Here is a 57,671-nt window from a genome sequence, read left to right on the forward strand (position 1 = left end):
TATGCAGGCAGGCCCCACAGCGCACGGCCCCGCGCGCTGACTGTAGCTGCGCCGGGGTGATCCGGAACGACGTCCCGCATTGCGGGCAGCGGGTCACCATGTTAGTCGGGGCCATGATTGTTCAGTGTTCTCCTCACCCGGAACGGGGTCGTTACGGGCGTATTTTGGTGCCGGTCAGTCTCACCCAGCCGTCTTGTTCGGCCACCGGGTCAAAGTCAAACCAGGGGCGATAAGCCGCCATCACGGCTTCGGCCTGATTGGCCAGAATGCCAGAAAGGCAGATCTTGCCGTCAACCCGGGTCATGCGCTGCAGTTGTGGCGCCAGCTCAACCAGGGGGCCGGCAAGGATGTTGGCCAACATGATGTCGGCGGTCACCTCGGGGCATTGCCCGGGTAGAAAAACCGGCATGGCATTTTCGGGCAGCGCATTGCGAGCCGCGTTGTCCCGGGTGGCGGTGAGTGCCTGGGGGTCAATATCCACCCCGGTGACCCGGTGGGCGCCGAGGAGCAGTGCCGCAATGCCGAGAATGCCCGAGCCACAGCCAAAATCCACGAGGTCGAGCCCTTCGATGGGCTGTTGGTCCAGCCACTGCAGGCACAAAAACGTGGTGGGATGGGTGCCGGTGCCGAACGCGAGGCCCGGGTCGAGCATCAGGTTGACCTTGTCGGGCTCCGGGGGTTCCTGCCAGCTGGGGCAGATCCACAGGCGTTCGCCGCAGCGAATGGCCTGGTAGTGGCTCATCCACTCCCGCTCCCAGTCTTTGTCTTCGAGCTGTTCCCAGCGGTGCTCGGGCAGCGGCCGGTTCCAGGCGGAAGCCAGCCGCTCGCTGATCGCGCGCGTGTCGATGTCGGCATCGTACAGACCGGTCAGGCGCACCTGGTCCCACAGCGGGGTTTCCCCCAGTGCGGGCTCCAGAATGGGCTGATCGGCGTTGTCTTCCAGCGTAACCGACACAGCGCCGCTGGCCAGAAGAAGATCTTCCAGCGCCTCGGCGCTATTCCGGTCCGTGGTCAGTTTCAGTTGCAACCAGGGCATAGGGCGTCAGCTGGAAAGCTTTTTCTCCAGGTAATGGATGTTGACGCCACCTTTGCGGAACTCGTCGTCCCGGACCAGCCACTGTTGCAGCGAAATATTGGTACGGATGCCGTCGATGATGGTCTCATCCAGGGCGTGACGCATTCGGTTCAATGCCTCTTCCCGGGTCTCGCCGTAGGTGATGATCTTGGCGATCATCGAGTCGTAGTTCGGCGGTACCGTGTAGCCACTGTACAGGTGCGAGTCCACCCGCACACCCAGACCGCCCGGCGGATGGAAATTCTTGACCTTGCCCGGGCAGGGCATGAAGGTTTTGGGATCTTCGGCATTGATGCGGCACTCGAAGGAGTGACCGCGAATCACCACGTCTTCCTGCTTGATGGACAGCTTTTCGCCCGCACAGACGCGAATCTGCTCTTTGATGATGTCGATACCGGTCACCATTTCCGAGACCGGGTGCTCCACCTGAATGCGGGTGTTCATCTCGATGAAGTAGAAGTTGCCGTCTTCGTACAGGAACTCGAAGGTACCGGCACCTTTGTAGCCCATCTTGATGCAGGCGTTGACACAGGCCTGGGCGGTTGACTGGCGAACGTCTTCCGGGATACCGGGGGCCGGCGCCTCTTCGATCACCTTCTGGTGGCGGCGCTGCAGCGAGCAGTCGCGGTCGCCCAGGTGAATGGCATTACCCTGGCCGTCGGACAGCACCTGGATCTCCACATGACGCGGGTTCTGCAGGAACTTTTCCATATACACCGTATCGTCGCCGAAGGCGGACTTGGCTTCGTTCTGGGTGATGTGGATGGAGTTCATCAGCGAGGCTTCGGTGTGTACCACGCGCATCCCGCGACCACCGCCGCCGGCGGCAGCCTTGATGATGACCGGGTAGCCAATCTGCTTGCCCATGGCCAGGCATTTCTCGCGATCGTTGGCGGGCAGCGGGCCATCGGAGCCGGGTACGGTCGGCACGCCGGCCTTTTTCATGGCGGCAATGGCGGCGACCTTGTCACCCATCATGCGAATGGTGTCCGGGTCCGGACCGATGAACACGAAACCGCTTTTCTGTACCTGCTCGGCGAAATCGGCGTTTTCGGCCAGAAAGCCGTAGCCGGGGTGTACCGCTACCGAGTCGGTCACTTCCATCGCACTGATGATGGCCGGGATGTTCAGGTAGCTCTGGGGCGACGGGTTGGGCCCGATGCATACCGACTCGTCCGCCAGGCGAACGTGCTTCAGGTCGCGGTCGATGACAGAGTGAACCGCGACGGTTTTAATGCCCATCTCTTTACAGGCGCGCAGAATGCGCAGGGCAATCTCGCCGCGGTTGGCGATCAAAACTTTATCAAACATAAACCAAATCCTCGGTGCTGGATTTATACAATCGTGACCAGGGGTTGGTCGAATTCAACCGGCTCGCCGTCGTCGACCAGAATGGCTTCGACCACGCCGGCTTTGTCCGCTTCGATTTGGTTCATCATCTTCATGGCCTCAACGATGCAGATCACATCGCCGACCTTAACGTGCTGGCCCACTTCCACAAACGCCGGGGAGCCGGGGCTCGGGGAGCGGTAGAAGGTGCCCACCATGGGTGACTTCACCACGTGGCCGTTGTGCTGCGCGGCGGGGGCGGCATCGCTGCTGTCGGCGGCCGGAGCCGGTGCGGCGGGGGCGGCGGCCGGTGCGGGCGCGGGCGCCTGGGCCGGTGCGGCGGTGAAATACTGAGCATTCGGGTTATTGCGGCTGATGCGGACGGATTCCTCGCCCTCTTTGATTTCCAGCTCGCCGATGTCGGATTCTTCCAGCAGCTCAATCAGTTTTTTAATTTTGCGAATATCCATTGGGGCCTCTCTTTAAAGCAACGGATGAATGATGAATTGATCCCGGCGCACCGGGTTCGATGTCAGGGTGTAGATACTTCTATTCGGATGTCGATGCTTTGCCGGTCTGCGCGGCGCGCTCCAGGTGGCGCAGTGCTGCGGTCAGGGCCAGCTCATAGCTCTGGGCGCCGAAACCACAGATGACGCCCTGGGCGACATCGGAAAAATACGAGTGTTGGCGGAACGGCTCGCGGGCGTGCACATTGGACAGGTGCACTTCGATAAAAGGAATGGCAACGCCCAGCAGTGCATCGCGCAGGGCGACGCTGGTGTGGGTGAACGCAGCAGGGTTGATGACAATAAAGTCCACCCCTTCCTGGCGCGCATCGTGAATGCGTTCAACGAGTTCGTATTCCGCATTGCTCTGCAGGGTCAACACATGGTGGCCAGCGGCGTGGCCCTGTTCGGTCAAGGTCCGGTTTATGGTGTCCAGGGTCTGGGCACCATAAATGCCGGGCTCGCGTTGTCCCAGCAGATTCAGGTTGGGGCCATGTAGAACCAGAATGGTTGCCATGAAAAATCCTGTGTGACCGTGGTTTTCTTGACCGGGTGTTGTGTTAACACGCGAAAATCGGCGTTTGCACGTTATGGGGGCGAGTTTGCCGCAAAAAAGCAACAGTGTCCACGGTCTATTCGGGTTTTTGCTAAATTGTCCTCAAATGGCGACAAGATGCCAGACGTTCGGTCTGTTATGGCGCATAAAGCCGTGTTTTGGTGGGCGGTTTGAGCCCGTTAACAGTCATTTTGAGCGACAAACCCGGCGCAATACAGGCAAGATAGCAGAGGATGACAAAAAGTCGGCAATATTGCTGCTAACGTCGTCAATTTTGGCTCAATTGTGTTTCCGTGCCATCATCGAGTCGCTCAAGCAGGGCTTTTTTGCGAAGAATTTGCGGTAACACGATGCCTGGGCCCTGATGGTCGGCGGGAAACCAGAGGTAGAGCGGCACCCCGCTGCGGTTGTACTCCTCCAGCAGCTGGGTGATGGCCGGGTCGCGGTGGGTCCAGTCTCCTTTGAGGGTCGCTACGCCGTGGGCGTTGAAAGCGCGTTCAACGTCTTCGGTACCCAGAGTGACGCGCTCATTGGCCAGACAGGTCAGGCACCAGTCGGCGGTCAGATTGATAAATACCGGAGTTCCTTCGCGGCGCAGGGTGTCCAGGCGGGCGGCGGAGTAGGGCTCCCAGCGGGAGTCCTCGACCGGGGCGTTCAGCGTTTGCCAGGGCAGAGCCAGGGCGGCGACCCAGGCGAGTAATACCAGGGCCTTTTGGCTGAATCGGGCCGAAGTGGAACGGGGCTGCCGGGTCAATAACCAGCCTGCGAAGGCAATCGCGACGGCCCCCACGCCAACCGCTGCCACGGCATTGGGTCCGGCCTGACGCCCGAGCACCCAGAGGAGCCAGATGGCGGTCAGGTATAAAGGAAAGGCCAGAAACTGCTTCAGGCTGTCCATCCAGGGGCCGGGTTTGGGAAGATGGTTCACCAGCGATGGCAGGTAGCACAGTGCCAGCAGAGGCAATGCCATCCCCAGGCCCAGTGCCACAAACACGCTCAGGCTCACCAGCGTGGGTTGGGTCAGGGCAAAGCCAAGGGCCGCGCCCATAAAGGGGGCGGTACAGGGGCTGGCGACAATAGCGGCGAGCACGCCGGTAAAAAAGGAGCCGCTCAGGCCGCCGCTCTGGGTCAGCTTCTGTCCTACCCCCATCCAGCGCGTGCCAATGGTCAGCAGGCCGGACAGGCTCAGCCCGAGAATAAAGAACAAGTACACCAGTGCGGCAATGAGCAGGGGAGACTGTAACTGGAAGCCCCAGCCAATCGCCTCTCCACCGGCGCGTGCGGCCAACAGTACGCCGGCAAAGGCGACAAAACTGACCACTATGCCCGCGGTGTAAGCCCAGCCGTGGAGCGGCAATCGCTGGCGGTCGGCTCGAGCCAGGCTCATGACCTTGATCGACAGCACGGGGAAGACACAGGGCATCAGGTTCAGAATGATGCCACCGAGCAGTGCCAACACCAGAATATAAGGGAGCCAGGTGGTCGTGGCCTCGGAGGTGGCGCCGCCGTCGTCGGTATTTGCGGATGCGTTCGCGGGAGGCGCCGAGGCGATGCTGGCGCTCTGGTTGGCGGGGTCCACGCTGACGTAGTCAACATGGGGCGGGTAGCAGAGCCCCGCGTCCGCGCAACCCTGAGACTCTACTTTCAGGGTGAAGGGTTGGGCGTCGTCGGCCACGGCAAGGCGGACAGTGGCGCTGCCGTAATACACCGCCATGTCCTTTTCAAAGTACTCGTCGTACTTGTCGACCGTGTTGTCGCTGAATCGGGGGGCAAACGGTTCCGGCTCCGGGTCGGCGCTCAGCCTGAACCTCTCCTGATACAGGTAGTAATCCGGGGCCACTTCCCAGTGAAGCACTAGCTCGCCGTCGTAAAGTCGGGTTTCCAACTGAAATGCCTCGGTGACCGGCAGAAAGTCATCACCGCCCCCCAGCAGGCTGGTGTTCTGGGATTGGCCGCCCAACAAGTCCTGAGCGGCGGCACCGTGACTGAAAACGCAGAGCAGGGTGCTCCAGAGTAGCAGGCGCCAGAATGACAAAAAGTCGTGTCGGGATGCCGATAATTGCTGGGTCAACATAGGTCGCTTGGTTCCGGGTTGGGTGACGTTTTCTGCGGCGAGAGGGTATCATGGCCGCTAGATGCCAAAGCAGTCTCTTTTCTCGGACTGCGGCAAACCACAATAATTCGGATCAATCCGGGTCGCTAGTGTACCGGACTTGGACCGCAAAAACTGCCAACTGGCTCTCCTGGAGTCGCTGTGAGTAAGGTTATTGTCATGCATGAGTTGGGTCATCCCGCGACCGATCGGGCGAGATCCCGGGGGTGGATGCTGGGCGGTATGCTGGGGCTCGCCCTGTTGGTCGGGTGCAGCAGCCCCGCGCCGACACCTGCCTCGACGCAGACACCCCCGCCAGCGGTCGATACCACGCCGGAGCCTGAGCCGAAGCCGACGCTGACGCGAGAGCAGCGGCTTGAGCGCTGGCTGGAGGAGGGCGATCGGGCCCTGTCTGCCGATCGATTGCTGTCACCGTTGGGCGACAACGCGCATGATCGCTATCGGGCGGTGCTGATTTATGACCCCGATAATACCCGCGCCATTTCCGGGCTCCAGGCCATTGCCCTGCGCTATCTCGATCTGGCCCGCTCCGCCGCCGCGCGAAGCGCGCTCTCTCAGGCCCAGGGCTACCTGGACCTGGCAGCGTCCGTGGATCCGGGGAATCCGCTGGTGGCCGAGTTCAGCGAGAAGGTCAGCAACCAGCGGGCGCGTTTGCAAAGTGCCTCCCCCCTGACTCAGGATGGGCAAGTGGTACAGCTCAATGGAGAGCTGCTTCGTCAGCGGGCAGACGAGCTGGTGGTTGATCTGCAACAGCTGGCCCGGCGAGTAAAAGACACCGGTGAGTTTCTGCTGATCGTGGCGCGCACGGACGCCGAGGGCCGGTGGATCTACCAACAGATGCGCGATGGTGTACCCAATTATCTGTTGCGCGGGGATATCCACCGGGGCTCTCCGCCGCGAATCGAACTACAGCCGCCGTTGTAACCGGGTTGTACGACGGCACAATCAATGCTCTGGAGAAACCTGTCATGTTGCGAGCCATACTTTTTGTGCTGGCGTTGGGGGTAGCGCCGGTCTGGGCGGAGGCGCCCACTGTTACCGTTACCGATGCAACCGTGCGAGTGCCCTTGCCGGGTAAAGACCTCACCTCGGCCTACTTTCTGTTGCATAACACGGGTGAGGAGGCGCGGTCGTTGGTGGCGGTGTCCGCCGAGTTCGCCGAGCGTGCGGAGCTGCACGAGCACCGCACGGAGGATGGCATGATGCGCATGCGTCAGGTGGATGCGGTGGAGATTCCCGCCGGCGAGAAGGTGCGCTTTGCCTCGGGGGGCTACCACGTAATGCTCTTTGGGCTTGAGCGACGCCCCCGCACCGGAGATCCGCTACAATTGATATTGACGTTTGATGATGGCAGTGAGCAGACCGTGAAGGCCTATGCGGTCAGCGTGTTTGACCGGCCCCATCACGACCACTAACGCATTTCACCGATCAGGAAGTCGCTATGCCCATGTCCAAAGCCAAACAGTTCTGGATCCACCTGCAGCGCAAGCTCCGGGATACCTTTGCCGACACCCGTGATGATGTCTCCCGGTTGGGGGTAAGGGTGAAAATTGGTTTGGCCGTATTGGGCCTGTACTTGTTGTTGGCGCTGGTAGTGGGCATTTACTGGAGCATGACCCCCGGTTTTTTCACCGTGGAAGACTATGTGACGGCACAGGTTGAAGAGCGCGGCGGAAAGCGTGAGCGAGGCGCAGTGATGACCTCGGCACTGATTGGCGTAGCGGAAACCCTGTTGGAAAAACCCGGTGGCTACCTGACCAATGACATCACCCCACCCGGCCTCTGGCTGGATAATATGCCGAGCTGGGAGTACGGCGTGGTCATTCAGGTGCGCGACGCCAGCAAAGCCATGCGTGAAGCGTTCAGCCGCTCCCAGTCTCAATCCCGCGAGGATCAGGATCTGGCGTTGGCCGAATCCCGCTTCAACTTCAATACCGACAGTTGGATCATGCCGGCCACCGAGCGCCAGTACCGCGAAGGCATTCAGTACACCCGTCGCTACCTTGATCGATTGACCGGCATCAGTGATCAGAACGCCGAGTTCTACACCCGCGCCGATAATCTTCGCTATTGGTTGAGCACTGTGGAAACCCGCCTGGGCAGCCTGTCGCAACGCCTCAGCGCCAGTGTCGGACAGCGACGACTGAATACCGACCTGCCTCTGCGTATGGGGGAACCCCAGGAAACTGAGCCAGGGGAGGTCATTGTGAAAACTCCCTGGACGCAACTGGATAACGTGTATTACGAAGCACGGGGCTCGGCCTGGGCTCTGATTCATCTGCTGAAGGCGGCGGAAATCGAGTTTGCCGACGTGCTCGATGACAAAAACGCCCGCGTCAGCCTGGGGCAGATCATTCGTGAGCTGGAAGCCACCCAGCGCTCGCTGATGAGCCCGATGATCCTCAATGGCAGCGGCTTTGGTCTGCTGGCCAACCACTCCCTGGTAATGGCCTCCTATATCTCCCGCGCCAATGCGGCGTTGATTGATTTGCGGAGTTTGTTGGATCGGGGATGAACCAGCGTTGGAGATCCAGGAGCGTTGTTGCGCTTTTTCAGTGCTGGATTCGGCTGGTTTATTATTCCAAAAAAATATAAAAACTTTCATTGAAAGCTGGCTGCTAATCACCCCTCTGTAGATTCCGTACCTGGTTTGGACGGGGTCCTTTAGGTCATGTGACCTTCGGCACTATTCTTCATGACTCTAATCCTATTAGTCTGTAGAGACAGTCTACTAATGGGATAAGGTCATGAAGAAGACAATGCGAGAACAAAGAGTCACTCTAATCTATTTGGCCTCCACGATTCTGGTGATGGCGTTGCTCACGGTGATAGCTGTCCGAGTGTCCGTTGCTCCGATCATTTTCTTGGGAGTTATCAGTCCCCTGTTGTTGGCAGTGGCCTTCAGCTATTATGAGAGAGGATGGGGTGGCATCAAAGAACTATTCTGTCATCCCCCAGGTTTCAACTTCAAAGCTCTAGCGACTGGTTGTGCTATATTCCTGCCTCCTGGATTAATGATGCTTAGCATAGCGATAAGTCATGACGAGTGGGTGGCGCCAAATTTCAGTGAAGTGTTAGCAAAAATTCCTTTTTTAATGGTGCTGATGGCAGGAGAGGAGTTTGGCTGGAGGAGATATGCTTTTGATCGATTGTCGAGAGAGTTTAGTTTCATGCTTTCGGCTAATATTGTTGGTGTTGCGTGGTTAGTTTGGCATTTTCCGGGCTATCTGGTTGGTATGGGAACGCCTGATGGTTTGCCATTTTGGTTTTTTGGGTTAATGGTGGTTCCTGCCAGTATTCTTTTGGCATTTTTATATCGCTGGACCCGCAATGTGTACTTGGTCATTCTAGCGCATGTTTCCTCAAATGCGGGGTTCATTGGCTTGCCGCTGTTGCCGGAGGTCGCCGGCAGTACGTCTGCATTCGCTGTATATACCGGGCTGCTTTGGTTGTTGGTGGCGCCGTTACTCTTAAACAAAAAGTTCTGGTTGTAGAAAAGTGAATTCTATATCGAGTGGAGTTTCACTCTGGGTAAGACTGACCATCGTCGGGCTGACGCTGGTGGGCAGTTATTTTGTTGTGAGCTCCATAACAACCTTGGGGCAGAGTTGGGCGCTCGGTCTTCTGCTTCTGTTTGTGTGTTGCACGTTTACGGTTATCTCTGATCATGCGCGGCGATTGAGACAGGTTGTTCTGATTTTGATGTTCGTGGTCATCTTGATTTTGACTTTCCTGGTCCATCAGCATCTGGCAATGCTTTTTTTGGTGGTTTGTCTTATTGCTGTTGAGTCGCTGCCCAGAAGACTGTCGATAGTGTGGATTGGTATGTGTGTTCTCGCTGTTTTTGTTTGTGAGGTTTTTGATGGCAGATCAGAGACAGGGCTTCAAGATGCGATTGTAAACAGCTTTATAACTCTTCTTGTAAGTGGTTTTGCAATTCTTCGTGTTGACGCTGAAATAGGACGGAAGCGGACCCGGAAGCTCGTCCGTGAGCTGGAAATTAAGAACAAAAAGCTCGCAATCTATGCGGCTGAACACGAATATCAGTCGCGATTGAAAGAACGTCAGCGATTGTCGCGCGAGTTGCACGATACTCTCGGTCACAAGCTAACCACGTCTATAGTTCAAATGGAAGCTGCCGAGAAGCTGGTTGAGGAGCAGCCTGGCAGGGCAAAAGGTATGATTAGGGATTCACAGAGTCTATTAAGAGAAGGGCTGGAAGAGACGCGTGATATGGTTCGCTTTCTGGATCACGATAGTCCTGGAGAGAGCTTCCTGTCTAGAGATCTCTCGGTTTTGGTTAAAAGTTTTCAATCAGCCACAGGTTTGGCTGTTGACCTTCGGCTGAAGATTGGTGAGAGCGGAGTTTCTTCCGAAGTGAAGCGTCATATTTTTCGAATCGTTCAGGAATCCTTAACCAATATTTCCCGTCACGCAAAAGCTACTGAGGTTTGCATTACCCTTACCCATGATAAAATTATAAGGCTGCTTATTGAAGATAACGGTCAAAGTGTGATTTATTCCTCTGGAGAGAACCTGCCACAGTCGAAAACCATTGAGAGTCGTGTTTCTGAGCTTCGGGGGAATTTGAAGTTTTACCGGGAGGGGGTGTTGACTGTTCTGTGTGTTGAAATTCCACTTTTTCCCAGAGGGGATGGCAGTGGTGATTAATGTTATGCTTGTTGATGACCAAAAGCTGATGCGCGATGGGCTCAAAGTCTTGTTGGAGTATGAGGGCGATTTCGTGGTTGTTGCTGAGGCCAATAATGGAGAGGAGGCGGTGGATCTTTATAGGATTAACATGCCAGACGTGGTGTTGATGGATATTGAAATGCCCAAGATGAACGGGATTGATGCTATTCGAAGCATTAATCTTATAGATCCAAATGCTCGTATTTTGGTGCTCACAACCTTTGGTCAGGAGCGCTATGTACATGATTCGCTGATAGAGGGAGCTCGAGGTTTTCTGTTAAAAGCTGTATCTGGAGAAGAGCTTGCAGCTAATATTCGGAAAGTTGTAAAGGGAGAGTCCGTTCTCGATGCTCAATCCACAGAGTTGCTTCTGAAGAGCTATAGAAAAATATCGGCGGCACGGTATCTTAATGAAAAGCAATTGTTGAATGATCGAGAGAAACAGATTCTAGAGCTCATTGCGGAAAATCGGAGTAACCAGGATATTGCAACTAAACTCCACTTGGCTGAGGGAACAGTGAAAAATTATGTCAGTCAGATCCTGGAAAAACTTCAAGTTTGTAGTCGGGGTCAAGCTGTCACGTCTGCACGAGAAAAGGGGTTAATTTGATCTGTTTTAAGAGTCCAGAGCTTATCAATCGCGTTGATGTGGAGTTAATGAATAATTTAACTCTTACGATTAGGAAGACAGTTTCTTTGTTAATCTTTTTCAAAGTAATTTGCAGGGACAGATGAGATAGGGTTGCCGGCACCTATTTGACTAATTTTCGATCAATTCTTGATCTGGCTCAAATGAGCTCGCTATAGACCCCCCGAAAGCAGTGGTTAGGGTTGCGAAACTCCCACCGTCGACAACACTTAATAGATCTCGAATCGGGTTGTAAGGATTCAGACTTTGTTCGATGTCGGCTAGAGGTGGCCACCATGAAACACTCATTACTCTTTGCGTTCGTGTTTTTTCTGACAGCGTGCAGTCAGGGACCGGAATCACCCCGGGGGTTCAGTCTGCCCGAAGGGGATCTTGAGCGGGGCGAGCAGGTGTTTGTCCAGTATGATTGTCTGTCCTGCCATCGGCTGCAGGGCTATGATGCGGTGGTGACGGAACGTGAGCTGGACACGCCGATCATTCTCGGTGGCACCGTCACCAAGGTCAAAACCTACGCCGAGCTTCTGACTTCCGTCATCAATCCCTCCCATCGGCTGGCCAGCGGCTATCAGGATGAGCAGATCATGGATGACGCCGGGCAGTCGTTGATGCGTAACTACAACGATATCATGACCGTTAGTGAACTGATTGACCTGGTGGCCTTTCTGGAGTCGTATTACGAGCTCAACCCCTACGCGCAGAGCCACTATCACATGTACTACCCCTGACAGGGGGCCCCGGCTTGTCATATGCCGGATGGGGCGCTAGCATTGACGTTCCTTTCGCAATGCAAGAGCCCACAATGGAAGAGACCCTGGAACGACTGAGGGCGGCGCACCAGCCGGTGCCGGTACCCCTGGAGCTGCCCAGTCACGAAGACCTGGTGGATGTGGAGGAGGAGGTGCTTCTGCCCATCCCGCGGGAGATGCGCCGTTTCCTGCTTCTGGCCAGTGACGTGGTTACCGGTTCGTTGGAGCCTGTGACTGCTGCTGACCCCCATGCCCATACCTACCTGCCCGAGGTGGCGGCGGTTGCCTGGTCGATGGGCCTGCCCCGTTACCTGTTGCCGCTGTGTGAGACCAACGGCAACTATTACTGCGTTGAGCCGGAGGGTGAAGTCCTGTTCTGGCGCGATGGCGATCTGACCGATGAGAGCTGGGATGATGTCTGGCGCTGGATTGATGAGGTTTGGCTCGAGAGCTGATAAGCAGGGCATTAAAAAAGGGAGCAGACGCTCCCTTTTTTAATGCCGGGTTTAAATACTGGTGTGGGCGGGTCAGTGGGCGCTGGGGCCGCTTGAGCCCTGAGGGAAGCGGATGCTTTCCACCAGGTCCTGGACATGCGGCGGCGCATCCGGGGTGAATTGGCGCACGGTCAGAGCCACGGCCAGGTTCAGCAGCATGCCGACAAACCCGATGCCTTCCGGAGAGATGCCCAGTAGCCAGTATTCCGCGGTGTTGGGCAGCAAGGGTTCGAAGAATACCCCCTTGAATATCAGAATATAGCTGGCGGTGAACACCAGTCCGGTGAGCATGCCCGCGACGGCGCCCCACTGGTTCATGGGTTTGAAGAAAATCCCCATGATGATCGCCGGGAAGAAGCTCGCCGCCGCCAGGCCAAAGGCGAAAGCGACCACCTCGGCGACAAAGCCCGGCGGGTTGATGCCCAGGTAGCCCGCCACCCCGATCGCCCCGGCGGCCGCCAGGCGCGCCGCCATCAGCTCCTGTTTCTCGGTGATCCGGGGCATGAGGTTGCGTTTGAGCAAATCGTGGGAGATTGAGGTGGAGATCACCAATAACAGCCCGGCGGCGGTAGACAGCGCGGCGGCCAGGCCACCGGCGGCCACCAGGGCGATCACCCAGTTGGGCAGCTCGGCGATTTCCGGGTTGGCCAGTACCAGAATATCCGGGTCGATGGTCATTTCATTGCGGCTGTCATTGCTGTAAAACAGCCGCCCATCGCCGTTTTCATCCTGCCACTGGATCAGCCCCGTGGTTTCCCAGGTGTCCACCCAGGAGGGCATGTTTTCCCGGGCTACCCCCTGGCCCTCGGGGCCATTGATGGTCTCGATCATGTTGGTGCGTGCAAAGGCGCCCACGGCCGGGGCGGTGGTGTAGAGCACGGCGATAAACAGCAGGGCCCAGCCGGCGCTCTTGCGGGCGTCGCGCACTTTGGGGACGGTGAAAAAGCGCACGATGACGTGGGGCAGGCCCGCCGTGCCCACCATCAGCGCGGCGGTAATGCAGAACATGTCGATGGTGGACTTTTTCCCCTCGGTGAAGGCGGTAAAGCCGAGCTCCCGGGATAACCCGTCGAGCTTGTCGAGCAGGTGGGTGCCCGAGCCGTCGGCCAGGGTATCGCCAAAGCCCAGCTGTGGAATCGGGTTACCGGTGATCATCAGGCTGATGTAAATCGCCGGTACCGTGTAGGCAAAAATCATCACGCAGTATTGGGCCACCTGGGTGTAGGTAATGCCCTTCATACCGCCGAGCACCGCGTAAAAGAACACCACTCCCATACCGATCAGCACGCCGGTGGTCACATCCACTTCCAGAAAGCGGGAGAACACCACCCCGACCCCGCGCATCTGTCCGGCCACATAGGTGAACGACACAAAAATCGCGCACACCACGGCAACGGTGCGGGCCATCTGGGAGTAGTAGCGATCGCCAATGAAATCCGGCACGGTGAACTTGCCAAATTTGCGCAGGTAGGGGGCCAGGCATAAGGCCAGCAGCACATAACCGCCGGTCCAGCCCATGAGGTAGACGCTACCGTCATAACCGAGAAAGGCGATCAGGCCGGCCATGGAAATGAAGGATGCTGCGGACATCCAGTCGGCGGCCGTGGCCATGCCGTTGGCTACCGGGTGTACACCACCGCCGGCAATGTAGAAGTCGCCGGTACTGCCGGCCCGGGACCAGACCGCGATGCCAATATAGAGCGCGAAGGTGGCGCCAACCACCAGGTAGATGAGCGTTTGGGCTTCCATGAACTACTCCTCGTCTTCCCGGACACCAAAGCGGCGGTCCAGCTGATTCATTTTGTACACGTAGACAAAAATCAGGACCAGAAAGGTGTAGATGGAACCCTGCTGGGCAAACCAGAAGCCCAGCTTGAAGCCACCCATGCGAAATTGATTGAGCCAGTCCACCAGCAGGATGCCCGCACCAAACGAGACAATGAACCAGATGCTGAGAAGCACCGCCAGCAACTTGATATTCGCCCGCCAATACTCTCTGGCGGCTTCCTTGGACGCAAAAGCCATAGTAGAACTCCGGTTATTATGCTTATCGGTAAGTCTTCAAGTGAAAAGGAAAATAAGGGGTCTGTCAATTCCCGATATCGGTAACCTCAAAGCGCAGCACGCCAATCATCTGGCGCGCTTCGGTCACCACCTGGACTTGCCAATGGCCCACCGCCTGTTTCGGGAAGTGCTGCTTGTGGGTCCAGGCCCGGTATCCCTCTTTGCGACCGCCCTGAATATCCAGTGCAATGGTGTCGACGATTTCGCCGTTCAGGCGCCAGACATGGTAAATCCGCTCGTTCAGCCCGCGCGGCGCGCGGATCGCCGTGTAGGCATAGAGCCCTTCCTGGTGTAGCTTGGTTTCGCTCAGTTGCGTCAGGCGGTTTCCCGGTGCTTTGTCCTGAATATCGATATCGGTGCTCACCGCCACCTGAGTCAGCCAGAGGGTGGCCGGGGGCACCCAGAGGCGTCCGTACCAGCCCGCGAGGCCGAGGGCGGCAACCACCCCGATCAGGGCCAGGCTGCGCCACCAGCGCCGGGGCGGCAGCGCACTGATGACACTGGGAATGGCCAGCAGCACGGCGATGCCGAGCGCCAGAGGGTAGCTCTGGGCGGTACTCAGATGCAGGATGATCGGCAGTGCGGTGAGCATGACCGCGAACAAGGCCAAGGCGTGAAAGCCGAGAAACAGCCAACGTCGCTTGGCCAGATGGTTGTAATAGAGCGGGTCAATGACCGAGACCAGCGCTGCGGCGCACAGCAGCCCCATAAACAGCGTCTGCCCGCTGTTCCAGGTGACCGTGAAAAAGAAAAACGGCAGGACGAAAAACAGACTCTCCTGGTGCACCATCTGGGTGATGAAGTGCAGAGCGGGGCGTGGGACTTTCAGCTTCAGCAGGCGCAGCGCGTTGCGCCGCAAGGTGTTCTCGAACATCAGCCAGAGCCAGCTGGCCATCATCAACACCGCGACCACCTGGGCGAGTGCGGGTTTGCGCTCGACCAGAACGAAGCTGCCAAGGCCGAACAGAAAACCCGCCAGCGCCAGCACTTTGGGGTAGCGCTTGAAGGTGGCAATCAGCCTGTTCAGCGCCCGGCGAGACCAGGCAGGGCGTTCAATGGTCTGTGCGGGTGTTTCGCCGGGTTGTTCCATAAGTATCCGATGGGACCGCTAACGTCTGGGTGAGACGGAGATCAGTGCGGCTGGAATCGTGTCAGCAGTTGGGTGTATTCCGGATCGGGGACACCCCCCAGGGTCAACCATTCCAGCAGCAGTGATTCCGCTGTGTCAGACCGTTGACCCAGGCCCTGCTGTAATTGTTCCATCTGATAGGCCATTCGGCGCGCCTTGTCGGACTCGGGGGATTCCTGACCGGTCGCGATTTCCTTGCGGATACACAGCAGACGCAGGGCCTCCAGGTTCTCCGTCTGGACCGCAGATGTCAGGCTGGCCGCCCGTTCCAGGCGTTGATTCAAAATGGCCTGGCTGTCGCCGGGCCAGTGCTCCACGGCCTCCAGCGCGATGCTCGCCTCTTCCTGGGCTGCGGTGGTATCGCCGCCTTCAAGGCTGGCCAATTCAAGCGCGCGCACCGCTTCGGCGGCGTTGAACAGCTGCTGGCGCTGGCGCTCTTTAGCCTGGCGGCGAGCGTTTTTGTGCTGCTCATCCAGGGCTTTGAGCGTCTGGTAGAAGGCGTCATTGAGGGCCTGCGCCTGCTGGCGGGGAAGCTCTTTCAGAGCCTGGAACTGGCTCTTGAGTTCATCGATCCGCGCCCGCTGTGCCCCGGGGGTATCCAGTGGTTGCTGTTGCAGCGTCTTGAGTGCCTTGATCAGGGACTCCGCTTCCTCGGCCTGGGCCTGGCGCGCCTGATCGGCCGCCTCAAACTGGGCTTGCCGGCGGGCGAAGATGGCGTCGCAGTGTTCGCGGAATTGCTTCCACAGGGCCTGATCTTCGCGGGGGCGGCACTGGCCGACCTGTTTCCACTGGACCTGAAGGTCTTTGGCGCCTTCAATGGCCTGATGCAGATCGCTCTGCTCGCGCAATTGCTCGGCTCGTTGTACCAGTAATTCTTTTTCAGCCCGGTGCGCATCGTAGGCTTCCCCCAGCTTGGCGTGCAGTTGATCCATCAGAGGCTCAAACCGCTCTTCCTGGGCTTTGACCGCCTGGCGCGGCACCGGCCAGGCATCGCGCCACTCGCGCCGTGCCTGCTTGAGGGTGTGCTCGACGTCTTTCCACACTGGGCTGTCCCAGTGATAGCCGTTCAGGTAGAGCTGCACCTGCTCGATCAATTCCTCCCGCTTGGCCTGGTTGGCTTCGCGCTCTCTGGCCTGGGCTTCGAAGAACTCCTTGCAGGGCTCGAAGGCGCGATGCGAGGCCTCCTGAAACTGGTGCCACAGGTCCTCGTCGTGATGGGGCACGCCCTTGCTGACTTCCCGCCAGTCATCCTGGAGGTGATGAATCTTGCGGGCCAGCTCTTCCGGGTTCATGGTGCTGTGTTCCAGGGCCTGCATGGAGCGAATGAGTGCTTCTTTCTTGGGAGTGACCGCGAATTCATGCCAGTCGCTCAAGCGTTCAATCGCCTGATCCAGCTCCTCCAGCTTGCTCGCCAGGTGGGCCGGGATGTGCTCCAGGGTTTCCCGCTTCTCCTGGCTGGCGCGATGCAAACCCCGCGCCCGCCGTACCTGGCCGCGCTGCGCGGCACTCAGCCCCTGGCGCACCAGGCCTTCGACCTCACGAATGTGCTTGCGCTGGGATTGCTCTTTGGCCTTCTCCTGTTGCTCCAGCGCATTCAGGGCGTTTATCGCGTCCTGAACGGGGGCGGGGCGATCGTTCTCCGGCCACTGGCGGGCGGTTTTCACCAGTTGTTTGAGGACCTTGCGGGCCTGTGCGCTCTGCTCCGGCTGATTCAATTGGGGGGTCCACTGTTCCAGAGGGCCGTGCTCGCGCAGAAGTGCCAACAGCTCGTTCAGCTGGTGAATCTGGCGCTCCAACGATTCGCGCTCGCGCTTGGGTAAGGCATCGGTTTCCAGGGCTTTCAGCGATTCGCCGGCGCTATTGAGCTGTTCGGGCCACTGGTCACCGAGCAGTGTCTCCCTGTCAGCGCTGTACAGTTCGCTACCGAACTGCTTGAGTTGGGCGTGAAGCTCGGTCAGTCGGTTTTGCGCCTCGCTCTGGCGGGCCTGCTCGGCTTCTTCCCGAGCCGCCAGTTGTGCCTCCAGCTCGGCCCGTTCGGTCTGTTTGTCGCGATACTGATCCAGTGCCTGCTGGTAGCGTTGGGCAAGTTCCTGCGGCGGGGTAATGGGCAGGGCGGTCCAGTCCTGATGCAGCTTGTCGAGCTTGGCGTCGAACAGCGGGTCCTGTTCGGTGCGCAGCAGTTGCTCGAGCTTCTCACAGATCACCAGCGCGTGGGCTTCGGCCTCGGCACGTCGGGCGTCCTCCGCCTTGAAGGCCTCCAGTCGCTGTTTGGCGAGCTTGTACACGGTTTTGTCCCGACCCTGGGCGGCTTTGTGCAGTTTTTCCAGCTCCGGGCGGGTGGTGATTTTCTCGGCCGCTGCCCGACGGATCTGGATGCTGGCCCCGTTCACCGCCAGCTCCAGCAGCAGTTCGGGCTCGTTGATCTGTTCGAGTACCGCCTGGCCGGCCCGGGACGAGTAGCTGCTCAGGGCCAGTAACTGGGCCTCATCGGACACCGCTTTGGACAGTTCTTCCAGACTCAGGTGCTCTTCTTCCAGTAATTGGCCGATGCGCTTGCGCGCGGCCTGCTGGAGGCGGCCGTTGCCATCACCGAGCGAGAGGTTGAGCAGGGTCTGGTTGTAGCTCAGGTGGTTCAGGGCCGCCTCGCGCAGCGCTTCCTGGGTGTCGCTCTGTACCAGCGCCAGCAACTCCGACTCGGGGCGGTCTTCCAGCGCCTTGATCTGCTCGTCCAGAGAAGGTTGCTTGTTACGGGAACCAAATAGTCGCTTCAGTGGTGACATAAGAGTACAGGCTCGTCTGGGAAGTTCTTGGTTATTGTACGCCGTCGGGCGTGTCGTCAGTCCTGAATCAACCCGTACTGGCTGCGCAGGGTGTCGATAATCTCCGCCCGCGGGTTATCCGACAGCGCCAGCGGGCGGCCAATGATTTTCTCCGCAATACCCACATAGGTATCGGACACGCGCATCATCACCTCCCGGGGCAGTTCGGTCTGTTCGGCCAGCGCGGTGCGTTCGTCCATACGGCTTTTATCCAGCAGCACATCCGGGTCATCAAAGTAGTGTAGCAACTCCTGCCGGAAGGCTTCTTTGGACTGCTCGACAACTTTGCCCTCCCGGTATTGGGCGCCGTCCCAGATACGGGATGAGTCCGGCGTACCGACTTCGTCCATATAGATCAGCTTTTCCTGACCCTCGGCATTGCGGACATAGCCAAACTCGAACTTGGTGTCGACGAAAATCTGGTCGATCGTGGCCAGATCGTCGCTGATTACCCCAAAGCCCTCTTTGAGCAAGCGCTCGTAGGCGTCGATATCGCTGGGTGAGCGGAAGTTGAAGGCCTGATAGTGCCGCTCCAGATCGGCGCGGCTGATGTTGACGTCATCCGCCTCCGGCACACCATCCAGACCCTTGAGAATGCCTTTGGTGGAGGGGGTGATCAGCAGCTCGGGCAGTTTCTGGTCCCGCTCCAGCCCGTCGGGCAGAGTGATACCGCAGAAGGTGCGCTCACCCTTGTCGTAGGCGCGCCACATGGAGCCGGTGATGTACTGGCGGCAGATGGCCTCGATCATCACCGGTTGGGCTTTCTGCACAATCCACACCAGAGGGTGGGGAATATCCAGAATGTGGCTGTCGGCCAGCCCCTCTTCGCGAAAGCGCTGGAACCAGTGATTGGAAATGGCGTTCAGCGCCGCGCCCTTGCCGGGTACGCCGTTCATGCCGCCTTCGCCTTTCCAGAGGCATTCGAAGGCAGAAATCCGGTCGCTGATGACCATGATCGCCAGGGGGGTGTCCGGGGCGACGGGGTAGCCTTTTTCCCGGATCAGGCGCTCGCTGTCGGCGGTGGTCAGCCAGTAAACCGAGCGGACCTTGCCGCTGTGCACGGGCCGGTCGGTCCGGATGGGAAGGTCGTTATTTACTGCCAGTACTGAGTCCGCAAGCCGCATAGTCGAAGATCCGAAAGTCCGCCGCACACGTCAGGCTGCGTGCGCTGAAATAGTCCAGGGCGCCGGGCCGCGCCAAACGCCGGATGATAGCAGATTTACGGGGTATAGGCAGGTGGCCTTGGGAATGGTGGTGACGGCGGATGCCGTGCTACCCGTAGGGCGGATAAGCGCGTAAGCGTGCATCCGCCGTCACCACCATCAATCGCGGCGCCGTAATTCGGAGAGTATTTGCAGTGCGTGCACACGCGCCGCCGGGTCGTACACATCAATGGTAAACATAAACTCATCAAAGGGCAGCTCCCGGCACAGAGCTTCCAGATCTTCCCGCACGGTATCGGGGCCACCGACCACCGCCAGGCTGAGAAAGTCCTTTACGGCGGCCTCTTCCTCGGGCGACCACAGCGGTGTCATATCCTCTACCGGCGGCTTCAACCACAGCGGCTGGCCGCGCAGCAGGGCCAGAATGCGCTGATGGCTGGTTGTGGCCAGGTAACGCGCTTCGGCATCGGTGTCCGCCGCAATCAGTGGAATCCCCAGAATGGCGTAAGGTTTGTCCAATACCTCAGAAGGCTGAAAATTTTCCCGGTAGACATGCAGGGCTTCACGGACCAGGCGCGGTGCGAAGTGGCCGGCGAAGGCGTAGGGTAGGCCTTTCTGCGCGGCAAGCTGTGCGCTGAACAGACTGGAACCCAGCAGCCAGATGGGCACTTCGGTGCCGGCGCCGGGAATGGCTTTGAGTTTCTGGCCGGGTTTCAGGGGCGCGAGCAGTTGCTGTAGTAACCCGACGTCCTGTGGGAAGTCGTCGGCGGAACGCATATCCCGGCGCAGCGCTCGCATGGTGATGGCGTCGGTGCCGGGCGCGCGGCCCAGACCCAGTTCAATGCGCCCCGGGTAGAGGCTGGCGAGGGTGCCAAATTGTTCGGCGATCACCAGCGGCGGGTGGTTGGGCAGCATGATGCCGCCGGAGCCGACCTTAATGCGTTCAGTGCCCCCGGCGATGTGGCCGATCAACACGGAGGTCGCGGAGCTGGCAATGCCTTCCATGTTGTGGTGTTCGGCCAGCCAGAAGCGTTCGAAGCCGAGTTGGTCCGCTTTTTGGGCGTAGCGAAGCGTGTCCCGTAGTGTTTCAGTGATGGAGCCGTCTTCTCTGACCGAAGCGAGTTCGAGTAGCGAGAATGTCTTTTCTTGGAGCAGCATACATCGGTCTCCAGTTTTGTCGTGATGTTCTGTGATGTGTAGAAAGGGAGCTTCGCGGTGAGGGGCTGCGGCTGGGTATACCCTTCCGAGACACGCCGTGAATACATCCTTGTAGGCTCATCACCCGCCATCCAGGCGGGTGACGGTCTCGGAAGGGTATACCCAGCCTCCGCGGTGCAAGCGTATCGTTTCGGGAAATAGCACCCAAGATAGTACTGGCACTGAGGCCCGAGGAGGGGAAAGCCTTTCAAGACCGTAGAGCGGGGGACCCGCGATCCGAGCCCCCAGGGATGGGTTAACGGCGTGTCTTGAAAGGCTTTCCCCTCCTTGGGCCGGGCGTTATGCACCTTTTACTTCACATCTGCGCCAACAACACCTGCACAGGATGGGGAATGGCGACATCGTCAATGCGTTTCACCTGAGAACGGCAGGAGTAACCGGTGGCAGTCAGTTTTCCCTCGTGTTCCGGATTTGCCAAGACCTCTGCCCATGATAGACCGTAAATTCTCTTCGACGTTTCAACGTTACTGGCCTCGTGCCCGTAAGTGCCCGCCATACCGCAACAACCGGTATCGATCACATTCAGGGTCTGTCCCAATGCACCGAACACCGCCTGCCAATCCTTGATCGATCCGGCCGCGTTGGTTTTTTCCGTGCAGTGGGCCAACAGCGAATAATCTCCCGGCTGCAACAAATTCGCGCGCGCTTCGAGCTGCGCTTTCTGCTCTGCCAGCCACTCCTGCAACAGGGCCACCTCAGGCGCCTCTTTGCCCAACACCTTCTGGTACTCGCTGCGATAAGCGAGGGTCATGGACGGCTCCAGTCCCACCAGAGGAATACCACTGCGGGCGAGATCGTTCAGGTGCTCGGCGTTTTTCACCGCCGCCTTGGCGAAGGGGCCGAGGAAACCGTGGACGTGGAGTGGTTTGCCGTTGGGTTTGAAAGGCGCCACCAGCGGCGTGAAGCCCAGCTTGGTCAGCAGGTCGAGGCTGTCCAATACCAACTGGGTTTCAAAATAGCTGGTGAAGGCGTCCTGCACCAGAATTACCGCTTTATCCCGCTGCTCTTGAGTGAGCGCCGCAATATTCTGGGCGCTGGCGTAACGGATTTTGCGTGTCTGCAGTTCGTTGTCCAGGGAGACGCCGGTAAGCAGCGGGCTGTCCACCATGCCGGCCACTTTGGCCATGAGGGCCTGCATAAACCGGGGCTTCATCAGGCCGTTGTACAGCCAGGGCACCTTGGCCAAGGTGGGCACCATAAATTCCAGCCCGCCGATAAAATAATCTTTCAATGGGCGCAGGTAGCGACCGTAATACAGCTCCAGAAACTTGCTGCGGAAGCTGGGTACGTCCACCTTGATGGGGCACTGACCGGTGCAGGACTTACAGGCCAGACAGCCCATCATGGACTCGTGGACTTCGTGGGAAAAGTCGTATTCGCCGCGCTTTTTGCCAATGGTGTTTTTGATGCGCGTCGGCAGGTTCAACAGGAACGACTGCTGGCGCGTCGCTTCGGATTCCTCGATCGCGTTCACGTCCCGCTCGCTCAACTGCTTGAGCCACTCGCGCACCAATGAGGCCCGACCTTTGGGGGTGTGGGTGCGCAGGCGCGTGCCTTTCCAGGAGGGGCACATGGCGTCGTTGGGGTTCCAGTTGTGGCACTGACCATTGCCGTTGCAGTGCATGCCCTCGCTGTAACCTTCCCAGACCTGCACCGGAATTTTCCGGTCCTGCTGACCGCGGGTGGTGACGCCGTCAATCTTGAGCAGTTCCAACTCCGGCGCGGGCGTGGCAATTTTGCCCGGATTCAACTGATTGCGCGGATCGAAGGCGGCTTTCAGTCGTTGCAACTGCGGGTAGAGTTCGCCGAAAAATTCCGGCGCGTATTCGGCGCGCACGCCCTTGCCGTGTTCGCCCCAGAGCAGGCCTTTGTATTTTTTGACCAGCTCAACCACTTGGTCGGTGATCGGGCGGATCAGGGCTTCCTGTTCCGGATCTTTCATGTCGATGGCGGGGCGCACGTGGAGTACTCCCGCGTCCACATGGCCGAACATGCCGTAGGTCATGCCGCGCTCATCCAGTACCTGACGGAACTCCATGATGAAGTCGGCCAGGTTTTCCGGCGGCACAGCGGTATCTTCCACGAAGGGAATGGGACGGGCTTCACCTTCGGCATTGCCCAACAGGCCCACGGATTTTTTGCGCATGGCCCAGATTTTTGCGACCGACGCCGAACCCCATGCGAGGCTGTAACCCAAGCGGCCTTTACTGACATCGGTGTCGGCATCCAGTTGATCGGTCAGCGCTTTGACCGCGGCTTCCAGTTCTTCCTCGCTGTCGGCGGTGTACTCCACCAGGTTGATGCCCTGAATCGGCTCGCCGCTCTCCGCTGGCGGAAAGAACTCGGACACGCTGTGCCAGACGATGTCGTTCATCGCCAGATTGAGCACCTTCGAGTCCACGGTTTCGATGGCGGTGGGTTCGGCTTTCATCAGCTCGGTGGCATCGCGCAGCGCCGCGTTAAAGTCCCGGTAGTTAACATTCACCAACGCGGAGACCTTGGGGATGGGCAGCAGGTTGAGCTTGGCCTCGGCGATAAAGCCCAGGGTGCCTTCGCTGCCGCACAGCACGCTGTTCAGATCAAAGCGACCTTCGGGTGTGCGCACATGGGCAAAATCGTAGCCGGTCAGGCAGCGATTGAGCTTGGGAAATTTGGCGTCGATCAGCTCGGCGTGGTCGGTGTGAATCTGATTGAGTGTCTTGTGTACCTCGCCCGGGCGATCCTCGCGCTGGCTGACTTCGGTCAGCTCGGCGTCGTCCATGGGGCGGGAGGTCCAGTCGCTGCCGTCGAGCAATACGGTACGCAGCTCCAGCACGTGGTCCCGGGTTTTGCCGTAGCGGCAGGAGCCCTGGCCGGAGGCGTCGGTGTTGATCATGCCGCCGATGGTGGCCCGGTTGCTGGTGGACAGATCCGGGGCGAAGAACAGTCCGTGGGGCTTGAGGGCCGCGTTCAACTGGTCTTTCACCACGCCGCATTGGACCCGCGCCCAGCGCTCCTCGACGTTGATTTCGAGGATCTGGTTCATGTATTTGGAGGTGTCCACCACCAGTCCGTCGGTGAGGGACTGGCCATTGGTGCCGGTGCCGCCACCGCGGGGGCTCAAGACGATGTCCTGATAATCGGGCTGGTCGCTGAGCCGGGCCAGGATCACCAGGTCGTCCACGTTTTTGGGGTAGATGACGCCCTGGGGCAGGACTTGGTAGATGGAGTTGTCGGTCGCCAGCACGGTGCGGTTGGCGTAGTCCGGGTTCAGGTCGCCCTGAAAGTCGGATTGGCGCAGGGCCTCAATAAACGCGAGGTAGCGGCTCTGGACGGGGGAGGTATGGCGTATGCTCGGTATCATCTGGTCGTTACGGCTCTCGACAATGGGTGCAATATTCTACGGGTTTGGGGTGGGTTTCTCCAATTCTCGTATGGTGTTTTTGAGCTTCGTAGTGGACGCTCCGCCTGGGTATACCCTCACGAGACACGCCGTAAATACATCCATGTAGGCTCATCACCCGCCGTCCAGGCGGGTGACGGTCTCGTGAGGGTATACCCAGCCTCCGCAGTGCCAACTTCTCGTTCAGGGAAATAGCACCTAACGGTTAAATTGCCGGCGAACGCCCGAGGTTGTTTGTGATGCTGAGGGCCGTGAAGGGGATCTTCTTTCAAGACCGTGGAGCGGGGGACCCGCGATTCGAGCCCCCAGGGATGGGTTTACGGCGTGTCTTGAAAGAAGATCCCCTTCACGGTCCGGACGTTATGCCAGTTTGGGCCTGTTGTCAGGATTTGCCGCCAACAACTTATCCGCTGCTAAACCCGACTCCCCAGCTGCAACGCAATCACCACCCAAATGGCCACCAACAACAGGTTGCTCGCCATAAATGCTATGAACCTATGCATTACGTTGTTGTAGCCCATATGGATGAGACCGTGCACCACCCGCAGCGCCACAAACCCCCAGGCCAGCGCCACCGGGCCATTGAGTCCCATGGCCAGACTGGTGACGCAGGCGAGGTAGAACAGGATCGGCACCTGAAACAGGTTGTCATAATGACGCGCCGCCGCCAGCGCCCGTGCCGGAGCGGCCTGATCTGGCGGGTAGAGCCGAAAATAGCCAATTGACACCGTGCCCTTACGCACCGCCAAGATCCGCAGGGTCAGCAAATAGAGAGCGACGCAGAGCGTCCAGAACATCAGGGCGAGCATGGGTTTCAGCATGATTTCTCCTTTATATGACGCAAGGTTCCGCAGGTTGGACCAAACTCCGCTAAAGGCAAGCAGGGCGCCGTTTTACCTCGGAGGGCAGGGCATTGGGTGGGCTTTTCCCAAACCCTCTCTTCAGGGAAGAAGAGAGGGAGCCCCATGGATGGGTTCATCGCGTTTTGGGAAAAGCCCACCCAATGTCGTGGCCGGACCCTCTAGTGCCACTCAAAGCAGCACCCCAAAAACCAAGGATTTCGCCGAAAAAGCCCATCTGCTGGTACAATGCCCGTTTTTCGCCCCGAATCTGAGTACTGGGGCGGTTGAACGGCCGTTGACAGCACGTAACGACGGTCAGGGCAGCGACCAAACAGACCAGACAAGAGTAGGACTTTACATGATTATCAAGCCAAAAGTACGCGGATTCATCTGCACCAACGCCCACCCACAGGGCTGCGCCGCCAACGTGCGCGAGCAGATCGACTACACCAAGGCCCAGGGGCCCATCAACGGTGGCCCGAAAAACGTACTGGTCATCGGCTGCTCCACCGGCTATGGCCTGGCCTCACGCATCACCGCCGCCTACGGCTCTGGCGCCAAAACCCTCGGGGTCTGCTTCGAAAAACCGCCCACCGAGAAGCGTACCGCCTCCGCCGGCTACTACAACACCGCCGCCTTCCACGAATTTGCCGAAGCTGATGGCCTCTACGCTCACACCATCAATGGGGACGCCTTCTCCGACGAGATCAAGGCCCAGACCATCGAGCAGATCAAAAAAGACCTGGGCAAAATCGACCTGGTGGTCTACAGCCTGGCCTCGCCCCGACGCACCGACCCCAAGACCGGTGAAACCTACACCTCCGTGCTCAAGCCGATTGGTCAGGCCTACACCTCCAAAGGCCTGAACACCGATACCCTGAAAATCACCGAGACCACCGTCGAGCCGGCCAACGACGAAGAAATTGCCAACACCGTCAAAGTGATGGGCGGCGAAGACTGGGAACTGTGGATCGACGCCCTGAAAGACGCCGACGTGCTGGAGCAGAACTGCCAGACCACCGCCTACACCTACCTGGGCGACAAGCTGACCTGGCCGATCTACGGCAAGGCCACCATCGGCAAGGCCAAAGAAGACCTGGATCGCGCCTCCCTGGCCATCGACCAGAAACTGGATGACCTCAACGGCACGGCCCACGTCGCGGTACTCAAAGCAGTGGTCACCCAGGCCAGCTCCGCCATTCCGGTGATGCCGTTGTACATGTCCATCCTGTTCAAAGTAATGAAAGAGCAGGGCACCCATGAAGACTGCATTCACCAGCTGCAGCGTCTGTTCGTGGAATGCCTGTATAGCGCCAACCCGCGTCTCGACGACGAAGACCGTTTCCGCGTAGACGAGTTGGAGCTGGACCCCAAAGTACAGGCCAAGGTGGAAGAAATCTGGCCGCAAGTGACCGAAGACAACCTCTTTGAACTGACCGACTACAAGGGCTACAACGAAGGTTTCCTGAAGTTGTTCGGCTTTGGCGTCGACGGTGTGGACTACGAGGCGGATGTCAGTCCGTTGGTGAAGGCGCCGTTTTAAGCGTTCAACGATGTGTGACGGTGCCGTTGAGTTAAAGCCCCGAGCTGCCAGTGGCATGCGGCACCTCTGTGTCGGATTACGCGCTTTGCGCTAATCCGACCTACGTGAGAGCTTGTATGCCAATAATCTATCCCCTCGTGGGCATCCTCAGCCTGTCGCTGTACGTGATCACCATCGCGGGCGTGTTCCTGTTGATCATGCCCGTGGCGCTGGTCAAACTGATCATTCCCGCTCTGCGACGCCCCTGTAATGCCGTGCTCGACAAACTGGCGAGCGGCTGGATTACGCTTAATGGCTGGCATCAAAAGCTGTTGACCCGCACCGACATTCGCGTCAGCGGAGATATCGACCAACTCAGTCGCAATGAGTGGTACATGCTGATTGCCAACCATCAGTCCTGGGTCGATATCATGATCCTGGTCCGGGTATTGAACGGCCGAATTCCCTACGTGAAATTTTTCTTCAAGCGCGAGCTTCTCTGGGTGCCCCTGCTCGGGCAGGCGCTGTGGGCGATGGACTTTCCGGTGATGCGCCGGCGCAGCAAAAAAGACATTGCCCGCAATCCGGCGCTGGCCAACGACGACCTGGAGCGTACCCGCAGAGCTTGCGAAATGTATCAACACAGCCCGGTCACCATCATCAACTTTCTGGAAGGCACCCGCTTTACGCCGGCCAAGCAGCGGGCGCAAGCCAGCGACGACGGCGCGCCGGAGTTCAGGCACCTGCTCAAGCCCAAAGCCGGTGGCCTGGCCTTCACCCTATCGGCCATGAACGGTCAGCTTCGACAGATGCTGGATGTGACCCTTTACTACCCCCACGGCCGCCCCACGTTCTGGGAATACGCTTGTGGGCGAGTGCGCCGGGTGGACATGCACATCCAGCAGCGCCCCATCACCGACGACATGGTGGGCGACTATCCGAACGATGAGGCATTTCGAGCCCGGTTTCAGGCCCGCGTCAACGAACTCTGGCAGGAAAAAGACGCCCGTCTGGAGGCCATGGCCCAGGCCGCGGCCGATACGCACTGAGGTAAATAGATAGCCTATGGCTGAAACATCCTTCCCCAAACAACTGCTCGCCCCCCGTCACTGGCCCTCCTGGTTGGGTGCCGGGCTATGGTTTCTGATCGCCCAACTGCCTTACCGGTTGCAGTGGTGGCTGGCCAAAGCGCTGGCGCCTTTGCTGAGGCTGAATAAAAAACGGCTGAACTTTGCCCGACGCAATATTGAGCTCTGTTTTCCGAGTCTGTCAGAGGTCGAACGCGAGCGTCTGCTGAAAAAAAACCTCACCTCCACCGCCATGACCGTGTTCGAAACCGGCATCGCCTGGTTCTGGCCGGGCTGGCGACTGCGCCGACTGTTCACCGTCACCGGCCTGGAACACCTGAAAGCCGCTGAAGAAGCGGGGCAGGGCGCGCTGCTGCTCAGCCTGCACATGACGACCCTGGACATTGGCAGCGCCATGCTCGGGCAAGTGGTCAACTTCGACGGCATGTACCGGCCCCACAGCAACCCGGTGTACGACTACCTGCAAATGAAACGCCGCAGCGCCTATTCCCCCGGCGCCATGACCATTCCCCGCGACAACGTACGCGCCATGATCAGCCGCCTGCGCAAAGGCCGCTTCATCTGGTACGCCCCGGACCGGGACCTGGGCTCAAAAAACAGCCTCTTCGCCCCCTTCTTCGGCGTGCAGGCCGCCACCGTCAGTGCCACAGGCAAACTGGTCAGCATGGGCAAGGGACGGGTGATTCCGTTTACCCAGTACCGCCTACCCGGCGGGCGCGGTTACGAACTGGTCATCCGGCCGGCATTGGGAGATTTCCCCAGCGGCGACGACTATGCCGACACAGTGCGGGTCAACCGCTACATGGAAGAAGCCATCGAAGAGTGCCCACATCAATATTTTTGGGCACAGCCACGCTTCAAAACCCGTCCTGAAGGTGAACCATCGGTGTATTGAGGTTTAAGCCTCGGCGATTGCACCTTTATTCATACCTTCATAGGCCTGCACACGAATGGTGCTGGTCGGGTACTCGGACTTGGTGGTTTTGGCGATGTGGTCGGCAATCAACTCCACCGTAGTATCCGTGTCCATCAGATAACAACAACGCTGGGGCAGGGTAATCTCAAAATCCCCCTGGGGCGCCGTATAGGCAAAGCGGAAATAATCCCCTTCCTCCGCCACCAGATCCTCACGCGTCGCGAGATAAATATCACGGAACCGACTGGCCCACTCACCCTCCAGGGCCGGAGAGGGAATATCGTCCGCCCAGATTGCAATCTTCGAACGGTGACCGTGGGCAATCCGTTGACAATTGCCATCGTGCTTCTTCAGGCCGTGGCTATAGTGATAAAACACACTCTCAATGTATTCGGTGGAAAAGCTCAGGTGCAGGCGCGTGCCTTCGGGGAACAGCTGCTCTTCGTTAAGGCGTTGAATGCACCACTCGGCGACGCTTTCACGGGTCAGCTCCTCGGCATCCACCAGCGCCACCGCCTCTTTGGGGCAGCGAAGATCAATCGTCTCGCTGCGGTCCCCAAAGTGCCAGCGCAGGGACAGAACGTCGCCTTCGTCTTCAAGCTCCAGTTGGTGGGAGTGGCGGGGCACCAGAAGGCGGTGATCAAGCTCGTTGTCCAGCCACGCTTTCAGCGTCTTCTTGACCGTACTGAAATCACAGACCATACCCTGTTCATCCAATGCGCCCTCCAGTTGCACATCAGCCAGCCAGGTTTCCCCCAGCAGGCCGCGGCGGGCATCGAGAAAGCTGAAATCCACGGTGGCGAGGTTGTCGACAAAAAGCAGCATAAGTTCTGGGGCCATGGGTAATGAACGATGTCGCCATGATACCAGTTGGAGGGGGAGCTGTGCAGGCTTGAGGGGAGGGGGGAGCTCCCGGGGCCACTCGGCAGGCCCAGGGAGCAAAGGTGTCAGTAGAGGTAAACCGCGCCGGAATCGGTGCCTTCGTTGTTGTCCCGGTCGCCGTTGATGCCCTGGGCATCGCTGTCTTCGCGGTAGGCGCCGATGGCAAGGGTGTCGCCTTCGGCCGACAGCGCCAGGCCAATGGCGAAACCGTCCCGCGCTTCGGTGTTGGCGGCCTTGATGTAAGAGGCTTCGCGCCAGCGACCGTCAATGATTGAAAAGAGGTAAGCACCACCGGCACGAGGGGCCGAGTTGTCATCACTGACGCCGTCTATACCGGTCTCGGCGCTGGGCTCGCGCGTGCTGCCTACCACCAGATGACGCCCGTTGCGGGCAAAGGCCAGTGTTTCGCCGAAGCGCAGCCCCTGAAGGTTGTTGGAGGCCTTCAGGAATGAGGTCTGTTCCCACTCACCATCCACTTGGCGGAACAGGTAGACCGCACCACTGTTGGTGGCGACTGTGGTGACGTCCTCAAGGTCGTAATTGTCCGGACTGGAGTTGATCCCGGGCTCGGCCGTCAGGTCACCGGTGCTGCCCACTGCCAGGCGGGTACCGTCGCCGGATAAGGCAACACTGGCTCCGAAACTTTGAGCGTAGCCGGTCAGTTCCTGCTCGGTGTAGGTGTGGCTTGGCTTGATATAGGTCGACTGTGACCAGTTATTATCGTTGCGAACGAACAAGTAGACCGCGCCGGCGTTAATGATGGTCCGGTTGTCGTCCTCACCGTTGATCCCGGTGGAGCGACTGGCGTCACCGGTCGCGCCCACCGCCAGGGTATTGCCGTCGGTGGAGATGGCCAGGCTGCTGCCAAACAGGTGGTACAGCGGAGTGCCGGTCGCGGTGATGGCAGAGAAGGTGTTCGAGGCCTTTACATAGGCCTGCTGTGCCCAGCCGCTGTCCGAGTCGGTGAATACATAGACGGCACCGGCGTTGGGTGCATCATTGTTGTTCTCGTCGCCGTTGATGCCAGTGGCGTCGCTCGATTCGAACAGGGCGCTGACCGCCAGCGTCTGGCCGTCACCGGAGAGGGCGACGCGGTGGCCAAAACGGTCGTTGACGTTGGTCGGGATGGTGACTTCGCCGTCTTCTGTTTCGTCGTCCGCTGCGGGGTCATCGGTGCCATCGTCTTCGGCCGTCTCGTCGGTTTCTTCTTCCTCTTCTTCCGGGGGTTCGGCATTGGAGGCCTTGAGAAAGGCGTCCTGCGCCCAGCCTTCCTCCCCGCGTTTGAAGACATACACCGCGCCGGTTCCGGGGGCGCCATTATTGTCCTGTTCCGGATTCACGCCGGTTCCGTCGCTGTCTTCCAGGGTCGCACTGACCGCGAGCACATCGCCGCCGTCCGACAGGGACAGCGCGAAGCCGAAGCGGTCGTTGTATCGGGTGGTATTGTCACCGTCGTCGTTTTCGCTGGGCGCTTCAGTGTTGGAGGCTTTCAGATAGGCCTCCTGCTGCCACAGGCCGTCCACCAGGCGGAACACGTAAACGGCGCCGGCACCGAATACGGAGTTGTCGGAGGCATCACCGTTGACGCCCCGTGCCTGACTGGCTTCGCGGGGCGCGCTGACCGCCAGGGTCTGGCCATCGGCCGAGAGGGCGACCGCCCAGCCAAACCAGTCGGCGGCTTCGTTGCTGTCGGCTTTGACAAAGCCGATGGTGTCGAGCATGACGTTCAGGGTCAGTTGCTCGTTGGAATCGTCGTATTCGGAGCAGTCGGCGTTCAAACAGGCGGTGACGGTATACAGGGCGTTGTGCCAGTCATGCTGGTGCACCGCGACGGTGTCGCTGGCCTCTGTTTCGGTCAGGTTGTCAGCTACCACCTCGTAGCCACTGCCGTCGCCTGGCTTCTTCTGCAGCTGGTAATACTCAGCACCTTCAACGGCGGTCCAGGAAAAACGGATCTCCTTGGGCTCTACTGATTCGACATTGATTTCCGGCCACTCGGCGTCGCTTACGCCTCCGGTATTGCCCGCGTTATCAATACCCCCGCTGAAGCTGCTGGAGCTTGAGCTGGAGCTGGATGAGGTGTTCTGGTTATTGTCGCTGTCACTGCCACAGGCGCCCAGAGTCAGAGCGAGCAGCAGGGGCAGGCCGAAGCGGGTGACGGAGATCAAGCCGTTGTCTCGAGTATTACGCATGCCTTTGTGTACCTGAGATTTTGGGGAAGCCCGCGATTCTCGGCGCCTCGGGGCTTCGTGTCAAATATTGGCGCAAATGCTCCGCGGTTGGACCGACATCGGACGAATAAAATCCGCAGGACTGGCAGAAACGGGTCGAATGCCGCTCGGGTGTGCCAGAAAACCGACAACCGGTAGATGAATTCGGCGCCAACCGTGGTAAGATGCACGATTTTTGGCGCTCCGGCCGGTTCAGGCGGAAGCATATAGTGAGAGTGGTTGACTGACGTCGGAAGCGGAGTCCGTGATGATGACCGTTCAAGAGTTGATGACCCCGGTGGGCACCCAGGTGAATGGCGGCCAGAGCCTGATCGAAGTACTGGCTCTGATGCGCCGCAATCAGCACTCCTGTGCCGTTGTGATGGACGGCGACCGAGTGGCGGGCCTGATTCGGGAAAAAGATCTGGTCTCGGTGCTGGCCCAGGTGCTCGAATCCGGCCGGGTCGAGGTCGGGCGGGCGGCGGACGTGATGACCGTCAACCCGGTCTGTGTGCCCGCCGGAGCGTCGCTGCTGGAGGCGCTCAAACGCGCGCAGGAATATCGTCAGCGCCAGATGCCGGTGCTGGACGACCGGGGGGCACTGGTGGGCATGATCACTCACACTGACATGGCACAGGCGTATATTCAGATATTGGAGCGCCAGACCGAGTTGGTCAGTGTCAATCGCGTACTCAGGGCGGAGTCCCTGCAGGATTCCCTGCTCAATATCGGCAATCGTCGCGCGATGGAGCGCGACCTCAAGGTCCTGGCAACGCATCCCAAGCGCCGTTTTGCCCTGGCATTGCTGGATCTGGACTGGTTCAAGAAATACAACGACTATTACGGTCATCAGGCGGGAGATCGGGCGTTGCAGCGGGTCTGCGAAACCATTACCGGCCATCTGCGTCAGGGCGATACCCTCTACCGGTACGGTGGTGAGGAGCTGCTGTTGTTAATGCTGGATACCGACTTGGAAGGGGCCTGGCTCGGCGCCAGCCGGGTGTGCGACGCGGTGCAGAAGCTTCGCATCGAACACGCCCCGAGTCCGCTCGGTGTACTCACTCTGAGCGCCGGGGTGGCCTGCGAGCCCGGAGCCGGCATATCTCAACTGATTGCCTCGGCCGATCAGGCGCTTTACTACGCCAAAACCCATGGGCACAACAGTGTTATTCGTGGGCGTCCTGTTGCGGAGCCGGACATCACGCCCTCTTCATGACCGCCATGGGGCCAGCGGGTGATTGCAACCGGTTACTCCTGGGGCCAGATCAAATGTCACGCAATTATCACTTGTAGTTCCCCTGTGGATCCGTACACTGCGCCGCTTTGTGGATAGTCGAGGCGGATGCCTCCTGGACGTGAGCCGTTATGCCCCATCCCGCTGTTGAACCCCTGTCCCTGACCAACCGTCTCGGGCAGCCCGTTGTATTGGGTGTGAAGTTTATGCCCGGGGAACACCGCGATACCCTGTTCGTGAGTGCGCCCCGCCAACAGGCCTCCAGTTTTTTTGGCAAGAATGCCGAACCGTTTCTGATGCAGTTGATGGAGCAGCTCCCGCTGGTTCCCGACCGGTTGAGCATCATCGAGTTGCGCGGCGACCCGGAACATCCGGAGTTCTGGCGTTGGCGTGCAGAGTGGGTCGGGCGCTCCCCCATGGCGCTGCGCGCCGAACCGGTGGCCAGCAATGGCTCCCGGTCGGCGCTTCAGTCGCTGCTGGAAGGGCGGCGGCACGAGGGCAGCGGGCAGGCCCGTGCTCCCCGGCGCCGCCAGGCCTGAGGGCCCGACTCAGGCAGCGTCGCTAGAACGTTCGCGCAGGCGTCGAGCGGCGCTGACCATGTTGGCCAGGGCGGCTTCGGTTTCCACCCAGCCCCGGGTTTTCAGGCCGCAGTCCGGATTGACCCAGAGACGTTCCTTCGGTAGCCGTTGAGCCGCCTGCTCCATCAGGGTCACCATGGCCTCGACCGGGGGCACATTGGGTGAATGAATGTCGTATACGCCCGGGCCAATGTCATTCGGGTAGGAAAACTGCTCGAAGGCATCGAGCAGCTCACCTTGGGAGCGTGACGTCTCAATGGTGATCACATCCGCGTCCAATGCCGCAATGGCATCGATGATGTCGTTGAACTCTGAATAACACATATGGGTGTGAATCTGGGTTTCATCGTTCACGCCACTGGCGCTCAGACGAAACGCCTCTACCGCCCAGTCAAGGTACTCCCCCCAATCTTTCCGCTTCAACGGCAGACCTTCGCGCAGGGCAGGCTCGTCAATCTGGATGATCTGAATGCCGGAGGTCTCCAGATCTTTGACTTCGTCCCTGAGTGCCAGGGCGATCTGTCGTGCTGTCACAGAGCGGGGTTGGTCGTTGCGCACAAAGGACCAGAACAGCATGGTAATCGGGCCGGTCAGCATCCCCTTGACCGGTCTGCGGCTCAGGGACTGGGCGTAGCGGGCCCACTGGGTGGTCATGGCCCGGGGGCGGGCCACATCACCGTAAATGATGGGCGGCTTCACACAGCGGGAGCCATAACTCTGGACCCAGCCAAACTGGGTGAAAGCGTAGCCGTCGAGCTGCTCACCGAAATATTCCACCATGTCATTGCGCTCGGCTTCGCCGTGCACCAGTACATCCAGCCCCAATTGCTCCTGGCGAACAATGGCATCGGCAATGGCCTGGCGCATACGATTGCGATACTCCACTTCGGACAGTTGTCCCTGCTTGTAGGCTCTGCGTGCCTGACGGATATCATCGGTCTGGGGAAAAGAGCCAATGGTCGTGGTCGGAAATTCCGGCAATTGCAGGAGTGCCTGTTGTTTGGCCGACCGCTGCGCAAACCGGCTCTGGCGCTGACTGTCGGTGGGAGAAATGGCGCTCAGGCGCTCCTGCACCGCCGGGTTGTGGACGCGGCGGGATTCACGCCGGGAGCGCACCGACTGATCGCTGGCCTCAAGTGCAGCCAGTGCGGATGGAGCCGGCTCTGGTGCCAGTAACTGTTCTAGAGCCACCACTTCGTCGACCTTCTGCAGCGCGAAGGCCAGCCAGCTTTTCAGCTCTGGCTCCAGGGCCTGTTCCCGTTTCAGGTCCACCGGCACGTGCAGCAGTGAGCAGGAAGGGGCCAGCCAGAGTCGCTCTCCCAGCCGTTCGGCGAGTTCGGCGAGCGTTTCCCGTGCCGCTCTCAGGTCGGTACGCCAGATATTTCGCCCGTCGATTATCCCCACCGACAGCACCTTGTGTACCGGCAGGCGGTCGACGACGTTCAATAGCTGCTCCGGTGCGCGCACCGCGTCGATGTGAAGGCCGGCGACCGGCAACTGCACCGCAGTGGACAGGTTCTCGCCGAGGGCGCCGAAATAGGTGGCCAGTAGCAGTTTGACCGCTCGGTTCTGCAGGCGATGGTAAGTCGGCTCGAAGGCCTGTTGCCAGGCAGCGGGCAAGTCCAGCACCAGAATCGGCTCATCAATCTGCACCCACTTGGCGCCGGCATCGGCCAGAGCATCCAGCAATTGCTGATAGGCCGGCAGCAGCGCCTCAAGCAGGCTCAGCCGATCAAAATTGTCCGCTTTTTCTTTGCCCAGCCACAGATAGCTGAGCGGACCGAGAATCACCGGCTTGACCTGGTGCCCAAGGGCGATGGCCTCCCGGGTCTCATCGATGATCTGCCGATAGCTCAACTCAAAGGTCTGGTCGGGGTGAAATTCCGGTACCAGGTAGTGATAGTTGGTGTCGAACCACTTGGTCATTTCACAGGCGCTACTGGCCGCGCCGGTCGGTGCTCGCCCCCGCGCCATCCGAAACAGCGTGTCCAGATCCACCTGTCGGCAGGGCCCCTCGGGCGCCTCCGGGGCGTCAATCGGCTCGCTGCAGCCACATTCGGAGTGGGAGCCCGGTTCAGCGCCGGTGTTCCGGGCTTCGGCCCGGTGGCGCACGGGAACATTACCGAGAGTGGCGGACAGGGTCAGGACCTGGTCGTACCAGGCAAAGTCACCGGTGGGAATCCAGCTCAGGCCGGCATCCGCCTGTTGCTGCCAGTGTCGGCGGCGCAGTGTCCGCCCAGTGTCTTCCAGAGCCTCCTTGGAGAGGTCGCCGCGCCAGTAGGCCTCCAAAGCCCGTTTGAGTTCTCGGTCGGCGCCGATGCGGGGGAAGCCCAGATTGTGGGTGAGTATCGGGTGCATAAGGTCCTCGGGATAAAGTGATGGTCGACAAAAAGGGGTTACGAGTCAGTCTCGATGTAGTGGGCGCATTCTCGGTAAAGTGCTACTATGAATCAAACGGAGTATTTTCAGATTTACTATGAATTTTATTAATGTTGGTCCGCTGGCAGTGTTCTCCGGGCCGATTGTCGAGGAGTGAAACCCAATCGATGTTGGAAATACGTCATCTGAAAACCCTGGTGGCTCTGCGAGAAACCGGCTCCCTGGTGGATGCGGCCGAACGGGTCCACCTGACCCAGTCCGCGCTGTCGCACCAGTTGAAGGACCTGGAGAGCCGTCTTGGCGGTGAGCTGTTCGTGCGCAAGAGTCGGCCGGTGCGCTTTACCCCGGCGGGTAAGCGCTTGCTGGCGCTGGCGGACGATGTGCTGGGCCGGCTGGAGGACGCCGAACGGGAGGTGCACAAGCTGCTGCACGGCGAGGCCGGTCGGCTCAATATGGCCATTGAGTGTCACAGTTGTTTCAACTGGTTGATGCCCACCATTGAGCGGTACCGGAATCATTGGCCGGCCGTGGAGCTGGATTTCTCCGGTGGCTTTACGTTTGAGCCGCTGCCGGCCCTGGTTCAGGGGGATATTGACCTGGTGGTGACCGCGGATCCGCAACTGATTCGTGGGGTGGAGTATGTCCCGCTGTTCGCCTACGAAATGCAGTTCGCCCTGGGGCGGGAGCACCCGCTGGCGGAGCGTCCCTGGATCGAACCCGAGGACCTGCTGGAGCAGACGCTGATCACCTACCCGGTTGAGCGCAGCCGTCTGGACGTGTTCAAACAGTTCCTGGAGCCCGCCGGGGTTGAGCCCGCGTCGGTGCGTACCGCCGAGCTGACATTGATGATGGTGCAGTTGGTAGCCAGTGGACGGGGTGTTTCGGCACTGCCGAACTGGGTTCTGGCTGAATATGTCGATCAGGCACTGATCACGGTCCGCTCCGCCGGCCCCCGAGGTGTCTGGCCCATTCTGTATGCCGCAGTGCGCGAAGCTCAGTTGGATGCGCCGTTCATGCAGGATTTCCTCCGCTTGGCTCGCGAGCACTGTCTCAAGCATTTGACCGGGGTGCGTCGGGTGTCGTCCTGATCCAAGTCCTGCTGTGGCGCGTAACAACACGGAACGTCAATAATGACTGAGGCACCAACAGCGGACTTTCCCTATGACAGGCTCCTACAATGCGATTCTGGTAATCGCGTCCTACTGCGTGGCGGTGATCGCGTCCTACACGGCCATCTATTTCGGTACCCGGGTATTTCATTTCGACGGGGCTCAGCGGCGTAACTGGTTGGTCGCTGGCGCACTCTGTCTGGGCACGGGGATATGGTCCATGCACTTTGTAGGCATGAGTGCCTTTGAGATGCCCATGGAAATGACCATGTCGTTCAACGCCGGGTTGACGGTCTTGTCCTGGCTTCCGGCGCTGGTGGCGTCGGGGCTGGCACTGCACGTGATCACCTTGCCCCGGGTCAGCGCGGCGGCCATCGCGGCCGCGTCACTGATTATGGGGGCGGGTATCTTTTCCATGCACTATCTGGGCATGTATGCCATGCAGATGCAGCCGGCGATTCAATACGATCCCGTCTGGGTATCGATCTCCGCCGCGATTGCGGTGGGAGCATCCGGGGCAGCGCTGATGATCTGTCGCAAAATCCGCGACGTGCCGGTCCAGTATGCGGTGTGGGTCAAAGCCCTGGCGGCCCTGGTGATGGGTGCGGCCATTTGTGGCATGCATTACTCGGGGATGGTCGCGGCCATCTACCCGATGGACGGCGCCATGGACCAGGGTAACCACCTGCAGGGGAACTGGATGGGGGTGCCCACGGCGATCGTCGTGAGTGGCTTGCTGCTGTTGGCGATCTATGTTGCTTACAGTGATCTTCGGGCGCGGGACCGGGCGCGGCAAGCGCAGGAACGGGCTCAGGATCAGGCCCGGCAGGCGGCCTTCTACGATGCCGCCACGGGGCTTCCCAATCGCAGTCACCTGGAGCGTCAGCTTCTGGAGCGGCTGACCGTCACCGCGCGGGGCGCCCAGCCCGAACCTTTCCTGCTGTTTTATGTTGAGCTGCAGAATCCGGATGACGCGCAGGTGCTGGAAGTGGCTCAGCAGCTCAAACGCAGTTTCAGTCGCGCCGAGCAGGTGGTGCGCTACAGTAGTGACAGCTTTATGGTTTTGCATCAGCCCTTGTCGGGGGAAGAGGTCAAGCGGAAGCTGGTGACCCTCAACACTGCGTTCCTGAGTAACGCCTCGATCGGTCGATGGGGGTGGGGGGTGAGTCAATACCCGGCATCGGCGAGTAACAGTCGCGGCCTGATGCAGGGCGCGCAGCGAGTGCGGGAGTGGTTGACGCCCGAGGATGCCGCACCGGGCGGGCGTCAGGTGGCCTGAAACTCGGTTAAAGGCAACGTACAAAAAAGCCAGCACTCACCGAGTGCTGGCTTTTTTGTTGGGGCGGGGCCGTAGCGTGTTGCGTGGACCCCGGAGCGCGCCGATCAGCCAAGAGCCTGAATGGCGGCGTCGTAATCCGGCTCGTCCGCCACTTCGCTGACCAATTGGGTGTAGCTGACCTTACCGTCCTGATCGACTACGACCACCGCGCGGGCATCCAGTCCGGTCAGCGGGCCCTCGACCATGCGAACGCCATAGCTCTCGGCAAAGTTGGAGCGGAAAGCCGAGGCGGGAATCACCTGGTCCAGTCCCTCGGCGCCGCAAAAGCGTGCCATGGCAAAGGGCAGATCTTCAGAGACACAGAGAACCACGGTGTTGTCCAGGGCGCTGGCCTTCTCGTTGAACGAGCGGACCGATTGCGCGCAGGTGGGTGTATCGACGCTGGGGAAGATGTTGAGCACCACTCGCTTGCCTTTAAAGTCACTCAGATTGACTTCTGACAGGTCAGTCTTGACCAGAGTGAAGTCAGGCGCCGCACTGCCTTTCGCGGGCAGTTCACCACTGGTTTTAAACGGGTTACCTTTCAATGTAACAGTTGCCATGCTGTGCTCCTGCTGGATGGTGACATGAGAAATCGAACCGGCCTGTGCGCTGGACAGGCCGTAAAACATGCATTACAACGCTGGTGCGGTGTGATTGCAAGTGCCGCTTACCATTCTTTAACGCAACCGGGATTGTTTATGAGCGTCACTGAGCCCGCTTCTCAAGCCACATCTGGCCCCTTGGCGGCCATCGCCCGCTGGGGCAATCGATTGCCGGCACCTGCGATGCTGTTCCTGTGGCTCACTCTGTTATTGGTACTGGTATCCGCGGTCGTGGCCGCCTTTGATGTATCCACCCGCCTGCCGGGGCAGGATGAGCGTATTGCGGTGCGCAGTCTGCTGAGTGCCGAGGGGATTCGCTGGGCGCTGACTCACACGGTTGAGAACTTTGTTTCCTTTGCGCCGGTGGGCACGGTCCTGGTGGCCATGCTGGGTTTGGGGGTGGCCGAGCACTCCGGGCTGTTGCGGGTGGTGCTGGAGCGCCTGGTGCGGTCCACTCCGCAGGGGCTGTTGAGCTGGATGGTGGTCTTTGCCGGCATTCTGTCCAACCTGGCAATGGATGCGGGCTACGTGGTCCTGATTCCTCTGGCGGGCCTGATGTTTGCCGCCGCGGGGCGACCGCCCTTGGCGGGTATCGCAGCGGCATTTGCGGGGGTGTCCGCCGGGTACAGTGCCAACCTGCTGATTGGTCCGGTGGACGTCATTCTCAGCGGAATGAGTACCGAGGCGGTCGCCATCGTCGCCCCCGAATACACAGTGGGTATTGAGGCCAACTATTACTTTGCCGCCGTGTCCACCCTGGTGTTGAGTGTGCTTGGAGCCTGGGTGACTGAGCGATGGGTGATGCCCCACCTGGCCAGGAGCGAGGGCCCAGAGCGGCTCGCGGAAACGGCTCCCGATGAGGAGCACACCCTGTCAATTGCAGAGCGTCGAGGCCTCTGGCTGGTGGCGGTGTGGACGCTTCTGTTTGTTCTGGTTGTTCTTGTGGCGGCGGTTCCGGAGGGGGCGCCGCTGCGTGACCCGAATAATCCGGGGTTTCTCGGTTCAGCGGCAATGCAAGGCATCGTGGTGTTGATTGCATTCTATGCCGGTGTGGCCGGCTGGCTGTTCGGGCGCGTCAGCGGCCGGTATGGCAGCAGCCAGGCGTTGGTGGAGGCCATGGAGGGAACCATGGCGACCATGGCCGGTTATCTGGTGCTGATGTTCTTTGCCGCTCAGTTTGTGAATTATTTCTCCTGGAGTCAGTTGGGCACCTTGCTTGCCGTCAGCGGTGCCGAGGGACTGCAAGGCCTGGCATTACCGAACAGTGTTTTGCTGCTGGTGTTTGTCTTTATGGCGGCGTTTATCAATCTGTTTGTCGGCAGTGCATCCGCCAAGTGGGGGCTGTTGGCACCGGTCTTTGTTCCCATGCTGTTTTTGTTGGGGATCAGCCCGGAGGCGACCCAGATGGCCTTCCGGATTGGTGACAGCAGCACCAACATCATTACCCCGCTGATGCCTTATTTTGGCGTGGTGGTGGCGTTCGCTCAGCGCTATAAGCCGGACCTGGGTATCGGCACACTGATGGCGATGATGTTGCCCTACAGCCTGGTGTTCCTGCTGGGTTGGAGTGGACTGATGCTGGTGTGGTTCTGGCTCGGTTTGCCCCTGGGGCCCGGTGCGTCGATGCTGCTCAATTGAGGTTGCAATAGGGGGGCAAACTGCGCATAATGCGCCCCACTCGACCACAGCCACCGGCTGTTTCAGGGGGATTCCCCCGGCGTCGAGCGACTATGGTGGCCTTTCCGGTCCCCTCGCAATGATCAGCTGTGAACCCCGCCAGGCCCGGAAGGGAGCAACGGTAGCAGTCAGTCATGTGCCGGGGTGTGGCTGGTCAGGTCACCACCCATCTCCCCCCTTGTTGGTATAATTCTGTCGTTCCCGTAGGGGCCGAGCGCAGCGGTGTAGACCTGCACCCGCCGTATATATCACCGGGCATCTTCCGGTATACTCCCGCCCTGGTTTTGATATTCTGATCCACTGAGGAAGGCATGAGCTACCAAGTCCTGGCCCGCAAATACCGCCCCCGCACCTTTCGGGAAACCGTGGGGCAGGAGCATGTGCTCCAGGCGCTGATCAACGCCCTCGACCACAACCGGCTTCATCACGCCTACCTCTTTACCGGCACTCGCGGTGTGGGTAAAACCACCATTGCCCGGATTCTCGCCAAATGCCTCAACTGTGAGAGCGGCGTCAGCTCCGAGCCCTGTGGTCAGTGCTCCGCCTGTACGGAAATTGCCGAAAACCGCTTTGTCGATCTGATTGAGGTGGATGCGGCCTCGCGCACCAAAGTGGAAGACACCCGTGAGCTGCTGGAAAACGTCCAGTACGCGCCCACCCGGGGCCGCTATAAGGTCTACCTGATCGACGAAGTGCACATGCTCTCCGGGCACAGCTTCAATGCCCTGCTCAAGACTCTGGAAGAGCCACCGCCTCACGTCAAATTCCTGCTGGCCACCACTGATCCGCAGAAGCTGCCGGTGACCATTCTGTCCCGCTGTCTGCAGTTCAACCTGAAAAACATGAACCCGGAGCGGATTGTCCAGCACCTGCAGGAAATTCTGGAAAAAGAGCTGGTGCCGTTCGAGGCCAGCGCGCTGTGGCTGCTGGGGCGATCCGCCGACGGCAGTATGCGCGATGCCATGAGCCTGACCGACCAGGCCATTGCCTACGGCTCCGGGAAAATCACCGAGGCCGAAGTGCGGGCCATGCTGGGCACGATTGACCAGCGGGCCATTTACGAGATGCTGGCCGCGCTGGCGGTGCAGGATGGCCGGGCGCTCCTCGGAGCGGTAGAGCAAATGTCCGAGCAGGCGCCCGATTATGCGGCCGCACTGGCCGAACTGCTGGCGCTGCTGCACCGGATTGCCATCGCCCAGGCGCTGCCGGAAGCGGCGGATAACAGCCACGGTGACCGGGACAAGGTGCTCGAGCTGGCCCAGCAGATGCCGCCCGAGGACATTCAGTTGTTTTACCAGACCGCCTTGCTCGGCCGGCGAGACCTGCCACTGGCGCCGGATCCGCGCGCGGGGCTGGAAATGGTGCTGTTGCGGATGCTGGCGTTCAAACCGCAGGGATTGGCCGATATTCCCAAGAAAGCATTACCGCAAGGCGCCAGCGACACACCGGCCAGCCCGGGTGAGCGCCTGGCCGAGCAGATTCCCAAGCCGGCTCAGGCGGCCGAGACACAGACGGCTCAGACGGCCGAGGCAACGCAGGCTCAGGCCGCCGAACAGATGACGCAGGGAGCGTCGGAACCAACCCCGACCGCAGCGTCGACCCCGACCCCTGAAGCGACTGACCAGCCTGGTGCGTTGGAGGAGCCCGCCCAGGCCCCAAAGTCGGTCCCTGATAGCGTCTCCTCGCCGGCTTCCGAGCCGGCCAGCGCCGCTCGGCAGCCGGTCGAGGCCGAGCTCCCGAAAACGCCCGAGCCGGTTCATAGCGAGTCTCCCAAAGTATCGGAGCAGGCCGCCCCGGCGGCGAGTGCGGCCGCGGAAGAGCCACCGCCCTGGGCCGACGAGGAGGTACCGCCGTTCGATGGCCCTTATCAGTCGGCACCCACGGCGCGGGCGCAACCGGCGGATCGGGCACCGAATGAAGCATCAGCGCCGACGACGACGCCGGCGGCACGGCCGAATAATACCGGCGCTGCAGCCCCGGCTCCCGAGCCCGCCAACGCGGCCCGGGCCAAACCGGCGGTGCCAAAGGTGGCCCTGGAAGAGACCCGTCCGGACAACTGGGCCCAGGTCTATCTGGGGTTGAGCGCCACCGGCCTACTGCAAAGCACCGCCGCCAACTGTGTGCTGGTGGGGCGGCAGGGCAATGAGCTGAATTTTATGCTCGATGAACGTCACAGCGCCATCTACGACGAGAGTCAGCAACAGCGACTGGCGGATGTGCTCAGTGATTACTTTGGCGAGTCGGTGCGCGTGCGTATTCAGCCGGGCACGGTCGAGGCCGAGACACCGGCGGCGCAGGCCATGCGGTTGAAGGAAGAGAGCCGGGTCGAAGCGCTTGAAGCCATGAAAAGGGACCCCATCGTGCAACAACTGGTCGAACACTTTGGCGCAACGTTGCGCGAAGACACGGTACAGCCCCTGGAATAGGGGCGCTATTGATGAGGTGAGTTATGAAAGGTTTGGGCGATTTGATGAAGCAGGCCCAGGAAATGCAGGCCAACATGCAGAAGATGCAGGAGGAGTTGGCCCAGGCGGAAGTCACCGGGCAGTCCGGCGCGGGTCTGGTCTCAGTGGTGATGACCGGGCGCCACGACGTGCGCACCGTCAACATCGATGACAGCCTCATGAGCGAAGACAAAGAAGTCCTTGAGGACCTGATTGCCGCGGCGGTGAACGATGCGGTACGTAAAGTGGAAGCCAACAGTAAGGAAAAAATGGCTAACATGACCTCCGGCATGGGCATTCCGCCCGACTTCAAAATGCCGTTTTAAGAGGCGACTATGGCATCGGTATTCAGTCCACTGATTGACGAGCTGATCTCCTCGCTGCGCTGTCTGCCGGGGGTTGGCCCCAAATCGGCCCAGCGTATGGTGCTGCACCTGCTGGAGCACAATCGCGACGGCGCGGCGCGTCTGGCGCGCAGCCTGGAGCAGGCTATTGATGGCGTAGGGCGCTGCCAGCGGTGCCGCACTTTAACCGAACAGCCAGTCTGCGGTATCTGTGAGAATCCGCGGCGGGACGGCTCGGTCCTGTGCGTGGTGGAGACACCGGCGGATGTGGTGGCCATCGAGCAGGCCGGTGGCTACCAGGGTAAGTACTTTGTGCTCCTCGGCCGCCTGTCGCCGATCGACGGTATCGGGCCTGAAGACATTGGCATCGATCAGTTGGTCAATCAGTTGAAAACCGGTGCGGTCAGCGAAGTCATCCTCGCGACCAACCCGACCATGGAGGGGGAGACCACAGCCTTCTACATCAGTGAGCGGGCCAAGGATCTTGGCGTCACCGTATCCCGAATTGCCCACGGGGTGCCGCTGGGGGGCGAGCTAGAGTTCGTCGACGGCGGCACGCTAGCCCACGCATTTTCCAGTCGAAAGGCCTTATGACGACCATACCCACAGAGCCCATCTGGATTGACCAGGACGCCGAACTGGCTGAGCTGTGCGAGCGGTGGAGCCAGCAGGGCGCCATTGCGGTGGACACCGAGTTTATGCGCTCGGAGACCTTCTACCCGATCGCTGGCCTGCTGCAGATCGGCGATGGCCGCGGCTGTTACCTGATCGATCCGCTGGCCATTGAAAACCTGGAGCCGCTCAGAGACCTGTTTCAGAATCCGGCCGTGACCAAAGTGCTGCACGCCTGCTCAGAGGATCTGGAAGTGTTCCAACGCTGGTTGGGGGTGGTACCCGAGCCACTGTTTGATACCCAGATCGGCGCCGCCTTTGCCGGTTTCGGCTTTTCCCTGGGTTACGCGAATCTGATTCAACAGCTATTGGGCATCGAGATTCCCAAGGGAGAGACCCGTTCGGATTGGCTACAGAGACCCCTGTCGGTCCCTCAGAAAAAATACGCGGCGCTCGATGTGGCGCACATGCTGGTCATCTACGGCAAATTGTTGCAGCGCCTGAGAGAGCAGGGGCGCCTGGATTGGGCGCGAGCGGACAGCGCTGATCTGGTGGCGAACGCCAAGAGCACGCCAGACTTCAATGACTACTACCGCAAGGTTGGGTCGGCCTGGAAGTTGCGCCCGCGGGAGCTCGCCGTGCTGCGCCGGCTCAGTGCCTGGCGTGAGCGGGAGGCGCGAGAGCGCGATCGACCGCGCAACCGGCTGATCAAGGAAAATGGCCTGTGGGAACTGGCTCGCCGTCAACCCACTGACCTGGCCCAGTTGCGCACGCTCAAGGAGGTGCCCGCCCACACCCAGAAAGAGGAGGGGGAGGCGCTGATGGCGGAGATTCGCCTCGCGTTGGAAGAGCCGGAGTCGGGCTGGCCAGAACGATTGGACCCGCCTCTGGGTAAGGCCGAGGCGCCCTTGATGAAAGCGCTCAAACGCTACGTCCGTGAACTGGCGGAAGTCCAGGATTTACCGCCGGAACTGCTGGTGCGCAAACGTGAATACGAGGCGATTGTCCGCTCCGGTCTCAACGGCGGATCCTTCGAGTTGCCCGAGCGGCTGCAGGGTTGGCGCCATGAGCTTCTGGGGCAGGGTCTGCTCGAGACGGCGGAAGCGCACCGGGCGGATGTCGCGCCGCAACAGGAGCCTTCATGAAACAGTTGGTTGAGATCTTTCGCAGCCCGAAAGAAGAGGGTATGTACCTCTACGTCAAACGCGAAGAGGGGCTTGAGCGGGTTCCGGAAGACCTGCTCCGGCGGTTCGGCAAACCGCAATCGGCCATGGTGCTGGCGCTGACCCCGGAACGTAAATTGGCGCGTACCACCGCCGAGCGTGTGTTGGCCTGCCTGGAAGAACCCGGTTATTACCTGCAGATGCCGCCCAGTCCCCACGCGGATGCGGAGGCGGCTCAGGTTCGCCTGCACAACTCCAAATTGGGGCATTGAGACTTGGCACAGCAGGCTTTCTGGGAGCGCAAATCGCTTGGAGAGATGACCGCCGAGGAGTGGGAGTCCCTCTGTGATGGCTGCGGTAAGTGTTGTCTGCACAAACTCGAGGACGAAGATACCGGGGAGATTCTCTACACCGATGTTGCCTGCCGTTATCTGGATTCGGCTACGGCCTGCTGCAGCGACTACCCCAACCGCCAACGCAATGTCCCCGACTGCACCGTGCTGCGCCCGAAGGACGTCTCCGATTTCCACTGGCTGCCCTCGACCTGCGCCTACCGGCTGCTGGCGGAGGGTATCCCGCTGCCGGATTGGCATCCGCTGATCTCCGGCGACCCCGCGTCGGTGCGCCGGGCCGGGGTGTCCGCTGCTGGACGTTTTGTTTCGGAATCCGACGTGCCGGAAGAGGAATGGGAGGAGCGAGCGGTGCTCTGGGTCTGACCCGGGGCCGCTTCGATAGTGATGAATACTCAAGAGCTGAACACAGGAGCCGACAACCTATGACAACGGGATACACCCTTGCCTGGATCGTGTATTTGGTAGGAGCCCTGGCGCTTCTGGTCACCGCTTGGCGGGTGACCCGGGGATTTCGGCGTGAGTGGCGACACCTGCTCCTGGTGTCGGCCGCCGCACTGTTGCTGACACCCGGTCCAATGTTGGTTGACGACGCCGTTTTCCTGGCTCCGGCGTTGTTTGTGCTGGTGCTCGACGGCCTGTTCGATACCCTGGACAGCGCCTCGCGGTCCGGACTGATCATGTTGGGCGTCTGGTTGGTGGCACTGGTCATATCGCTGATCTTCCAGTTGCTCGTGCGCCCCCGACCCGCCCAGCCCGAGGCGGACTGAGATTGCCGTCTGGGGCAAACCTGCTATAACTAAGAGTAATTAAACGCTCACACCGATTGCCTTCTTTGAGTATTGAGGGTTGGGCGTTTGCACAGGAGAACTTCATGGCAAATCACATTTTCATTCTGGCGGCGGTCATGAGTATTGCCGGCGTCTTCGGCGGGCTAATCAACTACTATCAACTGACCCAGGAGCGTGATGACGAGGCGGCGCTGCCGCGCTGTATTGTGCTGGGTATCGGCGCGGCGTTCCTGGTACCGGTGATTCTGTTCTTTGTTCAGAGTGACCTGATCACCCAGATCCAGGAAGACCCTTCGCGGTTGCTCATCTACACGGGCTTCTGTCTGATCGTGGCGATTGGCTCCCGCCTGGTACTGACCAGTACCCCAAAACGCATTCTGCGTGAGGCGCAGGTGGCCCGTAATCAGGTTGAGGCCATGCAGCACGAGCTGCGGGTCATGCAGGAGGAGTTGCTGCCGCTGCTGGATACCGAAACCGAGCAGGACACCGATGTCGATGACAACGCCGGCCCCCTGAATCCGAACGAAGAACTGGATATTGCCGCCAGTAAGGTTCTCAAGACGCTTGGCGTGGGGCGGCACATCTATCGCTCCATGGCGGGCTTGTGTCGCGAGGCCGGGGCGGACGAGACGACCATCCAGAAGTCACTGAACGTGCTGGTCAACCGACAGTTGGCGGGCAAACTCAATACCCGCAAAGGGGTGCGCTGGTACCTGACCGAAAAGGGCCGCCGCGCGCTGGACCTGCTGGTCTGACCATGAAAACCGGGTGCCGGGCGGCGCTGTTGATCCTGGGGCTGGTGCTACTGGTACCGCTGTCCGCCCAGGAACCGCAGACCGAGCAGGCCGATATCCGCCTGGTGGTGGATATCTCCGGCAGCATGAAGCGCACCGACCCGGACAATCTGCGCCGCCCGGCGCTCTCTCTGCTGGTGCGCCTGTTACCCCCGGGCGCTCGGGCGGGGGTGTGGACCTTTGGGCAGGAGGTCAACGCCCTGATTCCTCACCGGGAGGTTGATGATCGCTGGAAGACCGGAGCGCTGGAGCGCGTCGGTGAGATCAACTCGGTTGCCCTCTATACCCATATCGGGGCGGCGCTGGAAGGCGCGGCCTACGATCGAGCCGAGCGCTCGGAGGGCGCCGCCCCGCGCACCGACATCATCCTGTTGACCGACGGGGTGGTGGACGTCAGTCCGGACCCGCGAATCAGTGCCCGGGAGCAGCAGCGAGTGGTGAATGAGCTGGTCCCCCAGTTGCACTCTCTGGGGTACCGGATTCATACCATCGGCCTCTCGGATGAGACCGACGAGGCACTGTTGCGCGATATGGCTCGTGGTTCGGATGGTCTGTTCAGCAAAGCGCGCAACGCCGAACAGCTGATGGACAGCCTGCTGCAGATTTTTCAGCAGACGGTGCCCGCCGAGCGTCTGCCAATTACCGGTGGGCTGTTCCTGATCGATGACAGTATCCAGGAGTTTACCGCTCTGGTGCGCAAGGCGCCGGATCAGGACGCCACCGAGCTCACCTCACCCGATGGCCTTCGCTATCATGCCGCCTCCGAGCGCCCCGATCTGCACTGGTACGGCACCCCGGACTACGATCTGATCACGGTGACCGATCCATCCCCCGGTCGCTGGGAGATCAACGCGCAACTGCAACCGCACAGCCGGCTGACCATCATCAGTAACCTGCAACTGGTGGTAGAGCCCCTGGTCAACAACATCAATGTTGGCGAGCCGATTCCGGTCAATTTTTATCTGAAGGACCAGAGGGGCATTGTCAGTAACCCCGCACTGCTGGATCTTTTGACCTTGACGCTGGAGCTCAGCGGTACGGTCGAAAGTGAGTTGGCCCTGAAAACCTGGCAGGGGCCTCCTCCCGAAGACGGGCGTTATGAGTTGGTGCTGCCGGCACCCCGTCGCCCCGGGGATTATGAGCTGCGGCTGACACTCGATGGCAAGAGCTTTGAGCGGCTGTTCACGCACCGAATGACTGTGGCCTCCCAGTTTGATGTCAGCCTGACCAAGCGGCTTGACGGGGACAATGTGCACTGGGATCTGATGGTGGACGGCAAAGAGACCATCAACCCCGGGCAAACTGATGTGGTGGTTCACATCCGCCACTCGGGCGGGCACAGTGAAGTGCTTACCCTGAAGGCCGAAAGCCCCGGTATCTGGCGCCATACGTTGAGTCCCGAGGAGCGGGCCAACTACCGGATTTCATTGCAGGCCAGCGGTCAGACAGTGGACGGGCGAGCGTTTGAAGAGCATCTGCCGACCCAGTACTTTACCTACCCGGAAGAGGGGGATCCGCAGCCGGACCCGCTGGGCGATGCGATCGGTTCGCTGCGCGAAGAACTGGATGACAGTGTGGCCGCCGCCGAGCGCGCACGACAGGGACAGGACAGCGAGCCACCGCCCTCGACCCTGACGTTGGGGCAGCCCAGTGTGGTCGACACCGAACCCGCCGGCCCGGAAACCGCAACCGCCGAGCCGCGGGAGCCTACGCACCCGCTGCTGCTGGCCGGCAGCCTGGTGCTGGCCAACGGCCTGCTTCTGGTGCTCGCTTATTTTGGCTATCGCGCCATCATGGGTGGGCGCAAAACCCAGGTGTTGGATGACACCGACGATGAACCCGCGCCGTCTGACACCGGCGCACCTCCCCCCATGCAGCAACTCGAGTCGGAACTGGAGTCGCCCAGCGATTCACCCGACACACCCGCGCCGACGCAACCGCCGCCGCCCAAGCCGGCGTCAGCGGACGAGGAAGAGTCGCTTTTCCCTTTGGGTGACGATCAGCTGTTTGACGATAACAGTGATGACCCGAACGGCCGGTAAAATGTCGCATAGCGTGATGCTATCAATGTGATAAAAGTGTATTTGCGCCCCAGCCTTGAAAAGGCGCTGTTGCGCACGCATACATCCAATTAAGCTAATTCAATCGGGGCCCCGTCAGGTGGGGCCGCTATTCATCCATTGAGGAGAAGGTCATGGAAATCGATATTGGTATCAAACAGAGTGATCGTGAGCAGATTGCGGAAGGCTTGTCGCGGTTGCTGGCGGACAGTTATACCTTGTATCTGAAGACCCACAATTTCCACTGGAACGTCACCGGCCCGATGTTCCAGACACTGCACATCATGTTCGAGGAGCATTACACTGAGCTGGCCGAGGCGGTGGATGTGATCGCGGAGCGTATCCGTTCGATCGGTTTCCCGGCGCCGGGTACTTATAAGGAGTTTTCCGAGCTGAGCACCATCAAAGAGGAACCGGGTGTTCCGAGTGCGACAGATATGATTAAACGTTCCGTCGAAGGGCATGAAGCGGTGGTCCGCACCGCCCGCTCGCTGTTCCCGGTGGTAGAGTCAGCCAGCGACGAAGCCACCGCCGACCTCCTCACCCAGCGCATCCAACTCCACGAAAAAACCGCCTGGATGCTGCGTAGTCTTCTGGAGTAAAGGTTGAGTTGCATAAAGGTTTGGCAACTTCGTATTGGAATGCTGCGGGTGGGTATACCCTTGTGAGACACGCCGTGAATACATCCCTGTAGGCTCGTCACCCGCCGTCCAGGCGGGTGACGGTCTCACAAGGGTATACCCACCCTCCGCAAGTGCCGGCTTAAAGTTTCGGGAAATAGCGATTTGGTCTTCTCTCCAGATTGGAGTGGCAGAGGTTCTAGTTCCCGGAGCGTGATGCGACTACCGCGGAGGGAGGTAAGGTCACTTTGAGACCGTTACCCGCCTGGACGGCGGGTAATGAGCCCCCATGGATGGGTTTACGGCGTGTCTCAAAGTGACCTTACCTCCCGCAGCTGCTATTCCGGAGTGGAGCGCCAATCAAATTTGTCTCTTTAGCCGCTATGAATATGCCCCCTGCGATACCGGGGCCCTCTCTGCTATCATGCCGTGCTTAATCATCCGAGCTGGCTATGTCTGAATCCGAAACACCGACCCTCGACCAATTTCCCCAACGCCTCGACCTCAGCCGCGTACTGAGTCGGGACCGGTTTCCTCTGTCCAAAGGCTGGCAGGCCATCCAGGAGCGGCTCAAGGCCGGCCAACCGGTCGACAAAGACCAGAGCAAATGGCTGGAACACTGGCAGCGCTCCCAACAGCGGTTTGAGCAACGCGAACAACACCGGCCACAGACCATCGTCTATCCGGACCTGCCGATCAGCGACAAGCGGGACGAAATCGCCGAACTGATTCGCGATAATCAGGTAGTGGTGCTGGCCGGGGAAACCGGCTCCGGGAAAACCACCCAGCTCCCCAAAATCTGCCTCGAGCTGGGGCGGGGTGTCAGTGGCATGATTGGCCATACCCAGCCCCGGCGGGTGGCCGCGCACACCGTCGCCCAGCGTATTGCCGAGGAGCTTCAGTCGCCCCTGGGCGAGCTGGTGGGTTACCAGGTGCGGTTTTCCGACCAGACCAGTGAGCAGAGCCTGGTCAAGGTCATGACCGACGGGATACTGCTGGCGGAAATCCAGAACGATCGCTTTCTGTCCCGCTACGACACCCTGATTATCGACGAGGCCCACGAACGCAGTCTCAATATTGACTTCCTGCTCGGGTTTCTCAAACAGTTGCTGCCCAAGCGCCCGGATCTGAAGGTCATCATCACCTCCGCCACGATCGATCTGGAGCGGTTTTCCCAACACTTTGACGATGCCCCCATCATCGAAGTGTCCGGTCGTACCTATCCGGTGGATGTCTGGTATCGGCCGCCGTTGGACAGCGATAGCGAGGGGGACGACAGCTACCAGCCGATACTCGACGCCATTCACGAAATTGAAACCCACGAGCGCAGCGTCGGCAAGGGCGCCCGCGGTGGTGACATACTCGTGTTTCTCAGTGGTGAACGGGAAATTCGCGAGGCCGCGCGCAGTATTCGCCAAGCGGGTTTTCAGCACCTGGAGGTGCTGCCGTTCTACGCCCGCTTGAGCATGGCCGAACAGCAAAAGGTTTTTGCGCCGCACAAGGGGCGGCGGGTGGTGCTCGCCACCAACGTGGCGGAAACGTCAATCACCGTACCTGGCATCCGCTATGTGATCGATCCGGGTTTTGCCCGACTCAGTCGCTACAGTTACCGGACCAAAGTGCAGCGTCTGCCGGTCGAGCCGGTTTCCCAGGCCAGCGCCAATCAGCGCAAAGGGCGTTGTGGCCGGGTGGCGGAGGGTATCTGTATCCGCCTGTACAGCGAAGAGGACTTTCTGGCGCGTCCCGCGTTTACCGATGCGGAAATTCTGCGTACCAATCTCGCGGCGGTGATCCTGCAGATGCTGCAACTGCGCATGGGGGACATTCATCGGTTTCCGTTTATCGACCCACCGGACCGGCGTCTGATCAACGACGGTTTCAAACTGCTGGAAGAGTTGCAGGCGGTCAATGGTAAGGGTCGTCTGACCCCCACCGGTAAGCAGCTTACCCGCTTACCGCTGGACCCACGGCTATCGAGGATGCTGATGGCCGCCAGTGAGTTGGGGTGTGTGCGGGAGCTGTTGATCATTACCAGTGCCCTGTCAGTACAGGACCCACGGGAGCGACCGGCGGACAAACAGCAGGCGGCGGATCAGTCCCATCGTCGTTTCTGGCACGAGCAATCGGATTTTCTCGGCTTTGTGAACCTGTGGGACTATTTCGAACAGTTGCGCCAGGACCTGTCTCAGAATCAGATGCGCAAACAATGCAAGAAAGAGTTCCTGAACTACCTGCGTTGGCGCGAATGGCGGGACATTCATCATCAACTGAAAGTCAGCCTGCGCGAGCTCAAACTCAAGGAGAACAGCGAGCCGGCGGACTATGAGGTGGTACACCGAGCGTTGCTGACCGGCCTGTTGGGCAACCTGGGCTTCAATGTGGAGGATCGTGAATACCTCGGGGCACGCAATCGCAAATTCATGATTTTCCCGGGCTCGTCCCAGTTCAAGAAAACGCCCAAGTGGCTGGTGGCGGCTGAGCTGTTGGAAACCTCCCGACTATACGCCCACACGGTGGGCAAGATTGATCCCCAGTGGGCGTTGAGTGCGGCCAAACACCTAGTCAAGCGTCATTACTTTGAGCCTCACTACGACCCGAAGAGCGGACGGGTGAAGGCCTACGAGAAGGTGTCTCTGTACGGACTGGTGTTGGTCGAAAAGCAACGCGTCGATTTCACCGATATCGAACCGGCCACCTGTCGCGAGGTGTTTATTCGCTCCGCGCTGGTGGAGGGCCGTTACGCCAAGAAATCGGAACGGGGCGGGCCCGCAAAATTCTTTGCTCATAACCAGCGTCTGGTGGCTGAACTGGATGAGCTGGAGGCGAAAAGTCGGCGTCGGGACATTCTGGCCGATGACGAAGCCCTGTACCAGTTTTATGACGAGCGGATTCCCGACTCGGTGGTCAGTCGCGCCAGCTTTGACCAGTGGCGCAAAGCCATTGAGCAAGATCAGCCGCGACTGCTGTTTATTGAGCGTGAACAACTGATGCAGCGCGATGCCGGGGAGGTGACCGAAGCGCAGTTCCCTGATGCATTGACCTGGCGCGGCGTCAGCTTCCCGCTGAAGTATCAGTTCGAACCCGGTCACGAGGACGACGGGGTGAATCTGCAGGTGCCCGTCAGCCTATTGCATCAGGTGCCGGAAAAACGCCTCGAGTGGTTGGTGCCCGGTCTGCTGCGCGACAAGTGCATCAGCCTGATCAAGGGATTGCCTAAACAGTGGCGCAAACACTTTGTGCCGGTGCCGGATGTGGTGGATCGGGCCTTGGCCGGCATGCAGCCGGACAATACCTCGTTGACCGACGCACTGGCTCACCAACTCAAGCGCCAGACCCTGGTCGAGGTGCCGCCCGAGGCCTGGGACGACACACGCATTGACGATTTTTACCGGGTCAACATTCAGGTGCTGGACGAGCGCGGGCGCTGCATCGCCCGGGGTCGGGATCTGGCGGTGCTGCGCGAGCGCTATCGGGAGCAGGCCCAGGAGAAGATTCAATCGGCGGCGGTGGGAATCGAGCGCGACCAACTGACCCAATGGGATTGGGACACACTGCCGGAAGAGATGCAGCTCAAGCGCGGCGGCATCCAGCTACGCGCTTACCCGGCGCTGGTGGACAAACGCGATTCGGTGGCCATCGTGGTGCTGGATGAAGCGGCGGATGCCGCCTATCAGACCCAGCGAGGTCTGGCGCGGTTGATTCTGTTGGAGCTTTCCCAGACCCGAAAGTACCTGCACAAAGAGTTGCTTAAAAAAGAGGAGCTGGCTCTGTCGGTGGCGGAGATGGGCAAGCGCGATGCGGTCGTCGATGACCTGCTTCTGGCGGCCGTGGCGAACTGGTTACCACTGAACGAATTGCCCCGAACGGCACCGGCCTATGAGCGTTGCAAGCAGGCGGTGCGCGAAGGGTTGGTGATACAGGCGCAAGGTTTGGCGGACGTGCTCTCCACCAGTCTGCACTCGCTGGTAAAGATCAAAAAGCAGCTTAAGCAGCACCGCACTCAGTTGCCACTGGCGTTTACCTTGTCGGACATCCGCACCCAACTGGCCCACCTGTTTTACCCCGGTATGCTGTATCGCACTCCGGAGGACTGGCTTCGCCAGTACCCACGGTATATGCAGGCGCTGGAAATTCGGCTGGAAAAGGCGCCTCTGGACCCGAACAAGGATCGCCGCCTGGTGGATGAGCTGGCACCCTTCTGGGAGCGTCTGGAGCCTTTCTGGACCGATCGCGACGGTCAGGCCCTAGCGTTGAACGAGGCGCTTCAGGGGTACCGGTGGAGCCTGGAGGAATTCCGGGTGTCGCTCTTTGCCCAGACGCTGAAAACCCGCATGCCGGTCTCTGCCAAGCGCCTGGAAAAGCAGTGGCAGGAACTGGAAGCGGAGCGCACCTGATCCGGAGTGGAAAGGGCGCTCTCGACGCTGGCCGGGTCAGAGCTGGCCGGGTGAGAGGGTGACTCAGGGATTGCGGCGTCGTCCCGGCTGGGTGTTGGTGGACAACCAGTATTCGCTGACCTGCTGCAGCAGGTCGGCAAAACTTTCAAAATCAACGGGTTTGCACAGGTAGCTGTTGACACCCAACTGGTACCCTTGAAGGATATCTGATTGCTCGTCGGATGTGGTCAATATGACGACCGGTGTGTAGCGGTACTCCGGGGTAGAGCGGATCTGTCGAAGCACTTCAAAGCCGCTCACCCGGGGCAGGTCCAGGTCCAGAATCACCAGGCTGGGGGCCCGCTCGGTGGCGCGATCCGCATGCCGGCCCGTGGCGAAAAGAAACTCCAGGGCTTCTTCCCCGTTCCGGACCAGCTGGATGTCGTAGTGATGACCAATCTGGCCAAACCCGAACAGCGCGAGCTCGGCCTCGTCCGGGTCATCTTCAACTAATAGTATGGTGTCCCTGTTCACGGTCAGTGTTCCTTTCCCACAACGTGAAATAAAAGGTGGCTCCTTCACCCGGGCGGGACTCCGCCCAGATTCGTCCACCGTGTCGGGTGATGATACGCTGAACCGTGGCCAGTCCGATACCCACTCCCTCAAATTCTTCCGCCTTGTGGAGGCGACTGAAGGGCGCGAACAGCCGGTCGGCGTACTGCATGTCGAAACCATCGCCCCGGTCACTGACATAGTAAATGCGCTCGCCATCCTCCTCTCGAAAACCAAACGCGACGTGAGTCTCCGGGAGGTGACCGGAATATTTCCAAGCGTTGTCAATAAGATTACTTAGTAGCATATCGAACAGGTGGCTATCAACCGGGGCGCGTACGTCATCCTGAATTTGCGGGTGTACCTCACGTTCTGGCTCGCGTTCCTGGTACTGGTTGATCAGGTGATGCACCTTGGCAGATAAGTCAACAATCTCTACATTCAGCTCGCCCTGAGTCGCCCGGGACAGACGCAGGAAGCTGTCGATCATCTCGGACATTTCCCGGGTGCCCGCGGCAATCCGATCGAGGTAGTGTCGCCCCTGATCGTCCACCTGCTCTTGGTAGCGGTCATTGAGGATACGCCGAAAGCCCTCAATGCGTCGCAGTGGCGCTCTCAGGTCGTGGGAGACCGAGTAGCAGAAGCTGGCCAGCTCCGCATTGGCCGCTTCCAGCTCGGCGGTACGCTGGCGTACGCGTTGTTCCAGCACCGAGTTCAGGCGCTTGACTTCTTCTTCGGCCTGACGGCGAGCGACGATATCTTTGGCCAGAGCATTGTTGACTTCATGCATATGATCATAGGCCTGGCGCAGGTTTTTACTCAGCGTGTTGAAGGCGGTAACCACCTGGTCGAGCTCATCGGGTTCCGGTGGCGGGTGCCGGTTCAGCGCAAGAGGCGGCTGTTGTTGGCTGATCTCAAACCGACGGACTCGATCGGAAATGTGCACCAGATGCGAGGTGATCAGTCGGGCCACGATATAAAGAATGAACATCGACACCAGAAAGGTTTTCACGCCCTGGCTCAACAGAATGACCACGGCTTTCTGCTGCAGGCGGGCGTACACTTCACTCAGGGAGGCTTCTACCGTCAGCGTTCCGATCTGGCGGGGGCCGGAGGCCAGGATGTGGATCACCGGGTAGTGCCGGGTAATGACGTTTCTACTGTTCCCTTCGCCGCGGCTCAACGCCAGAGGATCAGCGACGTTGTCCGAGCTTTCCCGCACGGACACCGACTGGATATCCGGTAACTGATGGATTCCCTCAAGCTGCAGACGCAGCTGTTGGACGTCCAAGTTCCAGAGGCTGGCGCTGATGCTGCCGAGGTAGCTGCCCTCGATATCATCCAACCGGTTCTTGATAGTGCCCACGTCGCGGTGATAGTCGGTGTAGAGTTGTATCAGAGTGGCGACCAGAGTGATCAGTGAGCTGAACAGAATGATCTGTACCAACAGACGCTGCCCGATGCCCGAACGCTTCAGGTCTCGCAGGCTGGTAAGGCCGGGAATCCGTAAAACCATGGAGTGATAATCCGTTAAAAGTGATATAGATCGGTGATTTCTTCCAGACGGCCGGACTGCTTCAGAGTTTCAATGGCTGCATTCAGGGACGGCATCAACGCCAGTTGGGTGGATTGTCGTGAGCATTGGAACATCAGCGGAATGTCGGTCAGCTTCAGAGCCGGCGCCAGCATGTCCTCCAGGCCATTCTCGTTGGCCAGGAATTTGAGCGTGGGGATGGCGCCGGCGACGCCAGCGACCCGCTGACGGTCCAGCTTGCGCAGCGCGATCAGATAGTCGGTGTCGTACACCTTATTGATGGCCTCGTCCTGATCGAACTCGGGCGATATGGCGGAGCCACGCAGAAGTGAAATGGTAGTGCCCTGTAGATCGGCATAGTCATCAATGGGATTGTCTTTGTGAGACAGGATGCCCACGTCATGATCCGCCACCAGCTCGCCATGAATCACAATGGATTCGTCGCGAGGAACCAGGATGGTGCAGTCATGAGTCCCGGCCTCCAGCTCTCGATCGACGCGCGCGAAAGGCGTCAGCGTGGTCTCGATGGTCAATCCGGTCAGCTCTGACAGGGCGTCCACAATCGCTACGAAGGCCCCTTCCGGTTGGCCGGTTTCGGGGTTGATGGATGCCCAGGGGGCGACGTCAATGGTAATAAATTTCAGTGGGGGCTCGGTTGGTTCGTCCGATACGCTTTGGTCCGCAACCGATGGCAGTGCGATGAACAGCGCGAATCCGCTTAGAAGACAGGTAAAATGACGAAGGATTGTACGGAACAATGGCGTTTTTTTCACCGAAAACCTCATTTGCACGTTGTTTGTGGGCGGGTTTGTCTGAAAGTTGTCACTTCTTTCGGGTTTGAGTGCCGGCAACTCAGGGAACGTCATATTTTTGACTAATTATTGATCATTTTGGTGATTTTGTGGCCAAGCTTTTGGCCCAACCCGTCTGAATCCTAGCACAGCCGTTCAGGCTAAGCGGTGGTTTTGCTGACCAGCGACTGAAACGAACTCAAAAACCTTTGATTAAACAACCGGTTATCTTCATCTTCCTGATTTGTCAAAAATATCGACTTCAAAAAATAGCGCAAAGCGTACAGAAAGGGTCGCATTTTTGCACTGAGCTATTTGATGCCACACCGACCGGGTGGGCACGTTTCATTTAAATAGCTGAGGTGAAAATTATGAAACAGCGTATCGTACTTGTCGTTGGTGACAAGTTTTCAGCCTATGTACAGGGCAAAGATGCCATAACCTACTCCAATCTGCGTGGCCTGTTGAGTCTGTCCATTCCATTGGTACCCGGCCAGGGGCGAACCGTATTGGTTCCCGGTCAGGGCCTGAGTGATGAGAATGTAAGGCAGCTACTGGAACAGGCCGCTCAGTCGCCTAACCTGAGTCAGTTTGATTTTACGCTGTGGCACAGTCTACCGCCCCGTGCTCCGGCGACTCTTACCCACAAGCATCGTCCGGAAAATACCCTGATTTCCGTTCCGGTCCGGCAGACCGCAGACTGCTTTACCATGCATTTGCTGATTGATGAGCAGTGCGAACTGATGCAAGACCACCAGAGCGGTCAGCACGTCCAGGGTATGATTCTGATCGAGGCCGCCCGTCAGGGAATGTTGGCCGTGGTTGAGCAGTACTTTCTTCCGGATAACGAGGTGGATTACGCCTTCGTCCTGAACGACATGTCCGTCAAGTACAACAACTTTGCCTTTCCAGTGTCGGCCACCATTGAGTGTCGAATTCTGGAGCAGA

49 protein-coding genes and 1 other RNA gene (2 of these 50 only partly in view) are annotated in these 57,671 nt (G+C 59.6%); 29 read left to right on the top strand and 21 right to left on the bottom strand.

Annotated features, from left to right (window positions below):
* From EDC38_RS00790 to EDC38_RS00815, 6 genes are all read right to left on the bottom strand, one after another.
* A protein-coding gene (locus tag EDC38_RS00790; RefSeq protein ID WP_123636912.1) for a DUF3426 domain-containing protein crosses the window boundary here: on the bottom strand, positions 1-115 show its 5' portion. Its footprint begins 1,184 nt before the window's first position; the window shows 115 of its 1,299 coding nt (coding positions 1-115); it begins with the start codon at positions 113-115; its stop codon lies off the left edge, out of view.
* 36 nt (positions 116-151) lie between these two features.
* Entirely contained in the window at positions 152-1,036 is an 885-nt protein-coding gene (gene prmA, locus EDC38_RS00795; protein WP_123636913.1) for a 50S ribosomal protein L11 methyltransferase, read from the bottom strand.
* A gap of 6 nt (positions 1,037-1,042) precedes the next feature.
* On the bottom strand, positions 1,043-2,386 hold the full coding sequence (gene accC, locus EDC38_RS00800) for an acetyl-CoA carboxylase biotin carboxylase subunit (RefSeq protein ID WP_024459610.1): 1,344 nt from the start codon (positions 2,384-2,386) through the stop codon (positions 1,043-1,045).
* 23 nt (positions 2,387-2,409) lie between these two features.
* Complete coding sequence (gene accB / locus EDC38_RS00805; RefSeq protein ID WP_024459611.1) at positions 2,410-2,874, bottom strand: acetyl-CoA carboxylase biotin carboxyl carrier protein; 465 nt, start codon at positions 2,872-2,874, stop codon at positions 2,410-2,412.
* A 79-nt stretch (positions 2,875-2,953) separates the two neighbouring features.
* Positions 2,954-3,427: a type II 3-dehydroquinate dehydratase gene (aroQ, locus tag EDC38_RS00810; RefSeq protein ID WP_123636914.1), complete on the bottom strand. Its 474-nt coding sequence runs from the start codon at positions 3,425-3,427 to the stop codon at positions 2,954-2,956.
* 307 nt (positions 3,428-3,734) lie between these two features.
* Positions 3,735-5,540, bottom strand: a complete 1,806-nt coding sequence (locus tag EDC38_RS00815) for a protein-disulfide reductase DsbD family protein (RefSeq protein WP_123636915.1) — start codon at positions 5,538-5,540, stop codon at positions 3,735-3,737.
* 180 nt (positions 5,541-5,720) lie between these two features.
* Between EDC38_RS00815 and EDC38_RS00820 the strand changes: the two genes are divergently transcribed.
* From EDC38_RS00820 to EDC38_RS00855, 8 genes are all read left to right on the top strand, one after another.
* On the top strand, positions 5,721-6,503 hold the full coding sequence (locus tag EDC38_RS00820; RefSeq protein WP_123636916.1) for a hypothetical protein: 783 nt from the start codon (positions 5,721-5,723) through the stop codon (positions 6,501-6,503).
* A 44-nt stretch (positions 6,504-6,547) separates the two neighbouring features.
* Positions 6,548-6,994, top strand: coding sequence for a copper chaperone PCu(A)C (locus EDC38_RS00825; protein ID WP_123636917.1), 447 nt, complete (start codon positions 6,548-6,550; stop codon positions 6,992-6,994).
* Between the two features lie 26 nt (positions 6,995-7,020).
* Positions 7,021-8,094, top strand: a complete 1,074-nt coding sequence (locus EDC38_RS00830; RefSeq protein WP_123636918.1) for a DUF2333 family protein — start codon at positions 7,021-7,023, stop codon at positions 8,092-8,094.
* Positions 8,095-8,326: 232 nt separating this feature from the next.
* The gene (locus EDC38_RS00835; protein ID WP_123636919.1) at positions 8,327-9,073 is read left to right on the top strand and encodes a CPBP family intramembrane glutamic endopeptidase; all 747 of its coding nucleotides are present in this window, start codon (positions 8,327-8,329) and stop codon (positions 9,071-9,073) included.
* A 4-nt stretch (positions 9,074-9,077) separates the two neighbouring features.
* Entirely contained in the window at positions 9,078-10,250 is a 1,173-nt protein-coding gene (locus EDC38_RS00840) for a sensor histidine kinase (RefSeq protein WP_123636920.1), read from the top strand.
* Positions 10,240-10,881, top strand: coding sequence for a response regulator (locus EDC38_RS00845; protein WP_170162824.1), 642 nt, complete (start codon positions 10,240-10,242; stop codon positions 10,879-10,881). The genes EDC38_RS00840 and EDC38_RS00845 overlap by 11 nt, the downstream gene beginning before the upstream one ends.
* A gap of 314 nt (positions 10,882-11,195) precedes the next feature.
* Positions 11,196-11,645, top strand: coding sequence for a c-type cytochrome (locus EDC38_RS00850; protein WP_123636922.1), 450 nt, complete (start codon positions 11,196-11,198; stop codon positions 11,643-11,645).
* Between the two features lie 74 nt (positions 11,646-11,719).
* Positions 11,720-12,121, top strand: a complete 402-nt coding sequence (locus EDC38_RS00855) for an SMI1/KNR4 family protein (protein WP_024459619.1) — start codon at positions 11,720-11,722, stop codon at positions 12,119-12,121.
* A 72-nt stretch (positions 12,122-12,193) separates the two neighbouring features.
* Here EDC38_RS00855 and EDC38_RS00860 read toward each other — a convergent pair whose 3' ends face one another.
* The 8 genes from EDC38_RS00860 to EDC38_RS00895 all read right to left on the bottom strand — a co-directional run bounded on the left by EDC38_RS00860 (position 12,194) and on the right by EDC38_RS00895 (position 24,756).
* Positions 12,194-13,909, bottom strand: coding sequence for a sodium:solute symporter family protein (locus EDC38_RS00860; protein ID WP_123636923.1), 1,716 nt, complete (start codon positions 13,907-13,909; stop codon positions 12,194-12,196).
* 3 nt (positions 13,910-13,912) lie between these two features.
* On the bottom strand, positions 13,913-14,185 hold the full coding sequence (locus tag EDC38_RS00865; protein ID WP_024459621.1) for a DUF4212 domain-containing protein: 273 nt from the start codon (positions 14,183-14,185) through the stop codon (positions 13,913-13,915).
* A 64-nt stretch (positions 14,186-14,249) separates the two neighbouring features.
* Complete coding sequence (locus EDC38_RS00870; protein WP_123636924.1) at positions 14,250-15,314, bottom strand: DUF5924 family protein; 1,065 nt, start codon at positions 15,312-15,314, stop codon at positions 14,250-14,252.
* A gap of 41 nt (positions 15,315-15,355) precedes the next feature.
* A complete protein-coding gene (locus EDC38_RS00875) occupies positions 15,356-18,133 on the bottom strand; it encodes a DUF349 domain-containing protein (RefSeq protein ID WP_123636925.1) in 2,778 nt (925 codons plus the stop codon).
* 56 nt (positions 18,134-18,189) lie between these two features.
* Positions 18,190-19,296, bottom strand: coding sequence for a phosphoribosylaminoimidazolesuccinocarboxamide synthase (locus EDC38_RS00880; RefSeq protein ID WP_123636926.1), 1,107 nt, complete (start codon positions 19,294-19,296; stop codon positions 18,190-18,192).
* A 198-nt stretch (positions 19,297-19,494) separates the two neighbouring features.
* On the bottom strand, positions 19,495-20,493 hold the full coding sequence (locus tag EDC38_RS00885; protein WP_123636927.1) for an LLM class flavin-dependent oxidoreductase: 999 nt from the start codon (positions 20,491-20,493) through the stop codon (positions 19,495-19,497).
* A 355-nt stretch (positions 20,494-20,848) separates the two neighbouring features.
* Entirely contained in the window at positions 20,849-23,896 is a 3,048-nt protein-coding gene (ydiJ, locus tag EDC38_RS00890) for a D-2-hydroxyglutarate dehydrogenase YdiJ (RefSeq protein ID WP_123636928.1), read from the bottom strand.
* Between the two features lie 452 nt (positions 23,897-24,348).
* Positions 24,349-24,756 carry an MAPEG family protein gene (locus EDC38_RS00895; RefSeq protein ID WP_123636929.1) on the bottom strand — a complete coding sequence of 136 codons (408 nt, stop codon included), beginning with the start codon at positions 24,754-24,756 and terminating at the stop codon, positions 24,349-24,351.
* Between the two features lie 379 nt (positions 24,757-25,135).
* Here EDC38_RS00895 and fabV point away from each other — a divergent pair, with 379 nt between their 5' ends.
* The 3 genes from fabV to lpxL all read left to right on the top strand — a co-directional run bounded on the left by fabV (position 25,136) and on the right by lpxL (position 28,282).
* Entirely contained in the window at positions 25,136-26,320 is a 1,185-nt protein-coding gene (gene fabV / locus EDC38_RS00900) for an enoyl-ACP reductase FabV (protein ID WP_123636930.1), read from the top strand.
* 116 nt (positions 26,321-26,436) lie between these two features.
* Positions 26,437-27,348, top strand: coding sequence for an acyltransferase (locus tag EDC38_RS00905; protein ID WP_123636931.1), 912 nt, complete (start codon positions 26,437-26,439; stop codon positions 27,346-27,348).
* A 16-nt stretch (positions 27,349-27,364) separates the two neighbouring features.
* Positions 27,365-28,282: an LpxL/LpxP family Kdo(2)-lipid IV(A) lauroyl/palmitoleoyl acyltransferase gene (lpxL, locus tag EDC38_RS00910; protein ID WP_123636932.1), complete on the top strand. Its 918-nt coding sequence runs from the start codon at positions 27,365-27,367 to the stop codon at positions 28,280-28,282.
* A gap of 3 nt (positions 28,283-28,285) precedes the next feature.
* On the opposite strand, the gene EDC38_RS00915 is transcribed toward lpxL, so the two are convergent.
* Together EDC38_RS00915 and EDC38_RS00920 are read right to left on the bottom strand one after the other, a co-directional pair.
* Complete coding sequence (locus tag EDC38_RS00915) at positions 28,286-29,128, bottom strand: 6-carboxytetrahydropterin synthase (protein ID WP_123638812.1); 843 nt, start codon at positions 29,126-29,128, stop codon at positions 28,286-28,288.
* Between the two features lie 122 nt (positions 29,129-29,250).
* A complete protein-coding gene (locus EDC38_RS00920) occupies positions 29,251-31,377 on the bottom strand; it encodes a hypothetical protein (protein ID WP_123636933.1) in 2,127 nt (708 codons plus the stop codon).
* Positions 31,378-31,663: 286 nt separating this feature from the next.
* On the opposite strand from EDC38_RS00920, the gene EDC38_RS00925 reads away from it, so the two are divergent.
* Both EDC38_RS00925 and EDC38_RS00930 read left to right on the top strand, forming a co-directional pair.
* Positions 31,664-32,611: a diguanylate cyclase gene (locus EDC38_RS00925; protein ID WP_123636934.1), complete on the top strand. Its 948-nt coding sequence runs from the start codon at positions 31,664-31,666 to the stop codon at positions 32,609-32,611.
* 149 nt (positions 32,612-32,760) lie between these two features.
* Positions 32,761-33,168: a hypothetical protein gene (locus EDC38_RS00930; RefSeq protein WP_123636935.1), complete on the top strand. Its 408-nt coding sequence runs from the start codon at positions 32,761-32,763 to the stop codon at positions 33,166-33,168.
* A 9-nt stretch (positions 33,169-33,177) separates the two neighbouring features.
* Here the strand turns inward: EDC38_RS00930 and metE are convergent, their stop codons facing one another.
* Entirely contained in the window at positions 33,178-35,565 is a 2,388-nt protein-coding gene (gene metE / locus EDC38_RS00935) for a 5-methyltetrahydropteroyltriglutamate--homocysteine S-methyltransferase (protein ID WP_123636936.1), read from the bottom strand.
* A 188-nt stretch (positions 35,566-35,753) separates the two neighbouring features.
* On the opposite strand from metE, the gene EDC38_RS00940 reads away from it, so the two are divergent.
* Positions 35,754-36,674 carry a LysR family transcriptional regulator gene (locus tag EDC38_RS00940; protein ID WP_024459642.1) on the top strand — a complete coding sequence of 307 codons (921 nt, stop codon included), beginning with the start codon at positions 35,754-35,756 and terminating at the stop codon, positions 36,672-36,674.
* Positions 36,675-36,747: 73 nt separating this feature from the next.
* Positions 36,748-37,974, top strand: a complete 1,227-nt coding sequence (locus tag EDC38_RS00945; protein WP_123636937.1) for an MHYT domain-containing protein — start codon at positions 36,748-36,750, stop codon at positions 37,972-37,974.
* Between the two features lie 104 nt (positions 37,975-38,078).
* On the opposite strand, the gene tpx is transcribed toward EDC38_RS00945, so the two are convergent.
* Positions 38,079-38,576 carry a thiol peroxidase gene (gene tpx / locus EDC38_RS00950; protein ID WP_123636938.1) on the bottom strand — a complete coding sequence of 166 codons (498 nt, stop codon included), beginning with the start codon at positions 38,574-38,576 and terminating at the stop codon, positions 38,079-38,081.
* Between the two features lie 138 nt (positions 38,577-38,714).
* On the opposite strand from tpx, the gene EDC38_RS00955 reads away from it, so the two are divergent.
* From EDC38_RS00955 to hrpA, 13 genes are all read left to right on the top strand, one after another.
* Positions 38,715-40,256: an AbgT family transporter gene (locus EDC38_RS00955; protein WP_123636939.1), complete on the top strand. Its 1,542-nt coding sequence runs from the start codon at positions 38,715-38,717 to the stop codon at positions 40,254-40,256.
* A 102-nt stretch (positions 40,257-40,358) separates the two neighbouring features.
* An RNA gene (ffs, locus tag EDC38_RS00960) (signal recognition particle sRNA small type) lies at positions 40,359-40,454 on the top strand.
* A 152-nt stretch (positions 40,455-40,606) separates the two neighbouring features.
* Entirely contained in the window at positions 40,607-42,721 is a 2,115-nt protein-coding gene (gene dnaX, locus EDC38_RS00965; RefSeq protein WP_123636940.1) for a DNA polymerase III subunit gamma/tau, read from the top strand.
* 23 nt (positions 42,722-42,744) lie between these two features.
* On the top strand, positions 42,745-43,065 hold the full coding sequence (locus EDC38_RS00970; protein ID WP_123636941.1) for a YbaB/EbfC family nucleoid-associated protein: 321 nt from the start codon (positions 42,745-42,747) through the stop codon (positions 43,063-43,065).
* 9 nt (positions 43,066-43,074) lie between these two features.
* The gene (gene recR, locus EDC38_RS00975; protein WP_123636942.1) at positions 43,075-43,677 is read left to right on the top strand and encodes a recombination mediator RecR; all 603 of its coding nucleotides are present in this window, start codon (positions 43,075-43,077) and stop codon (positions 43,675-43,677) included.
* Positions 43,674-44,840: a ribonuclease D gene (gene rnd, locus EDC38_RS00980; RefSeq protein WP_123636943.1), complete on the top strand. Its 1,167-nt coding sequence runs from the start codon at positions 43,674-43,676 to the stop codon at positions 44,838-44,840. The genes recR and rnd overlap by 4 nt, the downstream gene beginning before the upstream one ends.
* Positions 44,837-45,130 (top strand): YcgL domain-containing protein, encoded by a 294-nt coding sequence (locus tag EDC38_RS00985; protein WP_024459650.1) that lies wholly within the window; start codon positions 44,837-44,839, stop codon positions 45,128-45,130. Before rnd ends, EDC38_RS00985 begins: the two co-directional genes overlap by 4 nt.
* Positions 45,131-45,133: 3 nt before the next feature.
* The gene (locus tag EDC38_RS00990; RefSeq protein ID WP_123636944.1) at positions 45,134-45,574 is read left to right on the top strand and encodes a YcgN family cysteine cluster protein; all 441 of its coding nucleotides are present in this window, start codon (positions 45,134-45,136) and stop codon (positions 45,572-45,574) included.
* A gap of 59 nt (positions 45,575-45,633) precedes the next feature.
* Complete coding sequence (locus EDC38_RS00995) at positions 45,634-45,978, top strand: hypothetical protein (RefSeq protein ID WP_123636945.1); 345 nt, start codon at positions 45,634-45,636, stop codon at positions 45,976-45,978.
* Positions 45,979-46,082: 104 nt separating this feature from the next.
* Entirely contained in the window at positions 46,083-46,754 is a 672-nt protein-coding gene (locus tag EDC38_RS01000; RefSeq protein ID WP_123636946.1) for a YEATS-associated helix-containing protein, read from the top strand.
* Between the two features lie 2 nt (positions 46,755-46,756).
* A complete protein-coding gene (locus tag EDC38_RS01005; RefSeq protein ID WP_123636947.1) occupies positions 46,757-48,835 on the top strand; it encodes a VWA domain-containing protein in 2,079 nt (692 codons plus the stop codon).
* Positions 48,836-48,987: 152 nt separating this feature from the next.
* Complete coding sequence (locus tag EDC38_RS01010) at positions 48,988-49,455, top strand: Dps family protein (protein ID WP_123636948.1); 468 nt, start codon at positions 48,988-48,990, stop codon at positions 49,453-49,455.
* A 470-nt stretch (positions 49,456-49,925) separates the two neighbouring features.
* Positions 49,926-53,867 carry an ATP-dependent RNA helicase HrpA gene (hrpA, locus tag EDC38_RS01015; RefSeq protein ID WP_123636949.1) on the top strand — a complete coding sequence of 1,314 codons (3,942 nt, stop codon included), beginning with the start codon at positions 49,926-49,928 and terminating at the stop codon, positions 53,865-53,867.
* A gap of 63 nt (positions 53,868-53,930) precedes the next feature.
* Here the strand turns inward: hrpA and EDC38_RS01020 are convergent, their stop codons facing one another.
* From EDC38_RS01020 to EDC38_RS01030, 3 genes are read right to left on the bottom strand one after another with little or no spacing between them, the layout of a single operon-like run.
* Positions 53,931-54,380: a response regulator gene (locus EDC38_RS01020; RefSeq protein ID WP_211331024.1), complete on the bottom strand. Its 450-nt coding sequence runs from the start codon at positions 54,378-54,380 to the stop codon at positions 53,931-53,933.
* Entirely contained in the window at positions 54,352-55,914 is a 1,563-nt protein-coding gene (locus EDC38_RS16385) for a sensor histidine kinase (RefSeq protein WP_123636951.1), read from the bottom strand. The genes EDC38_RS01020 and EDC38_RS16385 overlap by 29 nt, the downstream gene beginning before the upstream one ends.
* A gap of 14 nt (positions 55,915-55,928) precedes the next feature.
* Positions 55,929-56,705 (bottom strand): substrate-binding periplasmic protein, encoded by a 777-nt coding sequence (locus tag EDC38_RS01030; RefSeq protein WP_170162825.1) that lies wholly within the window; start codon positions 56,703-56,705, stop codon positions 55,929-55,931.
* A 389-nt stretch (positions 56,706-57,094) separates the two neighbouring features.
* On the opposite strand from EDC38_RS01030, the gene EDC38_RS01035 reads away from it, so the two are divergent.
* Positions 57,095-57,671: the 5' portion of an AfsA-related hotdog domain-containing protein gene (locus EDC38_RS01035; protein ID WP_123636953.1), read on the top strand. Its footprint extends 242 nt past the window's final position; only the first 577 of its 819 coding nucleotides appear in the window; the start codon lies at positions 57,095-57,097; its stop codon lies beyond the right edge, outside the window.

The sequence above is a fragment of the Marinimicrobium koreense genome (assembly GCF_003762925.1).
GTDB lineage: Bacteria > Pseudomonadota > Gammaproteobacteria > Pseudomonadales > Cellvibrionaceae > Marinimicrobium > Marinimicrobium koreense.

Excerpts from the sequence above, each read along its gene's own strand:
- hrpA (WP_123636949.1), top strand. The coding sequence starts at position 49,926 with ATGTCTGAATCCGAAACACCGACCCTCGACCAATTTCCCCAACGCCTC.
- fabV (WP_123636930.1), top strand. The coding sequence starts at position 25,136 with ATGATTATCAAGCCAAAAGTACGCGGATTCATCTGCACCAACGCCCAC.
- EDC38_RS00860 (WP_123636923.1), bottom strand. The coding sequence starts at position 13,909 with ATGGAAGCCCAAACGCTCATCTACCTGGTGGTTGGCGCCACCTTCGCG.
- EDC38_RS00870 (WP_123636924.1), bottom strand. The coding sequence starts at position 15,314 with ATGGAACAACCCGGCGAAACACCCGCACAGACCATTGAACGCCCTGCC.
- EDC38_RS00915 (WP_123638812.1), bottom strand. The coding sequence starts at position 29,128 with ATGCTGCTTTTTGTCGACAACCTCGCCACCGTGGATTTCAGCTTTCTC.
- EDC38_RS00825 (WP_123636917.1), top strand. The coding sequence starts at position 6,548 with ATGTTGCGAGCCATACTTTTTGTGCTGGCGTTGGGGGTAGCGCCGGTC.
- accC (WP_024459610.1), bottom strand. The coding sequence starts at position 2,386 with ATGTTTGATAAAGTTTTGATCGCCAACCGCGGCGAGATTGCCCTGCGC.
- EDC38_RS00970 (WP_123636941.1), top strand. The coding sequence starts at position 42,745 with ATGAAAGGTTTGGGCGATTTGATGAAGCAGGCCCAGGAAATGCAGGCC.
- metE (WP_123636936.1), bottom strand. The coding sequence starts at position 35,565 with ATGCACCCGATACTCACCCACAATCTGGGCTTCCCCCGCATCGGCGCC.
- tpx (WP_123636938.1), bottom strand. The coding sequence starts at position 38,576 with ATGGCAACTGTTACATTGAAAGGTAACCCGTTTAAAACCAGTGGTGAA.
- EDC38_RS00895 (WP_123636929.1), bottom strand. The coding sequence starts at position 24,756 with ATGCTGAAACCCATGCTCGCCCTGATGTTCTGGACGCTCTGCGTCGCT.
- EDC38_RS00830 (WP_123636918.1), top strand. The coding sequence starts at position 7,021 with ATGCCCATGTCCAAAGCCAAACAGTTCTGGATCCACCTGCAGCGCAAG.
- EDC38_RS00920 (WP_123636933.1), bottom strand. The coding sequence starts at position 31,377 with ATGCGTAATACTCGAGACAACGGCTTGATCTCCGTCACCCGCTTCGGC.
- prmA (WP_123636913.1), bottom strand. The coding sequence starts at position 1,036 with ATGCCCTGGTTGCAACTGAAACTGACCACGGACCGGAATAGCGCCGAG.
- EDC38_RS00905 (WP_123636931.1), top strand. The coding sequence starts at position 26,437 with ATGCCAATAATCTATCCCCTCGTGGGCATCCTCAGCCTGTCGCTGTAC.
- EDC38_RS00985 (WP_024459650.1), top strand. The coding sequence starts at position 44,837 with ATGAAACAGTTGGTTGAGATCTTTCGCAGCCCGAAAGAAGAGGGTATG.
- EDC38_RS00940 (WP_024459642.1), top strand. The coding sequence starts at position 35,754 with ATGTTGGAAATACGTCATCTGAAAACCCTGGTGGCTCTGCGAGAAACC.
- EDC38_RS00885 (WP_123636927.1), bottom strand. The coding sequence starts at position 20,493 with ATGCTGCTCCAAGAAAAGACATTCTCGCTACTCGAACTCGCTTCGGTC.
- lpxL (WP_123636932.1), top strand. The coding sequence starts at position 27,365 with ATGGCTGAAACATCCTTCCCCAAACAACTGCTCGCCCCCCGTCACTGG.
- EDC38_RS00995 (WP_123636945.1), top strand. The coding sequence starts at position 45,634 with ATGACAACGGGATACACCCTTGCCTGGATCGTGTATTTGGTAGGAGCC.
- EDC38_RS00945 (WP_123636937.1), top strand. The coding sequence starts at position 36,748 with ATGACAGGCTCCTACAATGCGATTCTGGTAATCGCGTCCTACTGCGTG.
- dnaX (WP_123636940.1), top strand. The coding sequence starts at position 40,607 with ATGAGCTACCAAGTCCTGGCCCGCAAATACCGCCCCCGCACCTTTCGG.
- aroQ (WP_123636914.1), bottom strand. The coding sequence starts at position 3,427 with ATGGCAACCATTCTGGTTCTACATGGCCCCAACCTGAATCTGCTGGGA.
- EDC38_RS00865 (WP_024459621.1), bottom strand. The coding sequence starts at position 14,185 with ATGGCTTTTGCGTCCAAGGAAGCCGCCAGAGAGTATTGGCGGGCGAAT.
- recR (WP_123636942.1), top strand. The coding sequence starts at position 43,075 with ATGGCATCGGTATTCAGTCCACTGATTGACGAGCTGATCTCCTCGCTG.
- EDC38_RS16385 (WP_123636951.1), bottom strand. The coding sequence starts at position 55,914 with ATGGTTTTACGGATTCCCGGCCTTACCAGCCTGCGAGACCTGAAGCGT.
- EDC38_RS01005 (WP_123636947.1), top strand. The coding sequence starts at position 46,757 with ATGAAAACCGGGTGCCGGGCGGCGCTGTTGATCCTGGGGCTGGTGCTA.
- EDC38_RS00835 (WP_123636919.1), top strand. The coding sequence starts at position 8,327 with ATGAAGAAGACAATGCGAGAACAAAGAGTCACTCTAATCTATTTGGCC.
- EDC38_RS00850 (WP_123636922.1), top strand. The coding sequence starts at position 11,196 with ATGAAACACTCATTACTCTTTGCGTTCGTGTTTTTTCTGACAGCGTGC.
- EDC38_RS01000 (WP_123636946.1), top strand. The coding sequence starts at position 46,083 with ATGGCAAATCACATTTTCATTCTGGCGGCGGTCATGAGTATTGCCGGC.
- EDC38_RS00955 (WP_123636939.1), top strand. The coding sequence starts at position 38,715 with ATGAGCGTCACTGAGCCCGCTTCTCAAGCCACATCTGGCCCCTTGGCG.
- EDC38_RS00875 (WP_123636925.1), bottom strand. The coding sequence starts at position 18,133 with ATGTCACCACTGAAGCGACTATTTGGTTCCCGTAACAAGCAACCTTCT.
- EDC38_RS01010 (WP_123636948.1), top strand. The coding sequence starts at position 48,988 with ATGGAAATCGATATTGGTATCAAACAGAGTGATCGTGAGCAGATTGCG.
- EDC38_RS00855 (WP_024459619.1), top strand. The coding sequence starts at position 11,720 with ATGGAAGAGACCCTGGAACGACTGAGGGCGGCGCACCAGCCGGTGCCG.
- EDC38_RS00925 (WP_123636934.1), top strand. The coding sequence starts at position 31,664 with ATGATGACCGTTCAAGAGTTGATGACCCCGGTGGGCACCCAGGTGAAT.
- EDC38_RS00930 (WP_123636935.1), top strand. The coding sequence starts at position 32,761 with ATGCCCCATCCCGCTGTTGAACCCCTGTCCCTGACCAACCGTCTCGGG.
- EDC38_RS00880 (WP_123636926.1), bottom strand. The coding sequence starts at position 19,296 with ATGCGGCTTGCGGACTCAGTACTGGCAGTAAATAACGACCTTCCCATC.
- accB (WP_024459611.1), bottom strand. The coding sequence starts at position 2,874 with ATGGATATTCGCAAAATTAAAAAACTGATTGAGCTGCTGGAAGAATCC.
- EDC38_RS00815 (WP_123636915.1), bottom strand. The coding sequence starts at position 5,540 with ATGTTGACCCAGCAATTATCGGCATCCCGACACGACTTTTTGTCATTC.
- ydiJ (WP_123636928.1), bottom strand. The coding sequence starts at position 23,896 with ATGATACCGAGCATACGCCATACCTCCCCCGTCCAGAGCCGCTACCTC.
- rnd (WP_123636943.1), top strand. The coding sequence starts at position 43,674 with ATGACGACCATACCCACAGAGCCCATCTGGATTGACCAGGACGCCGAA.